A 55,339-nucleotide genomic window follows, 5' to 3' on the forward strand; every position below is an offset into this window, starting at 1 on the left:
CTGGTTCCAGGCCGCCCGCTCCTCGCCCGACTCGCCGTACCGGGACTGGTACGTCTGGTCGGACAAGGAGCCGCCCGACCGCCATCAGGGCATGGTCTTCCCGGGCGAGCAGACGGAGACCTGGAGCTACGACCGGACCGCCAAGGCGTGGTTCTACCACCGCTTCTACAACTTCCAGCCGGACCTCAACGTCGCCAACCCGGAGGTCCGCGCGGAGATCAAGAAGATCGTGTCGTTCTGGCTCCAGCTCGGTGTCTCCGGGTTCCGGATGGACGCCGTCCCGTTCATCATCGAGCTGACCGAGCCCGGCAACCCGGACTCGCCGAAGGACATGGACTTCCTCACCGAGCTGCGCCAGTACGTGCAGTGGCGGCGCGGCGACGCCGTCCTGCTCGCCGAGGCGAACGTCGAGCCCGACATGCTCCCGACGTACTTCGGCGACAGCGGGGGTTCGGCCAACCGGATCCACATGCTCTTCGACTTCATGCTCAACGGGCGGCTGATGCTCGCCCTGGCCCGGCGGGACCCGGAGCCGGTGATCGAGGCGCTGCGGGACACCCCGGCGCTGCCCGTGGGCGGGCAGTGGGCGACCTTCCTGCGCAACCACGACGAGATCGACCTGTCCCGGCTCACCGCCGAGCAGCGCAACCAGGTGTACGAGCAGTTCGGCCCCGACGAGGACATGCGCCTCTACGGCCGGGGCATCCGCCGCCGCCTCGCCTCGATGCTCGGCAACGACCGTCGGCGCATCGAGTTGGCGTACGCGCTCCAGTTCTCGCTGCGCGGTACGCCGGTGCTGCGCTACGGCGAGGAGATCGGCATGGGCGAGGACCTGTCGCTGCCCGGCCGGGAGGCGATCCGTACCCCGATGCAGTGGTCGTACAAGGAGAACGGCGGTTTCTCCACTGCGGATCCGGAGAAGCTGGTCCGCCCGGTGGTCGACAAGGGTGAGTACGGCTACCAGAAGGTGAACGTGACGGCCCAGCGCAGGGACCCGCGATCGTTGCTGGGTTGGTTCGAGCGGATGATCCGTACCCTCCGGGAGGCCCCGGAGATCGGCTCGGGCACCACCAGCCACATCGACGTGGCGATGCCGCCGGGGGTGCTCGCGCACCGGGCCGACGGGCCGACCGGGACGATGGTCTTCCTGCACAACCTCGGCACCGAGGACGTCGAGGTCGACCTGAGCCTGCTCGCCACCGAGGCGGACCTGCCGATCGACGTGCTCACCGACCGCAACTACGAGGAGGTCGGCAAGCTGGACAGCCTCAAGCTCGCCGGCTACGGCTACCGGTGGATCCGGATCCGCCGCGACAGGGAGCTGTGACGGCGGGATCGGCCAGGCGTACCCCTGGGTTAAGCTCCTTCGATCGAGCCCAAGTTACCGGGAGGTAATCATGTCGGAGGAGCCCCGCGTCGCCATCGTGACCGGAGCCGCGCGCGGCATCGGCGCGGCCACCGCCCGCCGGCTGGCCGCCGACGGCATGGCCGTCGCCGTGGTCGACATCGAGGAGGCGGCGACCAAGGAGACCGTGGACGCCGTCGCCGCCGCCGGCGGCCGGGCGCTCGGGGTCGGCGCCGACGTCTCCGACCGGGCCCAGGTGGAAGCCGCCGTCGAGCGGGTCTCCGCCGAGCTGGGCGCGCCGACCGTGCTGGTCAACAACGCCGGCGTGCTCCGGGACAACCTCCTGTTCAAGATGACCGACGCCGACTGGGACACGGTGATGGGCGTGCATCTGCGCGGCGCGTTCCTGTTCAGCCAGGCCGCCCAGAAGCACATGGTCGAGCGCAGGTGGGGCCGCATCGTCAACCTCTCCAGCACCTCCGCGCTGGGCAACCGGGGGCAGGCGAACTACGCCGCCGCCAAGGCCGGGCTCCAGGGCTTCACCAAGACCCTTGCCATCGAGCTGGGCCAGTTCGGGGTGACCGTCAACGCGGTCGCGCCGGGCTTCATCGTCACCGACATGACCGCGGCCACCGCCGCCCGGATGAAGGTCGACTTCGAGGCGCTCCAGCAACACGCCGCTGCGGAGATCCCGGTCCGCCGCACCGGCCGTCCGGAGGACGTCGCGCACACCATCTCGTTCCTGGTCAGCGAGGGCGCGTCCTTCGTCTCCGGCCAGGTCATCTACGTCGCCGGCGGCCCCAAGGACTGACCGCGCCGCCCCGCGCCGCGGTGTGGTGGCGGGCGGCGCGGGTCAGGTGGGGTCGCGGCGGGTGCGCCAGAGCCAGAACAGGCCAAGCATCGGCAGCACCAGCGGGATGTAGCCGTAGCCGCTGCCGAACCCGGACCAGACCGTCGCGTGGGGGAAGAGCGCCTTGTCGACCAGGCTGAGGATGCCGACCGCGACCACCCCGACCAGTTCCACCGAACAGCAGGCCAGGGCGACCTGTCGGCCGGCGTGCCCGGCGCGGGCCAACCCGACCGCCGCCACGATGTAGATCAGCGCGGCCACGGCGGAGAGCAGGTACGCCACCGGCGCCTCGTCGAACTTGGTGGCGATCTGCAGGCCCGCCCGCGAGGTCGCGGCGATGGCGAAGAGGATGTAGACCGCGATCAGCAGCCGACCCGGCCCCCGATTCGTCGTCCGCGACTCAGCCACCGACGACCTCCCAGGTCTGCTGCAACCGGACCACCACGACCGGGGTGACCAGGCAGACCGCGCAGACGATCGCCGAACCCCAGCGGGTCGGCTCCATCCGCGCCAGCACCCAGGCCAGCGGCGGAAGGCAGACCAGCGTCACCAGGTAGCCGAAGAAGGCACCCGGCTCGCCCGGCCGCTCGCCGCCCCCGAGCGCGAGCAGGGCCAGCACGGTGAGCGCGAGCAGCGCCACCTCCAGTACGGCCAGGCCGACGAACTGGAGCCGGTCCGGCGCGCGGTGGCGCAGCGCCGCCACCAGGGCCCAGACCGCGAGTACGAGCGACAGCACGATCGAGGCCGTCGCGAGGATCCCGTCCACCGGCGAGCCGGTTGCCGCGGCGCTGGTCATCGACGCCGTCCCGAAGCAGTCCCGTTCACCGGCACAGCCTACTAAGCGTCGTAGTAGCCACCGTCGCCCGGCTCGCCCGCCGCGTCGGGGCGCACGGGACGAGCCGGACGACTAGCGTGGATCAGGCCACGGGTGTCGCCGTGGCGGACGACGACGGCAGGGGGACTCGTGCTGCGGTTCGGCTTGTTCGGCACCGGCCACTGGGCGGCGGAGACGCACGCCGCGGCCATCGACGCCCACCCGCAGGCCGAGCTGGCCGGGGTCTGGGGCCGGGACCCGGAGAAGGTCGGCGCGCTGGCCACGCGGCACGGCGTACCGGCCTTCGACGACGTGGACGCACTGCTCGGCGCCTGCGACGCGATCGCCGTCGCGCTGCCGCCGGACGTGCAGGCCGAGATCGCCGTCCGGGCCGCCACCGCCGGGCGGCACCTGCTGCTGGACAAGCCGCTCGCGCTGAGCCTCGCCGAGGCCGATCGGGTGGTCGCCGCCGCGCAGGCGTCCGGCGTGGCCTCGGTGGTCTTCTTCACCCAGCGCTTCCACCCGAACGTCACCGGCTTCCTCGCCGCGTCCGCGGCGGCCGGGGGCTGGCAGCACGCCCGGGCGACCATGTTCGCCTCCATCTACGAGCCGGGGAACCCGTACGGGAACTCGCAGTGGCGGCGGGACCGGGGCGCGCTCTGGGACATCGGCCCGCACGCGCTGTCGCTGATCCTGCCGGTGCTCGGCCGGGTCACCCGGGTCGCCGCGATGGACGGCCCGAGCGGGCTGGTGCACCTGCTGCTCACCCACGACGGCGGCGCCACCAGCACGCTCTCGCTCACCCTGGACGCGCCGGCCGAGGCGGTCACCCGGGACTTCGTCTTCTTCGGCGAGAACGGCACCGAGTCCGTCCCGCCCGGCGACGGCAGCGCGCTCCAGGCGTTCGGCACGGCGATCGACCAACTGCTGGAGGAGGTCGAGGCGGGCACCCGGGACCACCGCTGCGACGTCCGGTTCGGCCGGGAGGTGGTGGCGGTGCTCGACGCCGCCGAGGCCGCCCGCGCCGAGGGCCGCACCATCGAACTCTGACCTGCCGCGGGCCGGCCGGTAATTCCATCGCGAGGCGGGCGGCCTGCCGCTAGCCTCGCCGGCATGTTCACGCACGCCCTGATCGACGTGGCCGTCACGCCGGCCGCGTGGGGCCTCCTCCTGGTCGCCCGTCCGCGAGTCCGGCGTCCGGCCCTGGCCGGCCGGGACGTCCACCGCGCCTGACCTGACCGTCGCACCGTCGGCCCGTGACCGGGCCGGCCGCTGCCTGGCGCCCGGTTCGCCGCCGCCGCCCGCCCCGACGCGGGTCCGGCGGCTGGCGCGTCCCCGCCGACTTCCAGGGTCGTCCGAGTCCCGATCCGCTCGGACAGGCCCGCTCCGCGCTGCCTGTCCGTACCGTCGCCGTCCGGCGACAGACAGGACGATCTTGTGGCGCCCCGCCGACCCCGCACCACCGCCCGCGACCGGTCTCGTCGCGTACTGTCCCAGAACTTCCTCGCCGACCCGGCCGCCGTCGCGCGGATGGTCCGGGTGGCCCGGCCCGGCCCGGACGATCTGCTGCTGGAGGTGGGCGCCGGGGAAGGCCGGCTGACCCGGCCGCTGGCCGCCCACTGCGGCCGGTTGATCGCGTACGAGGTCGATCCGGCCGTCCTCCCGGAGCTGGCCGCGGTCTGCGCGGCCCTGCCGCACGTCCGGGTCCGGCAGGCCGACTTCCTCGCCGCCACCCCGCCAGACGAGCCGTTCGCGGTGGTCGGCAACATCCCGTGGTCACTGACCGCCGCCGTGGTCCGCTGGTGCCTGGCCGCGCCGGGGCTGCGGTCCGCGACCCTGCTCACCCAGCTCGCGTACGCCCGCAAGCGCACCGGCGATCACGGCCGGTGGAGCCGCCTCACCGTGCTCACCTGGCCCGAGCACCACTGGCGGCTGGCCGGTCGGGTGCCGCGCGCCGCGTTCCGCCCGGTGCCCGCCGTGGACGGCGGCATCCTCCGCATCGAACGCCGGCCGGTGCCGCTGCTGCCCCCGGCGGCCCTGCCCGCGTACCGGAGGATGGTGGAGCTCGGCTTCGGCGGTGTCGGCGGTTCGCTCGCGGCCTCGCTGCGCGCCGCCCACCCGCGCCGGCGGGTCGAGGGTGCGCTGCGGGCCGCCCGGCTCGATCCGGACACCCCGGTCGGGCTGGTCTGGCCCGAGCAGTGGCTGGTGCTGTTCCGGTTGTTGCACGCCGCCGCCCCGGCGGAACGGCCCCCACGGCTCAGGCCATCGTGTTGAGCGCCGCAGCGAGCTCGGTGGGGGAGTCGAACTCCTCCACCGGGAGCGCCTTGAGCAGTTGCAACATCTCCGTGCTGCCGCCGTTCTCCTGGCACCACCGGATCAGATCCTCGCGCGAGACCGGGTAGTCGAGCCCGGCCAGGAACTCCTGCAACTGCACCCCGGTGACGCTCATGCCGGACGGCTACCCGCTCCGCCCGCCGCCATGCCCGCAGGCTCGCCCGGGCCGCCTCTCGGACCGGGGCGTCCACCTCGACCGCGGACCCCGGGCGGCGGGCCGGGGCGGCCCGGTTTGCCCGGGCGGGTCCGGGGGTAGCCGCGGGCATGCTGGTACAGCGGCTCGGCGCGCCGAGCGACTTCGACCCGTTGCTGGAGCGCGTCCGGGACGCCCGCATCGTGATGATCGGCGAGGCGACGCACGGCAACCACGACTACTACCGGCTACGCGAGCAACTCACCCGGCGGCTCATCGCCGAGCAGGGCTTCGACTTCGTCGCGGTGGAGGGGGACTGGCCGGACTGCGACCGGGTGCACCGCTCGGTGGTGGACGCCCCGGGTGGGTTGGCCGATCCGCAGATCGCGCTGGAGCGCTTCGAACGCTGGCCCACCTGGATGTGGGCCAACGCCGAGGTGGCCCGCTTCTGCCACTGGCTGCGGGCCTGGAACCTGGAACGCCCCGAGCAGGAGCGGGCCGGCTTCCACGGGCTGGACGTCTACAGCCTGTGGGAGTCGATGCAGGCCATCTTCGACTACCTGGGCGAGGAGGATCCGGCCTCGCTGGAGGCGGCGCAGGAGGCGTACCGCTGTTTCGAGCCGTACGGCAAACGGGTCGAGGAGTACGGGATGGCCAGCCGGTTCGTCTCGGCCCGGTGCGAGGAGGAGGTCGTCCGGCTGCTGTCGCGTACCCGGGAACAGGCCGCCGCGGACGGCCCGGGCCGCTTTTCGGCCTGGCAGAACGCGGAGGTGGTGGCGGGCGCGGAGCGCTACTACCGGGCGATGGTCGGCGGCGGCCCGGAGTCGTGGAACGTCCGGGACATCCACATGGCCGACACCCTGGACCGGCTGCTCGACCGGTACGGCCCGGAGGCCCGGGGCATCGTCTGGGCGCACAACACCCACGTCGGCGACGCCCGGGCCACCGACATGGCGGCGGACGGGATGGTCAACATCGGCCAACTGGCCCGGGAGCGGCACGGCCCGGACGCGGTGGCGCTGGTCGGCTGCGGCAGCTACCGGGGCACCGTGATCGCCGCGCCGCGCTGGGGCTCGCCCGCCGAGGTCATGGTGGTGCCGCCAGCCCGGGAGGGCTCGGTGGAGCGGCGGCTGCACGAGCTGATGCCGGAGCGGGCGGTGCTGGTCTTCGGGGGCCCGGACCAGCCGGAGTGGGTCACCGGACCGGCCGACCACCGGGCCATCGGGGTGGTCTACGACCCGAGCTTCGAGTCCTGGGGCAACTACGTGCCCACCCGACTGTGCGAGCGCTACGACGCGTTCATCTGGTGCGACGAGGCGACCGCCCTGCACCCGCTGCCGTCGTCGACCACCCCGGGCGAGATGGAGACCTACCCGGCCGGCGTCTGAGGGCCGGTTTCGACCGGGGCCCCCTGCTCCGCGGCCTGCGCGTCAACAGGGGCCTGCCGTCAGGCGTTCGCGGGTTCGCGCTCGGCGAGGTGGGCGCGGAGGGTTTCCCCCTCGACGTCCACGTTGGGCAGGATCCGGTCCAGCCAGCGGGGAATCCACCAGGCGGCGGTGTTCAACAGGGACATCACCGCCGGGACGATGGCCATCCGGACCACGAAGGCGTCGATGGCGACACCGATCGCGAGCGCGAAGCCCATCGACTTGATCACCGGGTCGTCGAGGAAGACGAACCCGCCGAACACCGAGATCATGATCAGCGCGGCGGCGGTGACCACCCGGGCGCCGTGTCCCATGCCGTTGATGGTGGCCTGCCGGGCGGTGTCGCCGTGCACGAAGTCCTCCCGCATCCGGGAGACCAGGAAGACCTCGTAGTCCATGGCCAGGCCGAACAGGATGCCGATGAGCAGGATCGGCAGGAAGCTGACCAGCGGGCCCGGGGTGTCCAGCCCCAACAGGTCGGCCAGATGGCCCTGCTGGAACACCGCGACCGTGATGCCGAAGGTGGCCGCCACGGTGAGCAGGAAGCCCAGCGCCGCCTTCACCGGCACCAGGACCGAGCGGAACACCAGCATCAGCAGCAGCACCGACAGGCCGACGACCAGCAGCAGGTAGACCGGGAGCGCGGCGGAGAGCTTCTCCGACACGTCGATGCCGATCGCGGTCGCGCCGGTCAGCAGCACCTCGGCGTTGCGGATGCCGCCGACGTGGTTGCGGATGTCGTGCACCAGCGTCTCGGTGGCCGCGTCGGTCGGGCCGGTCTTCGGGATGACCCCGAGCAGCGCGGTCCGGCCGGACGGGTCGAGCTGCGGCGGGGCCACGGCGAGCACCCCGTCGGTCTTCTGGATCAGCGCGGTTACCTGCGGTACGGCGGCCTGGGTGGCCTGCGGCGAGTCGGTGGTGACGACCACCGCGAGCCGGCCGGTGAAGCCGGCGCCGAAGCCCTCCCGGACCAGGTCGTTGTTGACCCGCGCGGGGCTGCCCTCGGCTGCGGTGGCGGCGTCCGGCAGGGCCAGGCGCATGTCCTGGGCGGGGACCGCGAGCAGGCCGAGCCCGACCAGGCCGACCAGGATGACCGGGATGCGCAGCTTCGTCACCCAGTGCGCCCAGCGGAACCCGAAGCCCGAGCGGGTCGGCGCGCCGGCGGCGACCTGCTCCCGGCGGCGCAGCCGGCGGGGGAGCGCCTTCCGGCCGGCGAAGCCGAGCAGCGCCGGGGCCAGGGTGATCGCCACCAGGACGGCCACGGTCACCGTGCCGGCGGCGGCCAGACCCATCACGGTGAGGAACGGAATGTTCACCACCGCCAGGCCGGCGAGTGCGATGACCACGGTGGCACCGGCGAAGACCACGGCGGAGCCGGCGGTGCCGACCGCCCGGCCCACGGCCTCCTCGGGGGAGAGTCCGTCGAGCAGGTTCTGGCGGTGCCGGGAGGTGATGAAGAGCGAATAGTCGATGCCGACCGCGAGGCCGAGCATCAGGGCCAGGATCGGCGCGGTGCCGGTCAGCTCGACCGCGCCGCTGAGTGCGTACAGGCCGGCCATGCCGACGCCGACACCGATCAGCGCGTTCAGCATGGTCATCCCGGCCGCGACCAGGGAACCGAAGGTGACGACCAGGACGATCGCGGCGACCAGCACGCCCAGCGCCTCGGTCGAGCCGACCTCCGGTTCGGCGTTGAGCACCTCGCCGCCGGGGGAGATCTGCCAACCCTGCGCCTCGGCCTGCGCGCCCACCTTCTCGTACGCGGTGCGCTGCGCGTCGGTCACCTCGTCCGCGCGCCCGGCGAACTGCACCTGGATCAGCGCGTACCGGCCGTCCGGGGTCAGCGCCTGCACCTGGTACGGGTCGACCGCGCCGACCACGCCAGGTAGCGTGGCCGCCTCCTGGGTGACCTGATTGACCACGGCCTGCCCCTGCGGGGTGCCGAGCTGGCCGGCCTGAGGTGCCTTGACGGCGATCGTGCCGGTGGCCCCGCTGGCCGCCGGGAACCGCTCGGCGAGCAGGTCGATGGCGCGCTGCGACTCGGTGCCCGGCATGGTGAAGTTGCTCGCCGTCGGGCCCTTCAGGGTGAGCGCGGCGGCGCCGAGGCCGACGAGTACGACGAGCCAGACGACGGCGACGAGCCGCCGCCGGCGAAACGATGCCCGGCCGAGCCGGTACAGCAGGGTCGCCATGGAGCTTCCTTTGTCCTTCGGGTCGGAACGGGGATCAGGCGGCGGGTTCGAGGGCCCGCCGGACGACGGCCAGCAGCGCGGGCCGCAGCTCCTCGTCAGGGATGTCGATGAACTCGGCGCAGGTCTCCGCGATCCCGGCGAGCACCACCAGCGCGGCGATCCGCGCGGACGGGCGGTCGGAGTGGCCGGCGAACGCCGCGATGAGCCGTTCGGAGATCTGCTGGATGTGCGCGAAGGCGGGCTGCTGGAGCAGGTCGGGGAACTCGCCGCGGAGTAGCGCGATCTCCCGGCGGAAGCGCACCGCGAGGTCGACGAAGCCCTCGGCGGCGACTCGCTGGGCGTCCGCGCCGATGTGCCCGGCGATCCGCGCGTCGAGCGCCTCCAGGACCTCGATGGCCGGTGCCATCAGCTCGCTGAGCAGGGCTTCCTTGTTGGCGAAATGGTAGAGCACGGTGGCCTTGGAGCAGCCCACCTCCCGGGCGATGTCCTGGAGCGAGGTGCCCTTGTAGCCGGTGACGGCGAAGTGGCGTGCCGCCGCGGCGAGGATCTCGTCGTGGGTCTCCGGTACCGACCGTGCCATGCCATCCAGCATGCCTGACCGATCGGTCAGCTCCTGACCGATCGGTCAGACGGATTGCGTGGTCTTCGCCACAGCGGCCGGCCCGTACTGATGTCCGGCGCTGTGCACCTCTCCAGACGCTACGAACTTGATGTCGTAGATGGATCGGGTGAACCCTGCTGACTCGTTCACGACATCAAGTTTGTAGCCTCCGCCAGGTCGCGGAGTTCTTCCTGCGGCACGACACCTTCTGCGTCTGACCCGCCCGGTCGCCGTGTCGGGGTTGCCGGCACGTCCCCGGGCCGGGAAGGTGAGCGGATGGGCGCCGCTGACGAGACCCGGGACGGGGTGTCGCTGACCAACCTGGACCAGCCGCTGTTCGACGGGGCCGGAGCGACCAAGCGCGACCTGGTCGACTACCTCGACGCGGTCCACGAGTGGATCCTGCCGGAGCTGCGGGACCGGCCGCTGTCGGTGGTCCGGGTGCGGCCCGGGCAGGACCCGTTCATGCAGAAGAACCTGCCGAAGTACACCCCGGACTGGGTGCGCCGTACCTCGGTCTGGGCGGAGGCGTCGCGCCGGCGGATCTCGTACGCCCTCTGCGACGACCGGCGGACCCTGCTCTGGTTCGCCAACCAGCGGGCGGTGGAATACCACCCGACGTTGGGCCTCGCGGGCCGTCCGGAGCACCCCACCCACGTGGTGCTCGACCTGGACCCGCCGCCGGGGGACTCGTTCGGCATGGCCGTCCGGGCCGCGCTGCTGGTCCGCGAGGCGCTCGCCGACGCCGGGCTCGCCGGGGCGGTGAAGACCAGCGGCGCCAAGGGCGTGCACGTGATCGTGCCGGTGGAGCCGGCCACCACCGCCGAGGAGGCGGCCGCGGCGACCCGGGCCCTCGCCGCTCGCGCCGAGCGGCTCGACCCGGCGCTGGCCACCACCGCCTTCATCGTCGAGGACCGGGGCGGCCGGGTCTTCGTCGACTCGACCCGGGCGTACGGGGCGACGGTGGTGGCGGCGTACAGCCCCCGGGTGCGCCCCGGAGCGCCGGTGTCGTACCCGGTCGGCTGGGCCGACCTGGCGGCGGTGGCGCCCGCCGACTTCACCGTGCGGACAGTGCCGGCGCTGGTCGCCGAGCATGATCCGTGGGCGGCGGCGCTGCCTGCCCCGCAGCGGCTCCCGGCCGACCTGGTCGCCGAGGGGCGGACGATCCCGGTGGCCCGGGTGCAGGCGATGCACGAGGGCAAGCGCCGCGCGAAGGCCCGCCGCGAGGCCGGCTGACCGGTCGGGAGCGGACAGCTCTCTCCCCCAACGTTGCGACTGCCCGCCTGACACCATTCAGGCCCGGGGTCGCGATGCAACCTTTCCCTGGCCCGGTGCGGACAAGTAGTCGAGCAGAGCTCAACGTCCACATGGGCCGAAGAGGGGAGTGGGATGCGGCCGGACCTCGAACGGGAGTACGTCGAGTACGTAACGGCGCGGTTGCCCCGCCTGCATCGCACGGCGTACTTGCTCTGCGCCGATGCACACCAGGCGGATGACATCGTCCAGACGACGCTCACGGCGCTCTACGTGAATTGGAAGCGGGCCGTCGGCGCGGACAATCTCGACGGGTACGTGCACCGGATCATGGTGCGGCGCTACCTCGACGAACGGCGGCGCAGGTGGTCGAAGGTCCTGCTCGGCGACCGGGTCCCGGAACTGTCCGTACCCGCCGACCACGCCGTCGAGGAGCGAGAGGCGCTGATGGCGGCATTGCGTTCGCTGCCCAAGGGCCAGCGGGCCGTTGTGGTGCTGCGCTTTTTTGGTGACCTGTCGATCGAGGCGACCGCGGAAGTCCTCGGATGTTCCACGGGCAACGTCAAGAGCCAGTCATCGCGGGCGCTCGCCACCCTGCGGAAGGCACTTGACGTACGGCATCCGGTCATGGCCGCACAAGGAGTGAAGGATTCATGAACGAGGAACAGGAACTGCGGGACCGACTGGAAGCGGTCCACGTGCCGCCCAGCCGCATCGAGATGGACGTGGTGGTCCGCGCCGGACGCCGGCGCGCCCTTCGCCGCCGGTCGATACAGGCGACCGGCGGCGTGGCGCTGGCCACCGCCGTGCTGCTGGCGGTGCCGGCGATCCTGGCCAGGGCGGGGGCGCAGCCGACGGTGCAGGCGGGTGCCAGCCCGACCACGGGCCCGGTGGAGGAGGCGACCGCGTCGGCTGACCCGGCCGAGCCGTGCCGGATGACCGAACTGCCCGTGCCGCCCGGGATGAAGGACGTCACGGCCGACGCGGTGGATCCGACCGGCAGGTACATCGTCGGAAACAACACGGTCGGGCAGAACTTCCGGCCGGTCATGTGGACCGACGGGCGGCCACAGGCATTGCCGGTGAAGGGCCAGTCCGTCCAGGTGACGGCGGTCAACGCCAGCGGGACCGCGGTCGGAATCGCCACCGACGACCCGAAGCACGAGTACGTGTTCCGCTACGCGAATGGCGCGTACACCAGGCTGAACACACCGCCGGGAAACTGGCACCCCTACCCGACCCCGGCGATCAACGCCGCCGGTGACGTCGTCATCAACGTGGAGCCGCGCGGGAACGTGGGCGGCGAGGGCAGCATCGTCCTGCTCTGGAAGGCGCACTCGCCGACCGCGGTCAGGCTGCGGCTGCCCGCCGGGGCGAACGCCTTCGACATCACGGACGACGGCAAGATCGTCGGTGCGATGTACAAGGATGGCGTCGCCACCGACGCGTACGTCTGGGACCAGCAGGGTAACGGCCAGAAGCTGGAGGTGCCGGCCGGACAGACCGGCGCAGCCTACGCGGCACAGGGCGACTGGGTGACCGGTGGCCTGTGGCCGTCCGAGGCCACGGCATTGTGGAATCTCCGGACCGGCGAGGTGACCGCCCTGGGGAAGAGGGGCCCTGGCGCGATCACCGCGGGAACTTACGGACCGGGAGAGGCTGTCAACGCCTCCGGCTGGACTGTGGCCAGTGGCGCCGTGCTGCGGCCTGGCGGTGCCGCCGCTGAGCTTGCTGCAACCAAGCCGCAGTTCGGCCGGGCGTGGGACGTGTCCGACACCGGGCTGGTCGTCGGGCAGGCGCTGACCGACCGTGGCAGCACGAATCTCGGGCCGCGCGTGTGGCAGTGCTGATCCGATCCGGCGACGGTCGCTGACGGCCGAGCACGACAAAGGCCGCTGACGGGGTTTCCCTGGTCAGCGGCCTTTCGTGTTGCTCATCGGTGGTGCCCCCGGCAGGATTCGAACCTGCGCCCCCGCCTCCGGAGGGCGGTGCTCTATCCCCTGAGCTACGGGGGCTCAGCGACCCGAGAAGAGTAGCAAACCCGCCTCCGGATCGCCCAATCGGCCACCCCGCGCCCCCAGGCTCAGGCGGCGGCCATGGGACGGCCGCAGCTGGGCAGCGGGTGCAGGACGATGCGGCGCGGCAGCCGCCGTGGCCACTCGTTGCGGGGCCACGAGCCGTCGATGATCAGGTGCGCCGTCCGCTCCTCGGCGCCGCTGAGCCGCAGTACGAAGTCGCGGGGGAGCGGCGGGTCGACCGACGGTGTGGTGATCATGAAGCGCACCCGGCCCCGCGAGGAGACCGCGGAGATCACGTCCGCGGCCGGCATGGTGCCGCGCAGGCGTACCCGGCCGATCCAGTAGACCTCCGCGGCGTGCTCCTGGGCAGCCCGCGTGATCGACGGGTACTCGTTGCGTACCCAGCGCTCGACCGCACCCACGCAGAGCCCGCAGGCCCGTTCCCGGGGCTCGCGCGGACCCAACCCCCAGGCCCGCAGGTACGCCCCGACCGTGCCGGCGTCCATCGCCAGGTCGAACCGCTGCTGGATGAGGGTGGTCAGGCTCTGTCGCGTCCAGAGCTCCTCGTCCAGGCCGAACTCGTCCGGGTGGACGCCCCGCAGCGCGTCGATCAGTTCGAGTTCCTGTTCGCGGCTGAGCGTTCCCGACTCGCCCGGCCGCTGTACGCGACGGACGGCTGCCACCGCCCCGTCACCGCCGATGGTGTGGCGTCGGCACCAGCTGGTCACCGACCGCCCTGCGTCTCTGAGTGCAACCCCCACGTCCTGCGCAACGAGCCCGAATCGCAACTGGTCACGATATGTGGGGAGAAAAGTCTCCAAGCCGCGTAATGGGTTGGATTACCCAAAACGTTATAAGCCGGCATAACGGGCAGGAGTGGGTCCGTACGCGGAAGGGCCCGCGTCACGCGAGACGCGGGCCCTTCGGAGCAGGGAGCTACCTGTTCAACCACCCAGGCGCTTGAGCGCGGCCTGGAGGTTGGTCAGATCGGTCTGCTGGGTGTTCTTCATGACCTGCGCGACCGCGCGCACGTCGTCGTCGTGCCCCTCGTCGAGGACCCCCTGGATCATGTGGATCCCGCCGAGGTGGTGCTTGATCATCAGCTGGAGGAAGAGCACGTCGAACTCGCGCCCCTGCGTGGAGCGCAGCTTCGCCATCTCGTCCGGCGTGGCCATGCCCGGCATCAGACCGTTCTTGACCAGGCCGGCGCCGTCCGGCATCCAGGCCATCGCCGGCTGGTCGCCGGTCGGGTCCAGGTGCCACGACCTCAGCCAGGTCTGCATGGTGCCGATCTCGCCCTGCTGGCCGGTGGCGATGTCGCCGCCGATCTGGCGTACCTCCGGGTCCTGGCCCTGCTGGAAGGCCATCAGCCCCATCGCCACCGCCTGGGCGTGGTGGGTGGTCATGTCCCGGGCGAAGCCGGCCTCGGCGGAGTTCTCACCCGGACGGGTGAGCGTCGGGGTCAGCAGGCCACCCGCGTAGCCGAGCAGGAGACCGACCACGATGGCGGCCGCGAGGGCCAGGACACCGAAGCGGCGGGCGGCCCCCCGGCCACCGTCACCGGTGGTCGGGGCTTCGTCGAGCTCGGTGTCCGTCGTCACGGCAGCGGTCATCGCGGCGTCCTCACTGGGTCGGCTGCTCGGGCATCTGGTTGCCCCCGTCCCGCGGCGTGGTGCCGGTGGCGGTGATGCCCTGGCCGCAGTTGGCGTTCGGGCCCTCGACGGAGGCGTTCACCCGCAGTGTCTTGATGAAGTCGTCGATCCGGCCGTCGTCGGCGTTGTCGACCTTGAGCTGGAAGCCCCAGGCCTGCAGCGAGATCGGCTTGTCCAGCCCCTCGAACGGGCTGAGCATCATCTTCTCCTTGCCCTCGACCTTGGCCTTGAGCTTCGACACCTGGTCGGCCCCCAGGTCCGGGCGGTAGGTGATCCAGACCGTGCCGTGCTCCAGGCTGTGCACCGCGTGCTCGTTGGCGATCGGGGCGTCGTAGACGTCGCCCATGCAGTTCTGCCAGGACGGGTTGTGCGGGCCGGCCACCGGCGGGAGGATGTCGTACTTGATCGAACCGGCCTGGTGCTGGCCGCCGGTGACCAGTTCCTTGTCCTTCTTGCGGTAGTCGACCACGCCCTTGATGGCGTCGGCCCGCTCCTGCCACGGCTGGGAACCCCGGTAGGCGGCGAAGGCGCCGTAGCCGATGATGCCGGCGGCGAGCACACCGACCGCGACGAAGAGCGCGATCGGACCCCAGGACCGACCCTGGCTGACCTTCACCGGGGCCACCGGCTTGCGACCCTTGCCGCCGCTCGTCGGCCGCGGGGTGCCCTTGCCGGCCCCGGCCTTGCCGCCGGCGGGCTTGTCGGTGGCGGCGGGCCGGCCGGCCGCCGGCTTCTTACCGGTGCTGACCACGGTCGGACGGCGCTCCGGGCCGCCCGGGGTGCTGATGCTCATCGTGCCTCGTCAGGTCGGTCGGTCAGGGGAGTCGCGGTGCCGGTTCACATGTCGGGTCGCCGCCGCGGTGCCCGAGTCTACCCCCGATAACATGGTTCAGTGACTCCCGCAGAACTCGCCGAGGTCGTCCTCTCCGCAGCCCACGCCGTCTTCGACGGCCGGGGCCTGGATCGCTCCGCGCTGCCCGCGCAGACCACCGTCGAGCGACCCCGTAACCCCGAGCACGGCGACTACGCCTCGACGCTGGCGCTGCAGCTCAGCAAGAAGGTGGGCGTACCTCCGCGGGAGCTGGCCGCCGCCCTGGCCGAGCAGCTCGAGCGGGCGCCGGGGATCAAGTCGGTGGAGATCGCCGGTCCGGGCTTCCTGAACATCCGGCTCGACGCGGCCGCCGCCGGCCAGCTCGCCAAGGTCATCGTCGAGGCCGGCCCGGAGTACGGCCGCAGCGACACCCTCGCCGGTCAGAAGATCAACCTGGAGTTCGTCTCGGCGAACCCGACCGGCCCGGTGCACATCGGCGGGGTCCGCTGGGCGGCCGTCGGCGACGCGCTCAGCCGGCTGCTCCGCGCCACCGGCGCCGAGGTCGGCACCGAGTACTACTTCAACGACGCCGGCTCGCAGATCGACCGGTTCGCCCGCTCGCTGCTCGCCGCGGCCCGCGGCGAGCCGGCCCCCGAGGACGGCTACGGCGGCGCGTACATCGCGGAGATCGCGACCGAGGTGGGCACGCGCCGGCCGGACGTGCGGGAGCTGGACGACGCCGCCGCCCAGGAGGTGTTCCGGGTCGAGGGCGTCCAGCTCATGTTCGACGAGATCAAGTCGTCGCTGCGCGACTTCGGCGTCGAGTTCGACACCTACTTCAACGAGAAGGACCTGCACGACCGGGGCGAGCTGGACAAGGCGCTGGTCCGGCTACGGGAGCAGGGGCACCTCTACGAGGCCGACGGCGCGACCTGGCTGCGCACCACCGACTTCGGCGACGACAAGGACCGGGTGCTGCGCAAGTCCAACGGCGAGTGGACCTACTTCGCCGCCGACTGCGCCTACTACCTCGACAAGCGCGAGCGCGGTTTCGAGCGCGTGGTGATCATGCTGGGCGCCGACCACCACGGCTACATCGGCCGGATGAAGGCGATGGCCGCCTGCTTCGGCGACGACCCGGACCACAACCTGGAGATCCTCATCGGCCAGCTGGTCAACCTGGTCCGCGACGGTCAGCCGGTCCGGATGAGCAAGCGGGCCGGCACCGTGGTCACCCTGGAGGACCTGGTCGACGCGATCGGCGTGGACGCTTCCCGCTACGCGCTGGCGCGCTACTCCAGCGACTCGCCGATCGACATCGACGTGGAGCTGTGGACCCGGGCCACCCGGGACAACCCGGTCTACTACGTGCAGTACGTCGCCGCGCGCACCGCCGGCGTGGCCCGCAACGCGGCCGAGGTCGGGCTGACCCGGGGCGACGCCGAGGCGTTCCACCCGGAGCTGCTCGGCCACGAGAAGGAGAACGAGCTACTCAAGGCGCTCGCCGAGTTCCCCGCCGTGGTGGCCACCGCCGCCGAGCTGCGCGAGCCGCACCGGATCGCCCGTTACCTCGAGGAGCGCGTCGCGCAGGCGTTCCACCGGTTCTACGACAACTGCCAGGTCAACCCGCGGGGCGACGAGGAGATCACCGACACCCACCGGGCCCGGCTCTGGCTCAACGACGCGACCCGGGTGGTCATCGCCAACGGCCTGCGCCTGCTCGGCGTCTCCGCGCCGGAGAGGATGTAACCAGCCATGCGCGCGCACGAGGCCGGTGCCCTGCACGGCGAGATCGGCCACCGGGGGCCGGCCTGGCTACGTACCCCGATCGACGTCAACGCCCTGGTGCCGGCGCTGTGGCCGCGCCACGTGGCGCGCGCCGCGAGCGGCGCGCTGGAGGTCGCCGGCCTGGACATCCGCGACCTCGCCACCGAGTTCGGCACCGCGGTGTACGTGCTGGACGAGGACGACCTGCGGTCGCGCTGCCGGGAGTTCCGGGCCGCCTTCCCGGACGCCGACGTCTACTACGCCGGCAAGGCGTTCCTCTGCCGCGCGGTGGTCCGCATGATCGCCGAGGAGGGGATGTTCCTCGACGTCTGCACCGGCGGCGAGCTGGCCACCGCGCTGTCGGCCGGGATGCCCGCGGAGCGGATCGGCTTCCACGGCAACAACAAGTCGGTGGCCGAGCTGACCCGGGCGGTGGACGCCGGGGTGGGGCGGATCATCGTCGACTCGTTCGCCGAGATCGACCGGCTGACCGCGCTCGCCCGGGAGCGCGGGGTGCGCCCCCGGGTGCTGGTCCGGGTCACCGTCGGCGTGGAGGCGCACACCCACGAGTTCATCGCCACCGCGCACGAGGACCAGAAGTTCGGCTTCTCGCTCGCCGGCGGGGCCGCCGCGGCGGCGGCCTTCAAGATCATCGACGAGGGCGTGCTGGAGCTGCGCGGGCTGCACTCGCACATCGGCTCGCAGATCTTCGACGCCAGCGGCTTCGAGGTCTCCGCCCGTCGAGTGCTGAGCCTGCAGGCGCAGATCCGCGACGCCCGCGGGGTGGAGCTGCCCGAGCTGGACCTGGGCGGCGGCTTCGGCATCGCCTACACCACCCAGGACGACCCGGCCACACCGCAGGAGCTGGCCAAGCGGCTCCGCAAGATCGTCGACGGGGAGTGCGCGGCCGAGAAGCTGACCGTGCCGCACCTGTCCATCGAGCCGGGACGGGCCATCGTCGGGCCGGCCGTGTTCACCCTCTACGAGGTCGGCACGGTCAAGGACGTCGATGGCCTGCGGACGTATGTGAGTGTCGACGGCGGGATGAGCGACAACATCCGCACCGCGCTCTACGACGCGTCGTACTCGGCCACGGTGGCCAACCGGGCCTCGACGGCGGAGCCCCTGCTCGCCCGCGTGGTGGGAAAGCATTGTGAGTCCGGGGACATCGTGGTGAAGGATGAATTCCTGCCCGCCGACGTGCAGCCCGGAGATCTTGTCGCGGTGCCTGGCACCGGAGCCTACTGCCGGAGCATGGCCAGCAACTACAACCATGTCCCCCGGCCGCCGGTCGTCGCCGTCCGTGACGGCAGGGCCCGGCTGATCGTCCGCCGGGAGACCGAAGAGGACCTGCTCGCATTGGATGTCGGTTGACATCCTCCCCTCTCCGGAGGGAGGAGAGTCCCACCGTCACCGGTGGGCTTTCCTGTTTCATCGCCGACTGCCCGTGGAAGGATCCCGTGAGGTCTTACGTCAGCTCCGCAGGCGTTTCACCTCTCCGCCAGCCCGGCGGCGAGGATGTTGCGCGCGGCGTTGACGTCCCGATCGTGAACCGAGCCGCAGCCGGGGCACGACCACGCGCGGACGTCAAGGGTCAGCGCGGCGTTGATCCGACCGCACGTCGAGCATGTCTTGCTCGACGGATACCAGCGGTCGATGACGATCACGGTGCGGCCGTACCAGATCGCTTTGTACTCGATCATGCTGCGCAACTGGGACCAGGCCGCGTCGGAGATGGCGCGAGCCAGACGGCGATTACGCAGCATCGTACGGACACTGAGGTCTTCGATCACGACCGTTTGGTTCTCGCGGACGAGTCGGGTGCTCAGCTTGTGCAGCAGATCGCGTCGGCGGTCGGCGATCCGCGCGTGGATTCGGGCCACCTTCAGTCGGGCCTTGGCTCGGTTGCGGGAATCCTTGGCCTTGCGGGACAGCTCCCGCTGGGCGTGGGCGAGCTTGCGGCGGTCGGCGCGTTCGTGCCGCGGGTTGGTGATCTTTTCTCCGGTGGAGAGGGTGACCAGGCTGGTGATCCCCACGTCCGCTCCCACGGCCGTATCGACCGACGGCAGCGCCTTTACGGTCGGGTCTTCGACCAGCAGGGAAACGAACCACCGTCCGGCGGCGTCCCGGGACACCGTGACGGTCGACGGTTGCGCGCCCTCGGGCAGGGGACGGGACCATGCGATGTGCAGCGGCGCTTCCATCTTGGCCAGGGTGAGCTGCCCGTCGCGCCAGCGGAACGCCGACCGGGTGTATTCCGCCGATGCCCTCGACCTTCGCTTCGACTTGAAGCGGGGGTAGTTGGAGCGTTTGTCCCAGAACGCGACGAATGCCGCCTGGAGGTGTCGCAGGGCTTGTTGAAGCGGCACCGACGACACTTCGTTGAGAAACGCCAGCTCCTGCGTGCGCTTCCACTCGGTCAGCCACGCCGAGGACTGCCCGTACGTGATGCGCTGCCGCTCCACGGTCCAGGCCCGGGTGCGGGCGTCGAGGGCCAGGTTATAGACCTTCCGCACACAGCCGAACGTGCGGTTGAGTTGATCGGCCTGCTCGGGAGACGGATAGCAGCGGTACTTGAAGGCACGCTTCACCGCCCCATTCATGCCTCACGTCTTATCACACGTCCACATAGATCGATCAGCGAAGGGAGGGAGCGGCGTTTCCTCCCGGCCCGGACCTGCCGGGCTGCTACGCCGCGATCCCGATGATGGCACCTGTGCGCTTGGCGCTGCTCGGCTGCGGCACGGTCGGCAGCGAGGTGGTGCGGCTGCTGCATGAGCAGTCGGCCGACCTCGCCGCCCGGATCGGCGCCCCACTGGAGATCGCCGGGATCGCCGTACGCCGGCTCGGCCGGGACCGCGGCGAGCTGCCCGTGGACCCCTCCCTGTTCACCACCGACCCGCTCGGGCTGATCAAGCGGGACGACGTGGACGTCGTGGTGGAGGTCGTCGGCGGCATCGAGCCGGCCCGCACCTGGCTGGCCGAGGCGCTGCGCGCGGGCAAGAGCGTGGTCACCGCCAACAAGGCGCTGCTCGCCGAGGACGGCGCGACGCTGCACGACGCCGCCACCGAGGGCGGCGCCGACCTCTACTACGAGGCGAGCGTCGCCGGGGCCATCCCGCTGCTGCGCCCGCTGCGCGAGTCGCTGCACGGCGACCGGATCAACCGGGTCACCGGGATCGTCAACGGCACCACCAACTTCATTCTCTCCGCCATGGACGCCACCGGGGCCGGCTTCGCCGAGGCCCTGGAGGAGGCCACCGAGCTGGGCTACGCCGAGGCCGACCCGACGGCCGACGTGGAGGGCTTCGACGCCGCCGCCAAGGCCGCCATCCTCGCCTCGCTGGCGTTCCACACCCGGGTCACCGCCGCCGACGTGCACCGCGAGGGCATCACCGAGGTGACCGCCGCCGATGTGGCCAGCGCCAAGGCGATGGGATGCACCATCAAGCTGCTCTGCATCGCCGCCCGGGGCGTCGACGCGCAGGGCGGGGAGACGGTCAACGTCCGGGTGCACCCGGCGATGATCCCGTTGACCCACCCCCTGGCCAGCGTCGGTGACGCGTTCAACGCGGTCTTCGTCGAGGCCGAGGCGGCCGGGCAGCTCATGTTCTACGGCCGGGGCGCGGGCGGCGCGCCGACCGCCAGCGCGGTCCTCGGCGACGTGGTGGCGGTGGCGCGCAACCGCCTCGCCCGGGTGTACGCCGCCAGCGAGTCGGCGTACGCGGACCTGTCGGTGCGGCCGATGGGGGAGGCGCTCACCCGCTACCACATCAGCCTCGACGTGGCTGACCGGCCCGGTGTGCTGGAGGCGGTGGCCGGGGTCTTCGCCCGGCACGAGGTCTCCATCGCCACCGTGCGGCAGGGCCCGGCGGGTGGCGGCCCGGCCGGCCGGGGCGAGGACGCCGAGCTGGTCATCGTCACCCACGTGGCGCCGGACGCCGCGCTCGCGGCCACCGTCCGGGAGCTGCGCGGGCTGGCGATCGTCCGCTCCGTCACCAGTGTGCTGCGGGTCGAGGGCGGGGCGTAGGCTCCCGTCCCGCCTGATGGTTAAGGGCAGGTGTGCCGGTGACCGGTCCGGGAGGCTGGTCCAGGCTGGTAGCGCCCCGGGGCGACCGGGGCGGGTGCAGGCGAGGAGGGCGACATGTGGCGGGGTCTGATCGAGACGTACCGGGACCGGCTGCCGGTCACCGACGCCACCCCGGTCGTCACCCTGCACGAGGGGAACACCCCGCTGCTGCCGGCGCCGGTGCTCTCCGCCCGGATCGGCGCCGACGTCTGGCTGAAGGTCGAGGGGGCCAATCCGACCGGCTCGTTCAAGGACCGGGGCATGACCGTCGCCGTTTCCAAGGCCGTCGAGGCCGGTGACAAGGCGATAATCTGCGCCTCCACCGGCAACACCAGCGCCTCCGCCGCGGCGTACGCGGCCCGCGCCGGGATCACCTGCGCGGTGCTGGTGCCGCAGGGCAAGATCGCGCTGGGCAAGCTGGCGCAGGCGCTGGTGCACGGCGCCAAGCTGCTCCAGGTGCAGGGCAACTTCGACGACTGCCTGGCGCTCGCCGGCAAGCTCGCCCAGGACTACCCGGTCGCCCTGGTCAACTCGGTGAACGTAAACCGGTTGCACGGGCAGAAGACCGCCGCCTTCGAGATCGTCGAGGCGCTCGGCGACGCCCCCGACATCCACTGCCTGCCGGTCGGCAACGCCGGCAACGTCTCGGCGTACTGGATGGGCTACTCGGAGGACCTGCGCGCGGGCCGGGTCACGAAGGCCCCGAAGATGTACGGCTTCCAGGCGGCCGGGGCGGCTCCCCTGGTCACCGGGCAGATGGTGCCGGAGCCGTCGACCATCGCCACGGCCATCCGGATCGGCAACCCGGCGAGCTGGACCAGGGCGATCGACGCCCGGGACGCGTCGGGCGGCCTGATCTCGGCGGTCACCGACCGGGAGATCCTGGCCGCGTACCGGCTGCTGGCCCGCGAGGTCGGGGTCTTCGTCGAGCTGGGCAGCGCGGCGAGCGTGGCCGGCCTGTTGCAGCAGGCCGCCGCCGGGCGGGTGCCGGCCGGGTCGACCGTGGTCTGCACGGTCACCGGGCACGGCCTCAAGGACCCCGAGTGGGCCATCTCGACGGCCCCCGCACCGGTGACGATCGCCAACGACGCCCTCGCCGCCGCCCGGTCCCTCGACCTCGCCTGACCCCCACCCGCAGGGGTGCGCATGAGGTCGTCGTCGGGGGTGGGTGGGTGCGTGGTGCGGTGATCGGGTGCGGCAGACTTTGTGGACGCCGTTGATCCCGATCCAGGAGTGAGTAACGCAGATGTCGCTGCTCGCCAGATTCAGCCTCGCCAACCGGGGGCTGGTCGCCCTCATCGCGCTGGTGACCGCGGCGTTCGGGGCGTTCGCCGTGCCGTCGCTGAAACAGCAGCTCCTGCCGTCGCTGGAGTTCCCCGCCGCGTTCATCGTGGCGGCGTACCCGGGTGCCGCGCCGGAGATCGTCGAATCCCAGGTCGCCGAGCCGATCGAGAACAGCCTCCAGGGCATCCCGGGGCTGGAGAAGGTCAGCTCGACCTCCCGTGAGGGCTCCACCACGGTCCAGGTGCAGTACACGTTCGGCACCGACCTGGACGACGTGGTCAACAAGATGCAGGCCGCGCTGAACCGCATCGACGGGCAGCTGCCCGAGGGCGTGGACCCGCAGGTCCTCGCCGGCAGCACCGACGACCTGCCCGCCGTGGTGGTCGCCGCGACCGGCGGCGACGACGAGCAGACCCTGGCGGAGAAGCTGCGCCGCACCGTCGTACCCGAGCTGGAGGGACTGGACGGGGTCCGGACGGTCGAGGTGACCGGCACCCGCGACCAGGTCGTGCTGATCACCCCCGACCCGGTGAAGCTGGCCGCGGCCCGGGTGGCCCCCACCGCGATCGGCCAGGCGCTGCGGACGAACGGCGTCGCGGTGCCGGCGGGCGTGGTCGCCGACGGCAGCGGCCTGTCGCTCCCGGTGCAGGTCGGCACCCCGATCCGGACCGTGGACGACCTGCGCGGGATCGTGCTCACCACCGCCCCCGCCGCCCCGGTACGCCTCGGCGACGTGGCCCAGGTGGAGCAGCAGCTCGCCCCGGCCACCGGGTTCACCCGGACCAACGGCAAGCCCAGCCTCGGCATCGCCGTCACCGCCACCCCGGACGGCAACGCGGTCCGGATCTCGCACGACATCCAGGACCGGCTCGACGCGCTGAAGGCCGCCTCCGGCGCCGACCTGACCGTGGTCTTCGACCAGGCCCCGTTCGTCGAGCGGTCCATCGACAGCCTCACCACCGAGGGCCTGCTCGGCCTGCTGATGGCGGTCGTGGTGATCCTGGTCTTCCTGCTCTCGATCCGCTCGACCGTGGTCACCGCGGTCTCCATCCCGCTGTCGGTGCTGGTGGCGCTGATCGTGCTCTGGGCCGGCGACTACTCGCTCAACCTGCTCACCCTCGGCGCGCTGACCATCGCCGTCGGCCGGGTCGTCGACGACTCCATCGTGGTGCTGGAGAACATCAAGCGGCACCTGGAGTACGGCGAGCCGAAGCGCGACGCCATCCTCGGCGCGGTCCGCGAGGTGGCCGGCGCGGTGACCGCCTCCACGCTCACCACGGTCGCCGTCTTCGCGCCGATCGCGCTGGTGGGCGGCTTCGTCGGGCAGCTGTTCGCGCCGTTCGCGATCACCGTGACAGTGGCCCTGCTCGCTTCGCTGCTGGTGTCGCTGACCGTGATCCCGGTGCTCGCCTACTGGTTCCTGAAGCCGCCCCGTGGCGGCGCGGACGAGACCGGAATCCGGCGGGCCGCCGAGGAGAAGGAGCTGCGCAGCCGGTTGCAGCGGGCGTACCTGCCCGTCATCGGCTTCGCCACCCGGTCCCGGGGCACCCGCTGGATCACCGTGGGGCTGGGCCTGCTGGTGCTGCTCGGCACGTTCGGCCTGGCGCAGAAGCTGGAGACCAACTTCCTGGACGACTCCGGCCAGGACACCCTGACGATCCGCCAGGAGCTGCCGGCCGGCACCGGGCTGACCGGCACCGATCAGGCCGCCGCCCGGGTCGAGGAGGTGCTGCGGCGTACGCCGGGGGTGAAGACCTACCAGGTCACGGCGGGCGGCGGCAACGTTCCGTGGGCAGGCGGCGGTGGCAACAACACCGCCACGTTCTCGGTCGCGCTCACCGGCGACACCGACGCCGCGAAGGTCCGGCGGACCCTACGCGGAGAGTTCGACGCCCTCGGTTCGGGGGTCGGGGAGCTGAGCTTCGGCGGCGGGCGGAACGCCGCCTCCGCCAACCAGCTGGCGGTGGTCGTGCAGGCCGCCGACCCGGACACGCTGGCCCGGGCCGCCGAGGCCGTCCGGGACGCCATGGCCGGCGTGCCGGGCGTCGAGGACGTCGACACCGGCCTCGCCGCCCGGGTGCCCAGGGTCGAGGTGACCGTGGACCGGGTCGCGGCGGCCCGGGTGGGGCTCACCGAGGCGGCCGTCGGGCAGATCGTCGCGCAGGCGTACCGGGGCGCCCCGCTGGGGCAGGTCACCCTGGACGGCACGCCGCGGAACGTGGTGCTCAGCACCGGGACCCCGCCGCCGCTGACCGTGGACGAGCTGCGGGCGCTGCCGGTGGGCCGGGTCAAGCTGGACGACATCGCCGACGTCAACCAGGTCGGGGGTCCGCAGCAGGTGACCCGGATCGACGGCGAGCGCAGCGTGTCGGTGACCGGCACGGCCACCGGCTCCGACCTGGGCGCCACCACCACTGAGCTCCAGAAGCGGCTGGACGCGCTGGACGTGCCGGGCGCGACGTTCACCATCGGCGGCGTCAGCGCCGACCAGAAGGACGCCTTCGCCGACCTGATGCTGGCCGTGCTGGCCGCGATCGCGATCGTTTTCCTGATCATGGTCGGTACGTTCCGCAGCCTGACCCAGGCGCTGATCCTGCTGATCTCCGTCCCGTTCGCGGCCACCGGGGCGATCGCGCTGCTGCTGGCCACCGGGACGCCGCTGGGCGTACCGGCGCTGATCGGCGTGCTCATGCTGGTCGGCATCGTGGTGACGAACGCGATCGTGCTGCTCGACCTGATCAACCAGTACCGCACGCAGGGGATGGGCGTCGCCGAGGCGGTGGTCGAGGGCGGCCGGCGCCGGCTGCGGCCGATCCTGATGACCGCGGTCGCCACCGTCTTCGCGCTGCTGCCGATGGCGTTCGGCCTCACCGGCGAGGGCGGATTCATCTCCCGGCCACTGGCGATCGTGGTGATCGGCGGCCTGATCAGCTCGACGCTGCTGACGCTGATCCTGGTGCCGACCCTCTACACGATGGTGGAGCGCACCAAGGAGTCGCTGCGCGGGCGCCGGGCCGGCCGCCGGGGCACGCCGGAGCCGGCGGAAACGCCGGTGCCGGCGAAATGGCCGGCACCCGCCCTGGTGACCGTCGGCGGGGGCGAGCCTCCGGCCGAGGCCGCCGCACCCCCGGCCCGGCCCGCCCCGTCGGCCGCGCTCCTCGACGGAACGGACCAGTTCGAGGTGCTGCGCCTGCCGAAGAGCCGCCGCTCCCCCCTCCCGCCCACCGACTGATCCGGGACCCCGGGCCCGCCGGTCGGGTCCGGGTCACCCGTCGGGCGCGGATTCACGGAAAGAGTGGCCATTCCATGCGGGATGGCCACTCTTTCGGGAAAGAGGCCGGATCGGCGTTCGGCGCGCACGGCGTGACGGGACAGTGGGGGGCAGGGCCAGGCGGTACGGTGAGCGAGTTGACACCTACTGTCGGTGTCGGCCCGTCGACGGTGGCCGGCCGGAGCGGGAGCGGGGCCATGGGGGACGGCGCGGGTCGGTGGGGCAGGCGGACGGTGCTGCGCCGGACCGCCCTGCTGGCCGGGGGCGTCGCGCTGGGCGCCGCCGGCACCACGCAGACCACCTGGATCGCCGACCGCCGGCTCCCGATCGCCGGCGGGCCGGCCAGCGCCACGCTGGGCAACCGCTACCAGCAGGTCGGCACCGGCACGGTCGAGGTCGCCTGGGGCGTACGCACCGCCGAACGCCTGCTCGCGCTCACCTTCGACGACGGGCCGCTGCCACAGTGGACCCCGATGGTGCTGGACACGCTGGAGAAATACGAGGTCCCGGCCACGTTCTTCATGGTCGGTGCCCGAGCCCGGAAGCATGCCGACCTGGTGCGCGGCCGGTTGAGCCGGCACGAGGTGGGCAACCACAGCTGGATCCACCACGACCTGGCCCGGATGGACGCCCACACCGCGTACGACGACCTGCGGCGCAGCCACGACGCCATCGCCGAGGCCACCGGGGTGGTGCCCGGCCTGCTCCGCCCGCCCTGGGGGCACCTGGGCGGGGCGGTGCTGCACGCCGCCGCCCAGCTGGACTACCGGCTGGTGCTCTGGACGTTGCAGATGGTCGAGGGCGAGTTTCCGCACGACCCGGCCGGCCACGCCCGGCGCATCGTCGCCGACGTCCAGCCCGGCACCATCCTGCTCGGCCACGACGTCGGCACCGAGCAGCGGCTGGTCGCGCTCCGCGGCCTGCCGGACATGATCACGGGGCTGCGGGCCCGCGGTTACACCTTCGTGACCGTGTCCCAGCTGCTCCGCCACGGTGCCGTCGTCTGACCAGCCCGGTAGGGTTCCGGCGTGCCGCCCACCGTCTCGGTCCTCGTCCGCAACCGCGACTTCCGTAACCTCTTCCTCGCCGAGCTGGTGGTGTTCGGCTCCGACTGGTTCGTCATGGTGCCGCTGCTGGTGCTCCTGCCGGAGCTGACCGGCAGCGGGGTGTGGGGCGCGCTGGTGCTCGCCGTGGACACCGGCACGCTCGCGCTGCTGCTGCCGTACACCGGGACCGTCGCCGACCGGGTCGACCGGCGGAAGATCATGATGACGGCGAACCTCGCCGCCCTGGCCGGCATCCTGCTGCTGCTCGGGGTCCGCGGTCCCCGGACGGCCTGGCTGGCCCTGGTGGCGATCGCGGCCGTGGCCGTGGCGAAGGCGTTCTACTCGCCGGCCGCCCAGGCCGCCCTGCCCAACGTGCTCGACCCGGCGGACCTGGCCGTCGGCAACGCCGTGGCGGGCTCCGCCTGGGGCACCATGACCGTCGTCGGCGCCTCGCTCGGCGGCATCCTCAGCGCCGCCGCCGGCCCGTACGCCAGCTTCTGGGTGGCGGCGGGCAGCCTGACGGTGGCGGCGGGCCTGGCCGCGCTGATCCGCCGGCCGTTGCAGGCGCCCCGCGACCCGGCGACGGCAACCCCGGGCACCTGGCCGGCGATCCGCGAGGCGCTGCGCTACATCGCGCACCGGCCGCGGGTGCTCGGGCTGGTCACCGTGAAGTCGGCGGTCGGTCTCGGCAACGGCGTGCTCACCGTCTTCCCGCTGCTCGCCGGGGTGTACGGGGCCGGCGCGGTCGGCACCGGTCTGCTCTTCGCCGCCCGCGGTGCTGGGGCCCTGGTCGGCCCGATCCTGATGCGGCGGGTGCTCACCAACCGGGCCTGGCTGCTGACCGGCCTGGCCCTGTCCATGTCCCTCTACGGCCTGGCCTACGTGGGCGCGTCGGTGGTCGACTGGTTCCCGCTGGTGCTGGTACTGGTCTTCCTGGCCCACTTCGGTGGCGGCAGCAACTGGGTGCTGTCCAACTACGCGCTCCAGGGCGAGGTGCCGGACCGGTTGCGAGGCCGGGTCTTCGCCACCGACATGATGCTGGCGACGCTGGCCATCTCGGCCAGCCAACTCGTGGTGGCGCTGGTCGTGGACCAGGTGAACGAGCGGACCGTGCTGGCCGGCTGCGGCCTGGTCACCGTGGTCTACGCGGTGGGCTGGCGGCTCGCCACCCGGCGGCTCTCGCTCACCGAGCCGGCGGAGGAGCCGGAGCCCAGCCGCACGCCCTGACCGTCGCACCAGTCCCACGCACCGGGCGAACCGGCGCGTTGTCGGTGCCGGGTCCTAGCATGAGCCGGTGCCGATGAACTTCGCCTCCGGCCCGGTGCGGGTCCGGGTGCCCGCGACCAGTGCGAACCTGGGCCCGGGCTTCGACGCGCTCGGGTTGGCCCTGGGGCTGTACGACGACGTGGCGGCCGAGGTGACCTCGGGCGGCGTCCGGGTGACGGTGACCGGGGAGGGTGCCGGCGAGCTGCCGGACGGCGAGCGGCATCTGGTGGTGACGTCGATGCGGGCCGTCTTCGACGTGCTGGGCGCGCAGCCGCCGGGGCTGGCCCTGGAGTGCGTCAACCGGATCCCGCAGGCCCGAGGCCTCGGCTCCTCCTCGGCGGCGATCGTCGCCGGGGTGCTGCTCGCCCGCGCGCTGGTCGACGACGGCGTGGCACGGCTGGACGACGCCGCGGCGCTCCGGCTGGCCGCCGAGCTCGAGGGCCATCCCGACAACGTCGCGCCCTGCCTGCTCGGCGGGTTCACCGTCGCGTGGACGGAGCCCTCCGGCGCCCGGGCGGTTTCGCTGGCCGTGGCGGAGGCAGTCCGTCCCACCGTGTTCGTGCCCGGAGAGCGGGGCCTGACCGCCGCCGCGCGGGCCGCGTTGCCGGCCACCGTGCCGCACGCCGACGCGGCCCTGACCGCCGGTCGGGCGGCGCTGCTGGTGCACGCGCTGACCGCCGACCCGGCGCTGCTGCTGCCGGCGACGGTCGACCGGCTGCATCAGGGCTACCGCGCCGAGGGCATGCCGGCGACGGCCGCGCTGGTCGGCGAGCTGCGTGGGGCCGGTGTGGCGGCCGTGGTCAGTGGGGCGGGTCCGACGGTGCTGGCGCTGACCGAGCTGCCCGTGGGCTTCGCCGCGGGAACAGATTGGCAGTGCTGGGAGTTGCCGATAGATGTCAGCGGTGCCCGGGTTGCCCGGGGTAGACTTGGACACGCCGAGCGGGACCCTGTTGCCGCAGGTCGGAAGAGTTGATTACGCTCTAGACCTAGCACAGCCGCGAAGCACGCGATCTTCCTGCGGGTCGGTGTATCCCCGAAGCTCTCGGCGGTCAGCCCGTCACCCCTGCCCAAGGCCCACGCCGCACCGCAGTTTCCACAGGTCGCCGCAGACGGCGAGACCTGCTCACCAACCTCGGTGAGTCGGGAAACCGACCGGCTGCTGTGTCACAGACTCCCGCGACGCGTCCATGCGAGGCGGGTGCACCGAGGCCGCCCGGCCACCTGTTTTCGACTCCGGGCAGTCCCGGCCTATCGAGGGAAGGAATCCATTGAGCGACACCACCGACGTGACGTCGGATGTTTCCAACGTCGCTGGCGATGCCACCACCGCCGCCCCCACTCGCCGTCGGCGCAGCGGTACCGGCCTCTCGGCGATGCTGCTGCCAGAGCTCCAGAGCCTGGCTGCGTCGCTCGGCATCTCGGGCACGGCTCGCATGCGTAAGGGCGAGCTGATCAGCGCGATCACCGAGCGGCAGGGCGGCGCCGCCGCCGGGACCCCTCGACCACGGGCCGAGGTCGCGGCCGCGGCCGCGCCCACCCGGGAAGAGGTGCACGCCGAGGTACGTGAGGAGCGGGCCGAGGCCCCGGCCGCCGAGGCGACCGAGGGTCGTACCCGGAGCCGGCGTGGCCGGGCCGCCGCGACGACCGAGGCGCGGCCGGCCGAGACGCGCACCGAGGAGGCCGCCACCGCCGAGACCGGCGAGCGGGCCGAGCGCGGCGAAGGCCGGGGCCGGGAGCGCGGCGAGCGGGCTGAGCGCGGCGCCGAGCGCGCTGAGCGCGGCGCCGAGCGCGGTGAGCGGGCTGAGCGCGGCGCCGAGCGGGCTGAGCGTGGCGAGCGCGCCGAGCGTGGTGAGCGGGCTGAGCGCGGCGCCGAGCGTGGCGAGCGGCCTGAGCGCGGTGGCGAGCGGGCTGAGCGCGCCGAGCGGGGCGAGCGCGGTGGCGAGCGGGGCGAGCGCAACGACCGCGGCCAGCGCGCCGAGCGTGACCACGACGGGGACGAGGACGGCGAGGGCGGCGGCCGGCGTGGCCGGCGCAGCCGGTTCCGGGACCGCCGGCGTGGCCGCGGCGAGCGGGCCGAGGGCGGCGAGGGCGGCCGCGAGCCGCAGGTCGGCGAGGACGACGTGCTCGTCCCGGTCGCCGGCATCATCGACGTGCTCGACAACTACGCCTTCGTCCGGACCACCGGCTACCTGGCCGGCCCGAACGACGTGTACGTCTCGATGTCCCAGATCAAGAAGTACGGCCTGCGGCGCGGTGACGCGATCACCGGTGCCGTGCGGGCCGCCCGCGACGGCGAGCAGCGGCGCGACAAGTACAACCCGCTGGTCCGGCTCGACACCATCAACGGGATGGAGCCGGAGGAGGCGAAGCGCCGGCCGGAGTTCTACAAGCTCACCCCGCTGTATCCGCAGGAGCGGCTGCGGCTGGAGACCGAGCCGCACATCCTGACGACCCGGGTTATCGATCTGGTGATGCCGATCGGTAAGGGTCAGCGGGCGTTGATCGTCTCGCCGCCGAAGGCGGGTAAGACGATGGTGCTGCAGGCGATCGCGAACGCGATCACCCGGAACAACCCGGAGTGCCACCTGATGGTGGTGCTGGTCGACGAGCGGCCGGAAGAGGTCACCGACATGCAGCGGTCGGTGAAGGGCGAGGTCATTGCGGCCACGTTCGACCGTCCGCCGCAGGACCACACGACGGTGGCGGAGCTGGCGATCGAGCGGGCGAAGCGCCTGGTCGAGCTGGGGCACGACGTGGTCGTGCTGCTCGACTCGGTGACCCGGCTCGGTCGGTCGTACAACCTGGCGGCGCCGGCCAGCGGCCGGATCATGTCGGGTGGTATCGACTCCACCGCGCTCTACCCGCCGAAGCGCTTCCTGGGCGCGGCACGGAACATCGAGAACGGCGGCTCGCTGACCATCCTCGCCACGGCGCTGGTGGAGACCGGTTCGATGGCGGACACGGTCATCTTCGAGGAGTTCAAGGGCACCGGTAACGCGGAGCTGAAGCTGGACCGGAAGATCGCCGACAAGCGGGTCTTCCCGGCGATCGACATCAACCCCTCCGGTACGCGCAAGGAGGAGGTCCTGCTCGCGCCGGAGGAGCTGGCCATCGTCCACAAGCTCCGGAAGGTGCTGCACTCGCTGGACTCGCAGGCGGCGCTCGACCTCCTGCTGGACCGGCTCAAGCAGTCCCGCACGAACATCGAGTTCCTGATGCAGATCGCGAAGTCCACGCCGGGCGAGTGACCCGGTAGGAGCGACACAGGCGAGGGGCACGGCCTTCGGGTCGTGCCCCTCGTCGCGTACCGGGCGGAGAGGTGAAGTTTTTCTTCGGTTAAGCCGAGGGCTATTGAAACTTCTATTCACTCTCGGGTTGACTGTCGTCCATGCGTACCCGCAGTCGATCCGCCCGTCTCGCCGGCGTCCTGCTGCTGACGCCGCTGCTCACCCTCACCGGACCCGTTCCGCCCGGCGTCGCGGCGCCCGCGCTCGAGCCCCGTACCCCGGCCGAGGACTCTCCGGCCGCCTCCTCCCGCCTCGATCCGGCCGTCGTCCTGGCCGGGTCCGCCTCCGCCGGCGGTGGCGTGGCACCGGCCGGCGGCCTGGAGACCGCCAAGACCACCCGTCCGGTCGCCCCCGGACTCGATCTGACCTCCTTCGACCGGTACGACGCCGACGGCTGGCTGCGGGCGGACGCCCTCACCGCCGACCTGTCCGGCGGCGTCACCGTCGACTACGTCAACTCGGGCGAGGTCACGCGGGACGAGCCGCTGCGTGCCGCGGTCGACCGCTCCCGGGCGGTGGCCGCGGTCAACGGCGACTTCTTCGACATCAACAACTCCGGTGCCGCCCAGGGCATCGGCATCCGCTCCGGGGAGCTGGTCCAGTCGCCGATCGCGGGGCACCCGAACGCCGCCGCGATCAGCGCCGAGGGGCTGGGCCGGATCATCGAGGTCGGCTTCGAGGGCAGTGCCGCCCTGCCCGCGGGGCCGGTGCCGCTGACCCAGTTCAACAACATGGTGCAGCGCGACGGCGTCGGCGTCTTCACCCCGCTCTGGGGCTCGTACTCCCGGCAGCGGGCGGTGACCGGCGTGGCGCGCGTGGTCGAGGTGACGGTGACCGGCGGCCGGGTCGCGTCCGTGGCCACCGTGGCGGGGGAGGGGCCGATCCCGGCCGGGACCACCGTGCTGCTCGGTCGAGAGGCGGGGGCGGACGCCCTCGCGGCGCTACACCCCGGCGACCCGGTCGACCTGACCTGGCGGCCGAAGGCCGCCGACGGCGGCAGCCTGCGCGCGGCGGTGGGCGGCGGCAACGTGCTGGTGCGCGACGGCGTGGTGCAGGACATCGCCGACCAGAGCCTCGCCCCACGGACCTCGGTCGGATTCTCCGCCGACGGGCGCAAAATGATCATGTTGACCGTGGACGGCCGGCAGGTGGACAGCCGGGGCGTGACCCAGACCGAGCTGGGCCGGATGATGGTCGAGCTGGGCGCACAGAACGCGCTGAACCTCGACGGCGGCGGCTCCTCGACCCTGCTGGCCCGGGAACCCGGCGCGGCGGCGGTCCAGGTGGAGAACAGCCCCTCGGACGGCGCCGAGCGACCGGTCCCCAACGGCCTCGCCATCTACGCCCCGCCGGGCAGCGGCCGGCTCACCGGGTACTGGCTGGAGACCGCCAGCGATCCGACCACCGCGCCCGGCGTCGCCCCGATCCGCGGCGGCCGGCCGGACCGGGTCTTCCCCGGGCTCACCCGCCGGCTCACCGCCGCCGGCTACGACGAGACGTACGGGCCGGCCGCCGGCGCGCCGCACTGGCGGGCCAACCCGGCCGCCCAGGGCACGGTGGACGCCGAGGGCGTGTTCCGGGCCGCGCGGCCCGGCCGCAGCACCGTCACCGCCTGGCGGGAGAAGGCGCGCGGCACGCTCGACCTGACCGTGCTCGGCCCGCTGGACCGGATCGACTCCACCGTGGACCGGCTCGGCCTGAACCGGCAGGGCGACACCGGGCTCTTCGGGGTGGTGGGCTACGACGCCGAGGGGAACACCGCGCCGATCGAGCCCGCCGACCTGCGCCTGGAGTACGACCACGACGTCCTCGCGGTCACCCCCACCGCCGACGGCAACCTCTCGGTCAAGGCACTCGAGGACAGCGGGTCCGCTCTGGTCACCGTCCACGTCGGAGCGAGGGTCGCGGTTCTGCCGGTCACCGTCGGGCTGGCCGACGTGCCGGTGGCCGGGTTCGACGACGCCGCCTCCTGGAAGTTCAGCCAGGCCCGGGCCAGCGGGTCGGTCGCCACGGCCCCGGGCCACACCGGCACCGGCCTGAAGCTGTCGTACGACTTCAGCCAGTCCACCGGCACTCGGGCCGCGTACGCCGACCCGCCGGCCTGGATCGACGTGCCCGGCCAGCCGCAGGCGTTCGGCATGTGGCTCAAGGGCAGCGGTACGGGGGAGTGGCCCAGCCTGCACCTGCACGACGCCCAGGACACCCAGTTCGTGCTGCGCGGCCCGTACGTCACCTGGACCGGCTGGCGGTACGTCGAGTTCGTGGTCCCGGCCGGCGTGCAGTACCCGGTCCGGGTGCGCCGGTTCTACGTCGCCGAGACCGACCCGGCCAAGCAGTACCGGAGCGAGGTGGTCATCGACGACCTGGTGGCCAAGGTGCCGCCCACGCTGGACGCACCGGCCGAGCCGCCCCGAACCGACCGGGTGGTGCTGCGCGACGGCACGGTGGACGGCGCGCCCTGGCGCTTCGCGGTGATGTCCGACGCCCAGTTCGTCGCCGCCGACCCGGACAGCGACCTGGTCGCCCAGGCTCGCCGTACGCTGCGCGAGATCCGGGCGGCGAATCCGGACTTCCTGGTCATCGACGGCGATTTCGTGGACACCGCGTACCCGGCGGACTTCGCGCTGGCCAGGCGGATCCTCGACGAGGAGCTGGGCGGCGAGCTGCCGTACTACTACGTGCCGGGCAACCACGAGATCATGGGCGCCCCGATCACGAACTTCCGGAACGTCTTCGGCGAGACCTCCCGGGTCTTCGATCACGTGGGCACCCGGTTCGTCACGCTGGACACCTCCACCGGCTCGCTGCGCGGCGGCGGCTTCGACCAGGTGAAGCTGCTTCGGGACACGCTCGACGCGGCGGCGGCCGACCCGGCCGTGGGTTCGGTCGCGGTGTTCTTCCACCATCCGCCCCGTGACCCCAGCCCGGCCAAGGCCAGCCAGCTCGGCGACCGTAAAGAGGCCGCCCTGGTGGAGCAGTGGCTCGCGGATTTCCAGCACCGCACCGGCAAGGGCGCGCTCATGGTCAACGGGCACGTCGGCACCTTCCACGCCGAGCGGGTGGACGGCGTCCCGTACGTGATCAACGGCAACTCGGGCAAGAACCCCTCCACCCCGCCCCAGCTCGGCGGCTTCACGGGCTGGACCGAGTTCGGCGTCGACCCGGTGACGCCGCAGGAGGCCGAGCGGGCCCGGCGCGACCCCCTCGCCGAAGGGCCGCGCTGGGTCGAGGCGGAGTTCCACGCCCACGTCGACCGGCTCACCGTGAGCGCGCCGGGCAGCGTCGCGGTGGGCGCCCCGGCGACGGTCACCGCGACGCTGACCCAGCCCGGTGGCCGTACCGTGCCGGTGGCCGCGCCGGTCAGCGCCGACTGGTCCGGCTCGCCCAGCCTGCACATCGGCGCCGCCGACGGCGTGAAGCCGTGGCACGTGGCCCGGTTCGACCCGGCGACCGGCGAGCTGAGCGCGCTGCGCCCCGGCGCGCAGGTGGTGCTCGCGGTGACCGTCAACGGCGTGCGGGCCGAGACGACGGTGACCCTGACGGCGGCGGAGGCGCCCGCCGCCTGAGGACGGGCCCCCTGCGCAACGCCCGGCGTTGCACAGGGGGCTCTCCTCGCAGGTCAGAAGTCGCCCTCGGCGACCTGGAAGACGGTCAGGCCGAGGGAGCGCCACATCTGGACCACCTGCTGCCGGTCGTCGAAGACGCCGACCACCCGGTACCGGTCCCGGACCTCCCGCTCGTAGATCTCCCGCTTGATCACGGCGTCCTTGCGCTGGTCGCCGATCGCCCGCAGGTGCAGCGCCAGGTAGGGCACCTTGACGTGCCGGTCCAGCCAGGCCACGGTGGCGGCCCGGGCCGAGGCGTCCCGGCCCGAGCAGAAGACCACCCCGTGCCCGGCCGCGTGCATCGCCCGAACCGCCGCGATCACCGCCTCGTTCGGCGCGTCCTCCCCGACCCGGGTCATGTCGTACGGGCTGCGTGCCACGTTCAGCGCGACCGTGCCGTCGATGTCGACCAGCACGATGTCCGGCCGTTCGCTCCGTGCCTCGTGGACGTGGGCCGGGCCGCCGGTGCCCACCGTCGGGACTGGCAGCGGGAGCGGGCGGTTGGCCAGGTAGCGCTCGTGCAGCCGGCGGATCGCGGCCTCGCCGACCCGGTCCACCTCCGGCCGTGCGGCGTCCCGGCGCAGGCACTCCTCCAGCGGCACGTCGGTGAAGTCGTGCACCTCGAACGCGGCGCCGAACCGCTCGGCCAGTTCGGCCCAGTCGCGCAGGGTGCGGGAGCGCAGGTTGGTGTCGTCCACGCAGACGCTCACCCGGGCCGCCAGCAGCGTCTCCACCTGCGCCCGCTGGACCTTGGTGACCTGCCCCTCGGCCCACTGGGTGAAGAGCCGCTCGCCGTGCAACATCCGGCGCAGGTCGTCCCGGTTGACCCGGACCACACCGGGCTGGAGTCGGCGGGCGAAGGTGGTCTTGCCGGAGGCGGGCAGCCCACGGGTCGCGATCAGGCGGAACATCCCCCTCACCCCCGGTCCGTCCGGTCCCGGTCCGTGCCGGGTCCCACCGTACGACGGGGAATGCCCGCACACCCGGCGGGAATGCGTACCGGGAGGCGGGCGTTGAGCCTGCCGGACCCTCGTGTGCGGCCCGCTCGCCGGGTCGGCGTACGCCCATGGCACACTGGTCAATCGGCCACCGGTTCCGGTTCACGCCCGATCCCGTCGCGGACGACGGGGAGCGGCGACCCGGCGACCACCCACGAAAGGACCGAGGCGACATGAAGCCCAACATCCACCCGGAGTACGTGACCACCGAGGTCCGCTGCTCCTGCGGCAACTCCTTCACGACCCGCAGCACCGCCAAGGGCGGTCAGATCACGGTCGAGACCTGCAGCGCCTGCCACCCGTTCTACACCGGCAAGCAGCGCGTCCTCGACACCGCCGGTCGGGTCGCGAAGTTCCAGCAGAAGTACGCCAAGGTTCAGGCCAAGAAGGCCAAGTAGCTTCACCGACGACGCCCGCGTCCGGCTCCGTGCCGGGCGCGGGCGTTCGTCCGTTTCCGCCGCTTTCCGCCCCCCGTATCCTGGTCGTCGTCGAAGGAGTATCCGCAGCATGAGCAGTGAACGCCTGGCCGCCCTCCTCGACGAGTACGCCGAGCTGGAGAAGCGGCTGGCCGACCCCACCATCCACGCCGACCAGGGCACCGCCCGCCGGGTCGGCCGGCGCTACGCGGAGCTGGTCCCGCTGCAGAAGGCCGCCGGCGAGCTGGAGCAGGCCCGGGCCGACCTGGCTGCCGCCCGCGAGCTGGCCGCCGAGGACCCGGCCTTCGCCGCCGAGGCCGAGGCGATCGCCGCGTCCCTGCCGGTGCTCGAGGAGCGGCTGGCGGAGCTGCTGATCCCGCGCGACCCGCACGACGCCAAGGACGTCATCGTCGAGATCAAGGCGGGTGAGGGCGGCGAGGAGTCGGCGCTCTTCGCCGGTGACCTGCTCCGGATGTACACCCGGTACGCCGAGCGGCACGGCTGGACCACCGAGGTGATCGACTCGCAGGAGTCCGACCTCGGCGGGGTCAAGGACGTCTCGCTCGCGATCAAGACCAAGGGTGTGCCGGAGGGCGGCAACGGGGTCTGGTCCCGCCTCAAGTGGGAGGGCGGCGTGCACCGGGTGCAGCGCGTCCCGGTCACCGAGTCGCAGGGCCGGATCCACACCAGCGCAGCCGGCGTGCTGGTGCTGCCGGAAGCCGAGGACGTCGACGTCAGCATCGACCCGAACGACCTGCGGATCGACGTGTTCCGCTCGTCCGGGCCCGGCGGGCAGTCGGTCAACACCACCGACTCCGCGGTCCGGATCACCCACGTGCCGACCGGGATCGTGGTCTCCTGCCAGAACGAGAAGTCGCAGCTGCAGAACCGGGAGCAGGCGCTGCGGATCCTGCGCGCCCGGCTGCTCGCCGCGGCCCAGGAGCAGGCCGACGCGGCCGCCTCGGACGCCCGCAAGGCGCAGGTCCGCACCGTGGACCGGTCGGAGCGGATCCGCACGTACAACTTCCCGCAGAACCGGATCACCGACCACCGGATCGGCTACACGGCGTACAACCTCGACCTGGCTTTGGCCGGGGAGATGGACGGCGTGCTGGACGCCCTCACCGAGGCCGACCGCGCCGCCCGCCTCGCCGGCGAGACCGAGCTCGCCCGCCGCTGACCCCGGCCCGACTGCGGGGTCAGGAGGCGCGGAGCCGGTCCTTGGCGCGCAGCATCTCCCGGTCGGCGACCTCGAACGCGGTGCCCAGCGCCTCCCGGATGCTCGTCCCGGAGCTGCCACTCACCTCGGCGAAGCCGATGCTCACCCCGACCGGGGTGCCGGGAACCAGCGCCTCCCAGTCCTCCGTGCGCACGGCGGCCTGGATCCGGCGGGCCACCTCGGCCGCCTCGGCCATGCCCGCCTCGGGCAGCACCACCACGAACTCGTCACCGCCGTAGCGGGCCACGAAGTCGCCGCGTCGCATCACCCGGTTGATCACCCCGGCGATCCGTTGCAGCACCAGATCGCCGGAGTGATGGCCGTGCCGGGTGTTCACCGCCTTGAAGCCGTCCAGGTCGCAGACCCCGATCACCACTCGCTCGCCCCGGGCCACCACCGCCCCGATGTAGCGCTCCAGGCGGCGCCGGTTGGGCAGCCCGGTCAGCGGGTCGGTGAGCGCCTCGCCCTCGTACCGGGCGGCCTCGCGGCGCATCTCCTCGTGGTCGATCCGGGCCGCGATGCCGTCGATGTAGACGTCCCGCAGCCGGTCGCTGCGCTGCGCCGCCAGCCGGAACGCGTGCCGGTCGGCCCGGTGCGCGCCGGCGTGGTCACCGGACCGGGCCAGCGCGATGCTGCGCAGCCGGGGCGGCTCGGCCGCGCCCAGCGTCTCGTTGGAGACCCGGGTCGTGTCCAGCCGGGCCACCGCCTCGATCGGTCGGCCGTCCGCGACGGCCAGGCAGACGTGGCCGAGCTGGCGCAGGTCGCGGGCGCGGGCGCTGTCCACGCCGTGGCCGAGCAGCCGGACGGGATCGCCGTCGCCGCCGGACTCCACCCGGTCGCCGAGCGCGGCCCGCCGGGCGGCGGCGTACCCGTACGCGGCCATGCTGCTCGGCCGGATGTTGCCGGCCCGCCCGCTGTGCAGGAAGCGGTTGAAGTCGCCGGCCACGTCGCGCAGCACCCGCAGGCAGCCGTCGCTGTCGCCGTTGTGGTCCAGGGCGACCGCGTTGCGCAGCCGGATGCCGGGGGCGGCGAACGTCTCCTCGGGGATGCCGGCGGTGAGCCCCACCTGGCGGGCGCGCTCGATCGCGCCGAGGGCGTGCCCGTGGAAGCTGAGGTATGAGTAGGCCATCGCCAGGTCGTGCCAGCCCCAGGCGGTGTCCCGGTCCGGGTCGTCGTCGGCGGTCAGCGCCCGGGCCGCCTTCACCAGGTGCGTGACGCAGCGGTCCAGCGCTCCCTGGTGGTGTGCGGCGAGCGCCGCCAGGGCGTTGAGGTGCCCGTGCAGGTACGGCTCAGCCAGGTCCCGGACGGCGGCGGACGCCTCCTCGATGGCGCGGGTGAACTCGGCGGTCCGGCCGAGGTTGATCAGCGCGGAGAGGCGCTGGACCAGCGCGTCGGCCCGCGCGTACGGGTCGGGGGTGGTCCGGATCACGCGGTCGAGGACGGTGCACGCCTCCGCCGAGCGGCTGGCCTCCTGCAACGCCCGGGCGCGCCGGAGGGCGTCAACCTGGTCATCGACCCGGTCGAGCCATCCCACTCGGACCTCCTGTCACTGTGCGTCCGGACGCACCCGCTCGTGAGGTGGCCCCGCGACGCTTCATGATTATGTCGTGACCTCCCTCCCGCAACACCCGTCCGAAGGGACAGAACGCGAGCGCCCCTCCCTGGCGGTCGCCCGGGCGGCCCGGGCCCTGGCGGCGGCCGGGATCGAGGCGCCGCGGGTGGAGGCCGAGCTGCTGGCCGCGTACGTGCTGGACGTGCCGCGCGGCCGGCTGGCGCTGGCCGACGGTTTCACCGCGGGTCAGCGTGACCGCCTCGACGCGCTGGTGGAGCGGCGGGTGGCCCGGGAGCCCCTGCAGCACCTCACCGGCGCCGCTGGATTCCGGCACCTGGAGCTGGCGGTCGGCCCGGGGGTGTTCGTCCCCCGGCCGGAGACCGAGCTGCTCGCCGGCTGGGGCGTCGAACAGGGACGGCGGCGCGGGTCACCGCTGGTGGTGGACCTGTGCAGCGGCTCCGGCGCGATCGCGCTGGCGGCCGCCCAGGAGCTGCCCGACGCGCGGGTGGTGGCGGTGGAGCGGTCCCCGGCGGCGCTGGCCTGGCTGCGTCGCAACGCCGCGGACCGGGCCGCCGCGGGGGACACCCCGATCGAGGTGGTGGCGGCCGACGCCACCGATCCGGAACTCCTCGCCGACCTGGTCGGCCGGGTCGACGTGCTGCTCTGCAACCCGCCGTACGTGCCGCGGTCGGTGGTGGTGTCGCCGGAGGTGGCCGGGTACGACCCGGACGAGGCGGTGTTCGGCGGTGCGGACGGGCTGGAGGTGATCCGACCGGTGGTCGCCCGGGCGGCCGAGCTGCTCCGCCCGGGCGGCGTGCTCGGCGTCGAGCACGACGACACCCACGGTGCCGCGGTGCCCGCGCTGCTCGCCGCCGACGGCCGGTACGAGCGGGTCGAGGAGCACCGCGACCTGGTCGGCCGGCCCCGATTCGCCACCGCGTCCCGCCGGGCGGACGGCCGCCACGCCGAACCCGACCCGGCGTGGCAGACTGGCTCCTCGTGATGCTCTACGACTGTCGGTCGCCCGCCGACCGGGACCGCGGCATCGCCGCTGCCATCGAGGCGGTCAAGAACGGGGAACTCGTCGTCCTGCCGACCGACACGGTCTACGGCGTCGGCGCCGACGCGTTCACCCCGTACGCGGTGAAGGCCCTCGCGGACGCCAAGGGCGGCACCCGGCAGGCACCCCCGGTGCTGATCGGGTCCCGGCACACCCTCGACGGCCTGGTCTTCTCGCTGCCCCGCGCGGCTCGTGACGTGGTCGAGGCGTTCTGGCCGGGCGCGCTGACGATCGTGGTGGAGCACTCGCCGAGCCTCGCGTGGGACCTGGGCGACTCCAGCGGCACGGTGGCGGTGCGGATGCCGCTGCACCCGGTGGCGCTGGAGGTGCTGCGGGAGACCGGCCCGATGGCGGTGGCCTCGGCCAACAAGGTCGGGCAACCGGCGGCGCTCACCGCCGAGGAGGCCCGCGATCAGCTCGGCTACGGGGTCCGCGCCTACCTGGAGGCCGGTCCGGCCGTGGACCCGGTGCCCAGCACCATCGTCGACCTCACCGGCGACGTGCCCCGCCTGCTGCGCGAGGGCGCCGTGTCGCTGGAGAAGCTGCGCGACGTGGTGCCGGACATCCTCGACGAGCGGGGGGTCTGAGTGCCGCCGTTCACCGTCCTGCACGTCTGCATGGGCAACATCTGCCGGTCGCCGATGGCCGAGCGGCTGCTGGTGCTCGCGGTCCGGGAGCGGCTGGGCCGCCTCGGCGTCGACCCGGCCGGCGCCGACGAGCTGGTGCACAGCCACAGCGCCGGCACCGGCGGGTGGCACGCCGGCGAGGGGATGAACCCGCCGGCGGCCCGGCAGGTGACCTCGCGCGGCGGTGACGTGGCCGGCTTCGCCGCCCGCAAGCTCCGCTCCGACCTCATCGACGCCGCCGACCTGGTCCTCACCGCCACCGCCGACCAGCAGGAGTACGTGGTGGCGCTGCGCCCGGACGCCGCCTCGCGCACGTTCGTGCTGGGCGAGTTCGGCCGGGTCCTGGGCGGGGTGGACGCGTCCGCGCTGCCCCCGGTCGAGGCCACCCCGGCGGCGGTGTACGCCCGGGGTGTGGCCCTGGTGGCCTCGGCGGACGCGGTCCGGCAGGGCGCCGCGGCGCTGCCCACCGACGATCTCGACGACCCGTGGGGCCGGGGCGACCAGTGCTTCAGCCGGGTGGCCGACGAGATCGAGGAGACGGTCCACCCGCTGGCCGCCGCCCTGCTGCCCTGAGCCCCTCGACGGTTCCCGCGTAGCGAATTCTGCCCAGCTTCATCCTTCCTCGCGAAATTCCTGCGTGTTTTGGGGAAGGTAGCGGCGAAATGGCCGGTTCCGGTCATTCTGAACGGGTCCGTACGGCCGGCTCCTGCGGGGGAGAGCTGAATGAACCGGGCCCATCTCAACAAGCTGCTGACCGTCCTGCTCGCCGGTGTGCTCGCCGGGCTGACCCTGGCGGCGGCCGCGCTGCCGGCCGCGTTGGTGTTCGGGTTCGGCTTCAAGGGACTGATGCCCTACGCCGAGCTGCCCGAGTCGCTTCGGGCGCCGGAGCCGGCGCAGCGCTCCAACCTCTACGCCAACGACGGCCGCACCCTGATCACCTCGTTCTACGTGGAGGACCGGGTGGACGTGCCGGTCAGTGAGGTGGCGCCGGTGATGCGGCAGGCCATGGTGGCCGCCGAGGACGCCCGTTTCTATCAGCACCACGGCGTCGACGTACGCGGCGTGGTGCGGGCCTTCACCGTCAACCAGCGGGGGGGCGAGACCCGGCAGGGCGCCTCCACGCTGACCATGCAGTACGTGCGCAACGCGCTGGCCAGCGACCCCCGGCTGACCGAGGAGCAGCGGGCCAGGGCCACCGAGATCAGCGCGGGCCGCAAGATCCGGGAGATGCGGTACGCGCTGGCCCTGGAGCGCGAGCTGAGCAAGGACGAGATTCTCAGCCGCTACCTGAACATCGCGTACTTCGGCGCCGGTGCGTACGGCATCGCCGCGGCGAGCAAGCGCTACTTCTCCACCACCCCGGCGAAGCTGACCCTGGCCCAGGCGGCGCTGCTCGCCGGGTTGGTCCGCTCGCCCGACGCCTACGACCCGATCAACGGGAACGCCGACGCGGCACTGAGCCGCCGGGCGTACGTGCTGGACCGGATGGCGCAGACCGGGCAGGTGAACCCGGCGGACGCCGCGCGGGCCCGGGCCACGAAGCTGGACCTGCGGCCCAGCGCCACGCCGAACGACTGCGCCGCGGTGCCCGCCGATCACAACGACTGGGGCTTCTTCTGTGACTGGTTCACCCAGTGGTGGAACGGCCAGTCCGCCTTCGGCAAGTCGGCCGACGAGCGGCAGCGGACGCTGCGCCGGGGCGGCTGGTCGATCGTCTCCTCGCTCGACCCCGACGTCCAGCGCAAGGCCACCGAGCAGGTGCTGGGGATCTACGCCGCGAGCAACCAGCGGGCCGCGCCGACCGCCGTCGTGCAGCCGGGAACCGGCCGGGTGCTGGCCTTGGCGGTGAACCGGAACTACAGCCTGGCCGAGAACCCGAAGGGGCAGGAGAACTATCCGAACACGGTCAACCAGCTCATCGCCGGGGGCGGCGACATCGTCGGCTACCAGGCGGGCTCGACCTTCAAACTCTTCACGATGCTCGCCGCGCTGGAGTCCGGGCTGCCGCTGGACACCGAGTTCGACGCCCCGTCCAGGTTCGTCAGCGACTTCGCGACGGGCGCGGGGCCGGCCAGCTGCGGCGGCCGCTGGTGCCCGTCCAACGCCAACCCGGGCTGGATGAACGGCACCCGCACCATGTGGAACGCCTTCGGCCGGTCGGTGAACACGTACTTCGCCTGGCTGATCCAGCAGGTGGGCGCGGACCGGGTGGTGGAGATGGCCGAGCGGCTGGGCATCGTGCTGCGCGCGGACGACGACGCCCGGCTCGCCCGCGAGGGGGCGAAGAGCTGGGGGCCGTTCACCCTCGGCGTCGTCGCCACCACCCCGCTCGACCTGGCCAACGCGTACGCGACGGTGGCGGCCGAGGGCGTCTGGTGCCGGCCCTCCCCGGTGACCTCGATCACCGACTCCTCCGGGCGGAAGGTGGCCGCCGGCAAACCGGACTGCCGGCAGGCGATCGACACCGACGTGGCCCGGGCGGCGGCGGACGCGTCCCGCTGCCCGGTCGGCGACCAGTCGATGTACCGGCGCTGCGACGGCGGCACCGCCGAGGAACTCCGGCCCGGGCTCGGCCGCCCGGTGGGCGGCAAGACCGGCAGCGCGGAGCGGAACGAGACGGAGACCGTGGTCGCCTTCACCCCGCAGCTCGCCGTCGCCACCATCGCGGCGAACCCGGACAATCCCCGGGACGCCGTCGGCGGCGGCGTGCAGAAGCGGCAGATCGCCGCCGTGACCCGGCTGATGGAGTATGCGCTGCGCGGCCAGCCGGTGCGCGACTTCGTCCCGCCCAGCCAGGTCGTCGCCTACCAGCGCACCGGCCCCCGGACGGGGAACTGACCGGGGCGTGAGCCGCCCGTCGTGGTGACCCGTGGCTCCGGTGACGAGGCATCGCACCGCTCCCGGTGTGCGGCTCCGTAGACTCCTTCGCTGTGGAGAACGCGAGTGACACCTTCTGGGGGCCGGACTTCCAGCAGCTCAGCACCGTCGACCCGGAGATCGCCGGGGTGGTGCTGGGGGAGTTGGAGCGGCTGCGCGGCGGTTTGCAACTGATTGCCAGTGAGAACCTCACCTCCCCGGCGGTGCTGGCCGCGCTCGGCTCCACGCTGACCAACAAGTACGCCGAGGGCTACCCGGGCCGGCGGTACTACGGCGGCTGCGCCGAGGTGGACCGGGCCGAGGAGATCGGCATCGCCCGGGCGAAGGAACTCTTCGGCGCCGAGCACGCCAACCTCCAGCCGCACTCGGGCGCCAGCGCCAACCTGGCCGCGTACGCCGCGCTGCTGCAGCCGGGTGACACGGTGCTGGCGATGGACCTGCCGCACGGTGGCCACCTCACCCACGGCAGCCGGGTGAACTTCTCCGGCAAGTGGTTCCACGCCATCGGTTACCAGGTCCGGCGGGACACCGAACTGATCGACTACGACGAGGTACGCGACCTGGCCCGGGCACACCGGCCCAAGATGATCATCTGCGGTGCGACGGCGTACCCGCGGCTGATCGACTTCGCCCGGTTCCGGGAGATCGCCGACGAGGTCGACGCGTACCTGATGGTGGACGCGGCGCACTTCATCGGGCTGGTCGCCGGCCGGGCGATCCCGTCCCCGGTGCAGTACGCCGACGTGGTCTGCGCCACCACCCACAAGGTGCTGCGCGGCCCCCGCGGCGGCATGATCCTCTGCCGGGAGGCGCTGGCGTCCCGGATCGACAAGGCGGTCTTCCCGTTCACCCAGGGCGGCCCGCTGATGCACGCCGTGGCCGCCAAGGCGGTCGCGCTGCGCGAGGCCGCCCAGCCCGAGTTCCGGGCGTACGCCTCCCAGGTGGTCAGCAACGCCCAAGCGCTCGCCGAGGGGCTGGCCGCCGAGGGGATGCGGCCGGTCTCCGGCGGCACCGACACCCACCTGGCCCTGATCGACCTGCGGGCGGTCGGGGTGACCGGGGCGGACGCGGAGGCGCGCTGCGACGCGGCGCGCATCACCCTCAACAAGAACGCCATCCCGTACGACCCGCAGAAGCCGATGGTCGCCTCGGGCCTCCGGGCGGGTACGCCGAGCGTCACCACCCAGGGCATGCGGGAGGGGGAGATGCGCCAGGTCGCCGCGCTGATCGCCCGCGCCGTCCGGACCGACCCGGCGGCCCCCGGGGGCGCCGACGAGCTGACCCGGGTCGCCGCCGACGTGGCCGAGCTGGTCACCGCCTTCCCGGCGTACCCCCGTGGCTGAGCCCGGGGCGCGCGCGGCGGAGGCGGCCGCGGATCGTGGGTGGCGGCTGCGCCACCTGCCGGTGCTGCTGATCGCGTCCGCGGTGCTGGCCGCGGCGGCGGCGGTCGTCGGTGGGATGACCCGGGGCGCGGACGGAGCGCTCGGCGCGGCGGCCGGCGTGGGCGTCACCGCGCTCAGCTACACGGTCACCACCATCGTCCTGGCCTGGGCCGACGCTCGCGACCCGCAGCTGGTGCTGCCCTTCGGCTTGGGCGTGTACGTCGCCAAGATGACGCTGCTCGGCGCGGTGATGGTGCTGGTGGCGTCGACCGGCTGGCCGGGGCTGATCCCGCTCTGCCTGGGTATCGCGGCCGGCGTGCTGGTCTGGACCGGGGTGCACATCTGGTGGTTGACCACTGTGCACGCCCGCCGCTCCGCGCGCTGACCAGCCGCCGTCCCCGGGCCACGTCCCATCTTTCGGACGGCCCTCCGGTGTGTCCGCGATCGGTCATTCTCTCAGGGCCGCGAGGGGAGTAGCGTGCCTCCCGACGACTTCGCCCACCCGTGTCCCACACAACCACGTTGTGCGGGGGGTGTGGCACAGCCGCGTCCACTCGACTGATATCGTTCGCCCCGTCATGGCCGGTGACCAGAAACCCCCCAGCACTGGCGGCTCCGACGATGTTCCGTCCGGTGCCGGCCAGGGTTGGACCGCGCTCAGCTACCTGATCGCGGGCATGCTCGTGTGGGGCTTCGCCGGCTGGCTGGTCGACCGTTGGCTCGACACCCGTGGCATCGCCACCGGGATCGGGATCGTGCTTGGCATGGCCGGGGGAATCATCCTGGTCATCCGCAAACTCGGCACGCCTCAATAGGAAGGGACGCGGTGTTCGGACAGGCGAACGTCCTTGCACAGGGCGCGGCAAACTTTCCTCCCAGCGTGGAGGACTTCTACCTGCCCAGCATCCTGCCCTGGGGTGCGCACAACTCCTACTGGTTCACCAAGATCACCTTCATGGTCTGGCTGGCGGTCGGGATCCTGATCCTGTTCTTCCTGCTCAGCTACCGCAACCCGCAGCTGGTGCCGACCAAGAAGCAGTGGTTCGCCGAGTCGATCTACGGCTTCGTGCGGAACAACATCGCCGTCGACATGATCGGGCACCAGGGCGTGCGGTTCGCCCCGTACTTCACCACGCTCTTCTGCTTCGTCCTGCTGACGAACTTCTTCGCGATCGTCCCGTTCTTCCAGATCTCGCCGAACTCGCACATCGCCTTCCCGGCGTTCCTCGCCCTGATCAGCTACGTGCTGTTCAACTACGTGGGCATCAAGCAGCACGGCTTCGTCAAGTACTTCAAGAACTCGTTGATCCCGCCGGCGCCGTGGTACATCCTGCCGCTGCTGATCCCGATCGAGGCGTTCTCGACGTTCCTGGTCCGGCCGTTCTCGCTGGCCGTCCGTCTGTTCGCGAACATGTTCGCCGGTCACATGCTCCTGCTGGTCTTCACGCTCGGCGGCTTCGCGATGCTCAACGCCACCGCGCTGCTGGCCCCGGTCTCGCTGGTCTCCTGGCTGATGACCATCGCGCTGACCTTCCTCGAGTTCCTGGTGATCGTCCTGCAGGCCTACGTCTTCACCGTGCTGACCGCCAGCTACGTACAGGGCGCGCTCGCCGAAGCGCACTGATCCACTTCGCACCAACCGTTGTCGTCCCGCGTGACAGTCACGCGTGATAACCAGGAGGAACACACCAATGGACGTTCTCGCCGCGGTAACGGGCAGCACCGCCGCCATCGGCTACGGCCTCGCGGCCATCGGCCCGGGCATCGGCGTGGGCCTGGTCTTCTCGGCCTACATCCAGTCGACCGCCCGCCAGCCGGAGTCGTCCCGGATGACCCTGCCGTACGTCTGGATCGGCTTCGCCGTCATCGAGGCGCTGGCCCTGCTGGGCGTCGCGTTCGGCTTCGTCTGGTCTGGCGTCTGATCCACCCCCTTCGATCGGGAGGTCTTACATGAACTTCCTCGCCGCGGGTGCTGAACACAACCCGATCCTGCCGCTCTGGCAGGAGATCGTGGTCGGTGGCATCGCCTTCATCGTGCTCTGCTTCGTGCTGATGAAGTTCGTCTTCCCGCGCATGGAGCAGACGTTCCAGGCCCGGGTCGACGCGATCGAGGGCGGCATCAAGCGCGCCGAGGCCGCGCAGGCCGAGGCCAACCAGCTGCTCGAGCAGTACCGGGCCCAGCTCGCGGAGGCGCGTACCGACGCCGCCAAGATCCGTGACGACGCCCGGGCCGACGCCGAGGGCATCCGCCAGGACATCCTCGCCAAGGCACGGGAGGAGTCCGACCGGATCATCGCGGCCGGCAAGGAGCAGCTCTCCGCCGAGCGGGCCACCATCGTGCGTGAGCTGCGTACCGAGGTCGGCTCGATCGCGGTGGACCTGGCCAGCAAGATCGTCGGTGAGTCGCTCGCCGACGAGGCGCGTCGCAAGGGCACCGTCGACCGGTTCCTGAGCGGTCTCGAGAGCACGGGGGCCCGCTGATGCAGGCCGCCAGCCGGGAGTCGTACAAGGTCGCGGCCGAGCGCCTCGACGCGTACGTCCGCGGCGCGGAGCCGTCGGCGGTGGCCTCCACCGCCGACGACGTCCTCTCCGTCGCCGCCCTGCTGCGGCGCGAGCCGCGGCTGCGCCGGGCGCTGTCGGACCCGGCCCGCTCGGGTGACGACCGCACCGGGCTGCTCACGGGCATCCTGTCCGGCAAGGTCGGCGCCGAGGCGCTCGACCTGCTCGGCTCGCTGACCTCCGGCCGCTGGTCGGCACCGTCGGAACTGCTCGACGGCACCGAGCGGCTCGGCGTCGAGGCGCTCCTGGCGAGCGCCGACAAGGCCGGTGAGCTCGGCGAGGTCGAGGACGAGCTGTTCCGCTTCGGTCAGGTCGTCTCCGGCCAGTCGGCGCTGTCCAACGCGCTCTCCGACCCGATCGCCCCGGCCGAGCAGCGGGCCGGCCTGGCCCGCGAGCTGCTCGCCGGCAAGGCCCGTCCGGTCACCGTCCGGCTCGTCGAGGTGGCCCTCGTCGGGTTCGGGGGGCGCGCGTTCAGCGGCGCGCTCACCCGGCTGGTCGAGCTGGCCGCCGATCGGCGGGACCGTCAGGTTGCGTACGTGACCGTGGCGGCCCCGCTGAGTGACGAGGAGGAGCGACGCCTGGGTGCGCGCCTCTCCGCGATGTACGGTCGAGAGGTTTCCGTCAAGCAGACGGTCAACCCGGAGGTGCTCGGTGGGGTGAGCGTGCGGGTCGGCTCCGACCTGTACGACGGCACCGTCCTGCGCCGCCTCAACGAGACCCGTAACGCGCTCGCGAAGCGCTGACCAGCGTCTCCGCAGCCCTGATTCGACGCCATCGGACCGGTCGGTACTAGGTATCCCGGGCCCCTGATACTTGAAGGAAGCAGAGGATGGCCGAGCTGACCATCTCGACGGAGGAGATCCGCGGCGCTCTCGAGCGCTACGTCTCCTCCTACACGGCCGACGTCTCCCGTGAGGAGGTCGGCACCGTCGCCGACGCCGGCGACGGCATCGCCCACGTCGAGGGTCTGCCCTCGACCATGACCAACGAGCTCCTGGAGTTCGAGGACGGCACGCTCGGCGTGGCGCTGAACCTCGACGTCCGGGAGATCGGTGTCGTCGTCCTCGGTGACTTCGGCGGCATCGAGGAGGGGCAGCGCGTCAAGCGCACCGGCCGGGTGCTCTCCGTCCCGGTCGGCGACGCCTTCCTCGGCCGCGTGGTCAACGCGCTCGGCCAGCCGATCGACGGCCTCGGCGACATCCCGAACGAGGGCTACCGCGAGCTGGAGCTCCAGGCTCCGAACGTGATGTCCCGCAAGTCGGTCGACGAGCCGCTGCAGACCGGTCTCAAGGCCGTCGACGCCATGACCCCGATCGGCCGTGGTCAGCGCCAGCTGATCATCGGTGACCGGAAGACCGGCAAGACCACGGTCGCCCTGGACACCATCCTCAACCAGCGGGAGAACTGGCGCTCCGGCGACCCGAAGAAGCAGGTCCGCTGCATCTACGTCGCCGTCGGCCAGAAGGCCTCCACCATCGCCTCCATCAAGGGGACGCTGGAGGCGGCGGGCGCGATGGAATACACCACCATCGTCGCCTCCCCGGCCTCCGACCCGGCCGGCTTCAAGTACCTCGCCCCGTACACCGGCTCGTCCATCGGCCAGCACTGGATGTACGGCGGCAAGCACGTCCTGATCGTCTTCGACGACCTGAGCAAGCAGGCCGAGGCGTACCGGGCCGTGTCGCTGCTGCTGCGCCGCCCGCCGGGCCGCGAGGCGTACCCGGGTGACGTCTTCTACCTGCACTCCCGGCTGCTGGAGCGCTGCGCCAAGCTCTCCGACGAGCTGGGCGGCGGCTCGATGACCGGTCTGCCGATCATCGAGACCAAGGCGAACGACATCTCGGCGTTCATCCCGACCAACGTCATCTCCATCACCGACGGCCAGATCTTCCTGGAGACCGACCTGTTCAACCAGGGCGTCCGGCCGGCCATCAACGTCGGCACCTCGGTGTCCCGGGTCGGTGGCGCCGCGCAGGTGAAGCCGATGAAGAAGGTCGCCGGTTCGCTTCGGCTCAACCTGGCCCAGTTCCGCGAGCTGGAGGCGTTCGCCGCCTTCGCCTCCGACCTGGACAAGGCCTCCCGCGCCCAGCTGGAGCGCGGCTCCCGCCTGGTCGAGCTGCTCAAGCAGTCGAACTACGCGCCGTTCCCGGTGCAGGAGCAGGTCGTCTCGGTCTGGGCCGGCACCGAGGGCAAGCTGGACGACATCCCGGTCGGCGAGATCAAGCGCTTCGAGGCGGAGTTCCTGCAGTACCTCCGGCACAAGCACGAGGGCGTCCTGGCCGCGATCGCCGACAACAAGTGGGACGACGACATCATCGCCTCGCTGGACTCGGCCATCACCGAGTTCAAGCAGCTCTTCCTCGGCAAGGAGGACGAGGTGCGGATCAACGAGGCCCCGGCCAAGGCGCTGGAGGGCGAGGAGACCCGCGAGACGGTGACCCGCTTCCGCGACGGCTCGACCGACCGCCCGGTTGAGAGCTGACGATGGCCGCCCAGGTACGCGTTCTTCGTCAACGGATCCGCTCGGCGAAGTCGATGAAGAAGATCACCAAGGCGATGGAGCTCGTCGCGACGAGCCGGATCGCCAAGGCCCAGGCCCGGGTGGAGGCGTCCCTGCCGTACGCCCGGGCCATCACCGGGGTGCTCACGGCGCTGGCGTCCAACGCGCGGATCGACCACCCGCTGCTCACCCCGCGTGAGCGGGTGCGGCGGGCGGGTGTCCTGCTGATCACCAGCGACCGTGGCCTGGCCGGTGGCTACAGCTCCAACGCGATCAGGACCGCGGAGTCGCTGATCGCGCGGCTGCGGGCCGACGGCAAGGAGCCGGTGCTGTACGTCATCGGCCGCAAGGGCGTGACGTTCTACCGGTTCCGTAACCGGGACATCGAGTCGAGCTGGACCGGCTTCTCCGAGCAGCCGGCGTTCTCCGACGCCCGCGAGGTCGGCGAGACGCTGATCAAGGCGTTCACCGCCGGCGCGGACGACCTGGACGGCGGCCCCGGCGCGGACGGCGTCCTCGGCATCGACGAGCTGCACATCGTCTACACCGAGTTCAAGTCGCTGATGACGCAGACGCCGGTGACCCGGATCATCGGCCCGATGCAGGTCGACGAGCGCCCGCGGTCGGAGGCCCCCCAGGGCCTGCTCCCGGCGTACGACTTCGAGCCGGAGGCGGAGGCGCTGCTCGACGCGCTGCTGCCGAAGTACATCAACACGCGGATCTACGCGGCGTTGTTGGAGTCGGCGGCCAGCGAGTCGGCGGCCCGGCGGCGGGCGATGAAGAGCGCCACCGACAACGCCGAAGAGATGATCGACAAGTACACGCGTGAGATGAACTCGGCCCGCCAGGCCGGGATCACCCAGGAGATCAGCGAGATCGTCGGCGGCGCCAACGCGCTGGCCGCGTCGGGAAGTGAAGTGTGATGACTGCCCCAGTAGAGACCAAGACGGCCACCGGTCGCGTGGTCCGGGTCATCGGCCCGGTCGTCGACGCCGAGTTCCCGCGCGACGGCATGCCGGACCTGTTCAACGCCCTGCACGTCGACGTGACCCTGTCCGGCGGCGAGAAGACGCTGACCCTGGAGGTCGCCCAGCACCTGGGTGACAACCTGGTCCGCGCCATCTCGATGCAGCCGACCGACGGCCTGGTTCGCGGCGCCGAGGTGCGCGACACCGGCTCGCCGATCAGCGTGCCGGTGGGCGACGCGGTCAAGGGCCACGTGTTCAACGCCATCGGCGAGTGCCTCAACCTCACCGAGGGCGAGACTCTCAACCCCGACGACCACTGGGGTATCCACCGCAAGGCCCCGGCCTTCGCGGACCTGGAGCCGAAGACCGAGATGCTGGAGACCGGCATCAAGGTCATCGACCTGCTCGCCCCGTACGTCAAGGGCGGCAAGATCGGCCTGTTCGGCGGCGCCGGCGTGGGCAAGACGGTGCTCATCCAGGAGATGATCACCCGCGTTGCCCGCAACTTCGGTGGTACGTCGGTCTTCGCCGGCGTGGGTGAGCGCACCCGTGAGGGCAACGACCTCATCGCCGAGATGACCGAGTCCGGCGTCATCGACAAGACCGCGCTGGTCTACGGCCAGATGGACGAGCCGCCGGGCACCCGGCTGCGGGTCGCCCTGTCCGCGCTGACCATGGCGGAGTACTTCCGCGACGTGCAGAAGCAGGAGGTGCTGCTCTTCATCGACAACATCTTCCGCTTCACCCAGGCCGGTTCCGAGGTCTCCACCCTGCTCGGCCGCATGCCGAGCGCCGTGGGTTACCAGCCGACCCTGGCCGACGAGATGGGCGAGCTCCAGGAGCGGATCACCTCCGTCCGGGGTCAGGCCATCACCTCGATGCAGGCGATCTACGTGCCCGCCGACGACTACACCGACCCGGCGCCGGCCACCACGTTCGCCCACCTGGACGCGACCACCAACCTGGAGCGGTCGATCTCCGACAAGGGCATCTACCCGGCCGTGGACCCGCTGGCGTCCTCGTCCCGGATCCTCGCCCCGGAGTTCGTCGGCCAGGAGCACTTCCAGGTCGCCACCGAGGTGAAGCGGATCCTGCAGCGCTACAAGGACCTGCAGGACATCATCGCCATCCTCGGTATCGAGGAGCTCTCCGAGGAAGACAAGATCACGGTCCAGCGGGCTCGCCGGATCGAGCGCTTCCTGTCGCAGAACACCTACGCGGCCGAGCAGTTCACCGGCGTGCCGGGCTCGACGGTCCCGATCAAGGAGACCATCGAGGCGTTCAAGAAGATCAGCGAGGGCGAGTACGACCACTTCCCCGAGCAGGCCTTCTTCATGTGCGGCGGTCTGGAGGACCTGGAGCACAAGGCCAAGGAGCTGATGGAGGGCTGAGACCCCTCACCCTCCCCGGAGGCCGTCCCGACGTTCGTCGGGGCGGCCTCCGCCTGTTCGGGCCCTGTCGCTACCAGATGCCCGGTCCGTCGGCAAGCGGTTCGGCCGAACACGCGGTACCGTTCGTGACACGACTTCACCCAGACGTGTTGATCTCTTGCAACGAAGTGGTCCCGTGCGCCCGTCTACCAGTCGTGGGCGTGACGATTGGAGATGCTCGTGGGTAAGTCCGGCAGGGGCGGCGGCAAGCGGTCCATCTGGCGGGGCGTACCGCGTTGGGCCAGGGTCTGCACCATCTTCGGCGTGGTCCTCATGGTGCTCAGCGGGGCCGTGCTGATCGGCTACAACGCGCTGGTGGCCCGCTACGAGGGTGCGGTGCGCAAGGAAGACCTCTTCGGCGACCAGGCGGCCGGCGCCACGGAGAAGAAGAGCGACATCAAGGGCCCGCTCAACATCCTGCTGGTCGGCATCGATCCCCGTAAGCCGGAGGATCGGCCGCTCTCTGACTCGATCATGATCCTGCACGTGCCGGCCAGCCTGGACCGGGGCTACCTCTTCTCGCTGCCGCGCGACCTGCGGGTCGACATTCCGAAGTTCCCCAAGGCGAACTTCTCGGGAAAGACCGACAAGTTGAACGCCGCGATGTCGTTCGGCAGCGTGGTGCCCGGGCAGAACCCGGACCCCGCGCGCGGCTTCGAGCTGCTCGCCAAGACCGTGCAGCAGGTCACCGGGATCGAGCGCTTCGACGCCGGAGCGATCATCAACTTCGCCGGCTTCAAGAAGATCGTCGACGCGATGGGCGGCGTCGACATGTACATCGAGCGGGACGTGACGTCGGAGCACCGCAAGCCCGACGGCACAATGCGCGAGTTGAAGCCGGGCGGCGGCGGCTACCTCGGCCCGCAGGCCGAGTACAAGAAGGGCAATGCCCACCTCAAGGGCTGGCAGGCGCTGGACTATGTGCGCCAGCGCTACCCGCACAACGGCGTGCCGGACTCCGACTACGGCCGGCAGCGCCACCAGCAGCAGTTCATCAAGGCGATGGTGAGCCAGGCGTTCAGCGCCGACGTGGTGACCAACCCGGTCAAGCTGGACCGGGTGCTCCGCGCCGCCGGGGAGTCGCTGATCTTCAACGGCCGCGGTAACAGCGTGGTCGACTTCGCGCTGGCGCTGAAGGGCATCCGGTCCGACTCGATCGAGATGATCAAGCTGCCCGGCGCGAGTATCGGCAGCGGCTCGGCGTACAAGGGGGAGAGGCTGCTGCCGGCGGCCGACGACTTCTTCGCCGCGCTGCGCACCGAACAACTCGACGCGTTCATGCTGGAGCACCCCGACTTCAAGCAGAAGAACAGCTAGCCTGAGCGCCAGCGGCCCGCTGCCGTGACCGTGGCGCAGGTCTCGCCACCCGCGTTGGGTGGTGCTCGGGGCCGCGACTAGACTTTCGGCAATCCGCCGCCGCAGCAAGGAGACAGCGTGGCACAGCAGCTTCACGTCGAGCTCGTAGCCGTCGAGGAGAAGGTCTGGTCCGGAGAGGCCGAGATGGTCGTCGCCCGGACGACCGAGGGTGAGCTGGGTGTGCTGCCCGGGCACGCGCCCATGCTGGGCCAGCTCGCCGAGCCCAGCCAGGTACGCATCAAGCAGTCCGGCGGACAGCAGCTCGCGTACGACATCGCCGGCGGCTTCCTGTCGGTGACCGGCGACGGCGTCACAGTCCTCGCCGAGAGCGCCACCCCGGCCACTCCGGCGCGCTGAGCCGACCCGCCGATGGAGATCGTGGAAGGGATCGGAATCGGCGTCGCGGTCGTGTTCGCCGCGCTACTGATCCTCTTCGTCCGGCGGGCCTTGTTCACCCGCAGCGGAGGCATCATCCGGCTCAGTGTCCGGGTCTCCACGATTCTCGACGGCCGAGGCTGGTCACCCGGCTTCGGCCGCTTCGTCGGCGACGAACTCCGCTGGTACCGCATGTTCAGCTTCGCCGTGCGGCCCAAGCGGGTGCTCTCCCGCAAGGGGCTCGCCGTGGAGCGCCGTCGGCTGCCCGAGGGGCAGGAGCGGCTCTCCATGCCGGCCGACTGGGTGATTCTGCGCTGTACCAGTCACCACGCGCCAGTCGAGATCGCTATGGCGCGGTCCACGGTGACCGGCTTTCTGTCGTGGCTCGAGGCCGCCCCGCCCGGGGCGGCCTCGCCGCGTCTGGCCTCTCAGGACTGGCCTGCCGCCTGAGCCGTCCCTGGGTGCGTCCCGCTGGCTCGTCGTTGGTTGCGGCCTTCGTCGGTGGTTGCGGTTTCGGATAGCCCGTTGTTCGTTGGTGGTTGCGGTGGGGGTGTGGCCCGCCGTGTCCGGCTTCGGGCGGTCAGGCTTGATCCCTGCGCCGGTCACGGCGGGGCACACCCGCGTCGTGGTCGGCTGCGGTCCGGGCGCGCCGGGTGTGTGGGCCACGTCTGGGGTACGTCGCGTGAGCGGCGTTTCATGCTCGGCGTCTCGATGGGCTCGTCTGCGTGAGGCCACGCCTGGGCGAAGTCGTGCTCCGCACAGCCCGGGGAATCGCCCTGGTTCGGCACCCTCCGCGGCGTGCTGGGTGAGGCCGCACTTTCAGTGAAGTTGGGGTCTCCGCGTGTCGGGAGGCAGCTGTTTCCCCGATGTTGCCCGGATCTTGCCCGGTGGCGGTGGGCCGGGCTGGGGTCAGACGTCCGGTTTTCGGGTGTGACCGGCGGCATCCGGGCCCCGGAATGGCGGGCGGCCGGGGGTGGTTGAACACGGGTGCACGA

Annotated in this window: 47 protein-coding genes, 1 tRNA gene and 1 pseudogene (1 of these 49 cut by a window edge); 37 read left to right on the plus strand and 12 right to left on the minus strand. The window is 72.1% G+C overall.

Going from position 1 to position 55,339, the window contains the following annotated elements; translation table 11 throughout:
* Window positions 1-1,327: the 3' portion of an alpha-amylase family protein gene (locus ACNAVT_RS09085; protein WP_416294611.1), read on the plus strand. 326 nt of this gene lie to the left of the window's left edge; 1,327 of the gene's 1,653 nt are visible here — the last part of the coding sequence; its start codon lies beyond the left edge, outside the window; its stop codon occupies window positions 1,325-1,327.
* 70 nt (window positions 1,328-1,397) lie between these two features.
* Window positions 1,398-2,156 carry a 3-oxoacyl-ACP reductase FabG gene (fabG, locus tag ACNAVT_RS09090; protein ID WP_416294613.1) on the plus strand — a complete coding sequence of 253 codons (759 nt, stop codon included), beginning with the start codon at window positions 1,398-1,400 and terminating at the stop codon, window positions 2,154-2,156.
* Here the strand turns inward: fabG and ACNAVT_RS09095 are convergent.
* Together ACNAVT_RS09095 and ACNAVT_RS09100 are read right to left on the minus strand one after the other, a co-directional pair.
* Window positions 2,129-2,603, minus strand: a pseudogene (locus ACNAVT_RS09095) (hypothetical protein). The gene fabG and the pseudogene ACNAVT_RS09095 sit on opposite strands and share 28 nt — an antisense overlap.
* On the minus strand, window positions 2,596-2,991 hold the full coding sequence (locus tag ACNAVT_RS09100; protein ID WP_416294615.1) for a hypothetical protein: 396 nt from the start codon (window positions 2,989-2,991) through the stop codon (window positions 2,596-2,598). Before ACNAVT_RS09100 ends, ACNAVT_RS09095 begins: the two are co-directional and overlap by 8 nt.
* A gap of 168 nt (window positions 2,992-3,159) precedes the next feature.
* Between ACNAVT_RS09100 and ACNAVT_RS09105 the strand changes: the two genes are divergently transcribed.
* The gene (locus tag ACNAVT_RS09105) at window positions 3,160-4,059 is read left to right on the plus strand and encodes a Gfo/Idh/MocA family protein (protein ID WP_416294616.1); all 900 of its coding nucleotides are present in this window, start codon (window positions 3,160-3,162) and stop codon (window positions 4,057-4,059) included.
* Between the two features lie 387 nt (window positions 4,060-4,446).
* A complete protein-coding gene (gene erm / locus ACNAVT_RS09110) occupies window positions 4,447-5,283 on the plus strand; it encodes an ErmE/ErmH/ErmO/ErmR family 23S rRNA (adenine(2058)-N(6))-methyltransferase (protein WP_416294618.1) in 837 nt (278 codons plus the stop codon).
* Here erm and ACNAVT_RS09115 read toward each other — a convergent pair.
* A complete protein-coding gene (locus tag ACNAVT_RS09115) occupies window positions 5,267-5,458 on the minus strand; it encodes a DUF2795 domain-containing protein (protein WP_416294620.1) in 192 nt (63 codons plus the stop codon). The two genes, erm and ACNAVT_RS09115, sit on opposite strands and share 17 nt — an antisense overlap.
* A 149-nt stretch (window positions 5,459-5,607) precedes the next feature.
* Here ACNAVT_RS09115 and ACNAVT_RS09120 point away from each other — a divergent pair, with 149 nt between their 5' ends.
* Window positions 5,608-6,864: an erythromycin esterase family protein gene (locus ACNAVT_RS09120; protein WP_416294622.1), complete on the plus strand. Its 1,257-nt coding sequence runs from the start codon at window positions 5,608-5,610 to the stop codon at window positions 6,862-6,864.
* Between the two features lie 59 nt (window positions 6,865-6,923).
* Here ACNAVT_RS09120 and ACNAVT_RS09125 read toward each other — a convergent pair whose 3' ends face one another.
* Together ACNAVT_RS09125 and ACNAVT_RS09130 are read right to left on the minus strand one after the other, a co-directional pair.
* Complete coding sequence (locus tag ACNAVT_RS09125; protein ID WP_416294624.1) at window positions 6,924-9,095, minus strand: MMPL family transporter; 2,172 nt, start codon at window positions 9,093-9,095, stop codon at window positions 6,924-6,926.
* Window positions 9,096-9,129: 34 nt separating this feature from the next.
* Complete coding sequence (locus tag ACNAVT_RS09130) at window positions 9,130-9,675, minus strand: TetR/AcrR family transcriptional regulator (protein ID WP_416294626.1); 546 nt, start codon at window positions 9,673-9,675, stop codon at window positions 9,130-9,132.
* A gap of 297 nt (window positions 9,676-9,972) precedes the next feature.
* Between ACNAVT_RS09130 and ligD the strand changes: the two genes are divergently transcribed.
* The 3 genes from ligD to ACNAVT_RS09145 all read left to right on the plus strand — a co-directional run bounded on the left by ligD (window position 9,973) and on the right by ACNAVT_RS09145 (window position 12,800).
* Window positions 9,973-10,932 (plus strand): non-homologous end-joining DNA ligase, encoded by a 960-nt coding sequence (gene ligD, locus ACNAVT_RS09135; protein WP_416294628.1) that lies wholly within the window; start codon window positions 9,973-9,975, stop codon window positions 10,930-10,932.
* Window positions 10,933-11,085: 153 nt separating this feature from the next.
* Window positions 11,086-11,607 (plus strand): SigE family RNA polymerase sigma factor, encoded by a 522-nt coding sequence (locus tag ACNAVT_RS09140; RefSeq protein WP_416294629.1) that lies wholly within the window; start codon window positions 11,086-11,088, stop codon window positions 11,605-11,607.
* Window positions 11,604-12,800 carry a hypothetical protein gene (locus ACNAVT_RS09145; RefSeq protein WP_416294631.1) on the plus strand — a complete coding sequence of 399 codons (1,197 nt, stop codon included), beginning with the start codon at window positions 11,604-11,606 and terminating at the stop codon, window positions 12,798-12,800. Before ACNAVT_RS09140 ends, ACNAVT_RS09145 begins: the two co-directional genes overlap by 4 nt.
* A gap of 90 nt (window positions 12,801-12,890) precedes the next feature.
* On the opposite strand, the gene ACNAVT_RS09150 is transcribed toward ACNAVT_RS09145, so the two are convergent.
* The 4 genes from ACNAVT_RS09150 to ACNAVT_RS09165 form a co-directional block, all read right to left on the minus strand.
* Window positions 12,891-12,965: transfer RNA gene (locus ACNAVT_RS09150), tRNA-Arg, on the minus strand.
* Between the two features lie 68 nt (window positions 12,966-13,033).
* Window positions 13,034-13,729, minus strand: coding sequence for a winged helix-turn-helix domain-containing protein (locus tag ACNAVT_RS09155; protein ID WP_416294725.1), 696 nt, complete (start codon window positions 13,727-13,729; stop codon window positions 13,034-13,036).
* Between the two features lie 183 nt (window positions 13,730-13,912).
* Complete coding sequence (locus ACNAVT_RS09160; RefSeq protein ID WP_416294632.1) at window positions 13,913-14,581, minus strand: DUF305 domain-containing protein; 669 nt, start codon at window positions 14,579-14,581, stop codon at window positions 13,913-13,915.
* Window positions 14,582-14,591: 10 nt separating this feature from the next.
* Window positions 14,592-15,413 (minus strand): DUF3105 domain-containing protein, encoded by an 822-nt coding sequence (locus ACNAVT_RS09165; RefSeq protein WP_416294633.1) that lies wholly within the window; start codon window positions 15,411-15,413, stop codon window positions 14,592-14,594.
* Between the two features lie 99 nt (window positions 15,414-15,512).
* Between ACNAVT_RS09165 and argS the strand changes: the two genes are divergently transcribed.
* Window positions 15,513-17,180, plus strand: a complete 1,668-nt coding sequence (gene argS / locus ACNAVT_RS09170; protein WP_416294635.1) for an arginine--tRNA ligase — start codon at window positions 15,513-15,515, stop codon at window positions 17,178-17,180.
* 6 nt (window positions 17,181-17,186) lie between these two features.
* The gene (lysA, locus tag ACNAVT_RS09175; RefSeq protein ID WP_416294637.1) at window positions 17,187-18,572 is read left to right on the plus strand and encodes a diaminopimelate decarboxylase; all 1,386 of its coding nucleotides are present in this window, start codon (window positions 17,187-17,189) and stop codon (window positions 18,570-18,572) included.
* 116 nt (window positions 18,573-18,688) lie between these two features.
* Here lysA and ACNAVT_RS09180 read toward each other — a convergent pair whose 3' ends face one another.
* A complete protein-coding gene (locus tag ACNAVT_RS09180) occupies window positions 18,689-19,801 on the minus strand; it encodes an RNA-guided endonuclease InsQ/TnpB family protein (RefSeq protein WP_416294639.1) in 1,113 nt (370 codons plus the stop codon).
* Between the two features lie 113 nt (window positions 19,802-19,914).
* On the opposite strand from ACNAVT_RS09180, the gene ACNAVT_RS09185 reads away from it, so the two are divergent.
* The 8 genes from ACNAVT_RS09185 to ACNAVT_RS09220 all read left to right on the plus strand — a co-directional run bounded on the left by ACNAVT_RS09185 (window position 19,915) and on the right by ACNAVT_RS09220 (window position 34,987).
* Complete coding sequence (locus ACNAVT_RS09185; protein ID WP_416294727.1) at window positions 19,915-21,228, plus strand: homoserine dehydrogenase; 1,314 nt, start codon at window positions 19,915-19,917, stop codon at window positions 21,226-21,228.
* A gap of 114 nt (window positions 21,229-21,342) precedes the next feature.
* The gene (gene thrC / locus ACNAVT_RS09190; RefSeq protein WP_416294641.1) at window positions 21,343-22,392 is read left to right on the plus strand and encodes a threonine synthase; all 1,050 of its coding nucleotides are present in this window, start codon (window positions 21,343-21,345) and stop codon (window positions 22,390-22,392) included.
* Between the two features lie 121 nt (window positions 22,393-22,513).
* On the plus strand, window positions 22,514-25,783 hold the full coding sequence (locus ACNAVT_RS09195) for an efflux RND transporter permease subunit (RefSeq protein WP_416294643.1): 3,270 nt from the start codon (window positions 22,514-22,516) through the stop codon (window positions 25,781-25,783).
* A 236-nt stretch (window positions 25,784-26,019) separates the two neighbouring features.
* Window positions 26,020-26,829, plus strand: coding sequence for a polysaccharide deacetylase family protein (locus ACNAVT_RS09200; RefSeq protein ID WP_416294645.1), 810 nt, complete (start codon window positions 26,020-26,022; stop codon window positions 26,827-26,829).
* 21 nt (window positions 26,830-26,850) lie between these two features.
* Window positions 26,851-28,095, plus strand: a complete 1,245-nt coding sequence (locus ACNAVT_RS09205; RefSeq protein WP_416294647.1) for an MFS transporter — start codon at window positions 26,851-26,853, stop codon at window positions 28,093-28,095.
* Between the two features lie 73 nt (window positions 28,096-28,168).
* Entirely contained in the window at window positions 28,169-29,107 is a 939-nt protein-coding gene (gene thrB / locus ACNAVT_RS09210; RefSeq protein WP_416294729.1) for a homoserine kinase, read from the plus strand.
* Window positions 29,108-29,402: 295 nt separating this feature from the next.
* Complete coding sequence (gene rho / locus ACNAVT_RS09215) at window positions 29,403-31,382, plus strand: transcription termination factor Rho (RefSeq protein WP_416294649.1); 1,980 nt, start codon at window positions 29,403-29,405, stop codon at window positions 31,380-31,382.
* Window positions 31,383-31,522: 140 nt separating this feature from the next.
* Window positions 31,523-34,987: a phosphodiester glycosidase family protein gene (locus ACNAVT_RS09220; RefSeq protein ID WP_416294651.1), complete on the plus strand. Its 3,465-nt coding sequence runs from the start codon at window positions 31,523-31,525 to the stop codon at window positions 34,985-34,987.
* 53 nt (window positions 34,988-35,040) lie between these two features.
* Here ACNAVT_RS09220 and ACNAVT_RS09225 read toward each other — a convergent pair whose 3' ends face one another.
* A complete protein-coding gene (locus tag ACNAVT_RS09225; protein WP_416294653.1) occupies window positions 35,041-35,937 on the minus strand; it encodes an AAA family ATPase in 897 nt (298 codons plus the stop codon).
* Window positions 35,938-36,197: 260 nt separating this feature from the next.
* Between ACNAVT_RS09225 and rpmE the strand changes: the two genes are divergently transcribed.
* A complete protein-coding gene (gene rpmE / locus ACNAVT_RS09230; protein ID WP_416294655.1) occupies window positions 36,198-36,422 on the plus strand; it encodes a 50S ribosomal protein L31 in 225 nt (74 codons plus the stop codon).
* A gap of 109 nt (window positions 36,423-36,531) precedes the next feature.
* Complete coding sequence (gene prfA / locus ACNAVT_RS09235; protein WP_416294657.1) at window positions 36,532-37,620, plus strand: peptide chain release factor 1; 1,089 nt, start codon at window positions 36,532-36,534, stop codon at window positions 37,618-37,620.
* Window positions 37,621-37,639: 19 nt separating this feature from the next.
* On the opposite strand, the gene ACNAVT_RS09240 is transcribed toward prfA, so the two are convergent.
* The gene (locus ACNAVT_RS09240) at window positions 37,640-39,193 is read right to left on the minus strand and encodes a GGDEF domain-containing protein (RefSeq protein WP_416294659.1); all 1,554 of its coding nucleotides are present in this window, start codon (window positions 39,191-39,193) and stop codon (window positions 37,640-37,642) included.
* Between the two features lie 73 nt (window positions 39,194-39,266).
* Between ACNAVT_RS09240 and prmC the strand changes: the two genes are divergently transcribed.
* The 17 genes from prmC to ACNAVT_RS09325 all read left to right on the plus strand — a co-directional run bounded on the left by prmC (window position 39,267) and on the right by ACNAVT_RS09325 (window position 54,794).
* A complete protein-coding gene (prmC, locus tag ACNAVT_RS09245; protein ID WP_416294661.1) occupies window positions 39,267-40,214 on the plus strand; it encodes a peptide chain release factor N(5)-glutamine methyltransferase in 948 nt (315 codons plus the stop codon).
* On the plus strand, window positions 40,214-40,858 hold the full coding sequence (locus ACNAVT_RS09250) for an L-threonylcarbamoyladenylate synthase (RefSeq protein WP_416294730.1): 645 nt from the start codon (window positions 40,214-40,216) through the stop codon (window positions 40,856-40,858). The genes prmC and ACNAVT_RS09250 overlap by 1 nt, the downstream gene beginning before the upstream one ends.
* The gene (locus ACNAVT_RS09255) at window positions 40,859-41,470 is read left to right on the plus strand and encodes a phosphotyrosine protein phosphatase (protein ID WP_416294662.1); all 612 of its coding nucleotides are present in this window, start codon (window positions 40,859-40,861) and stop codon (window positions 41,468-41,470) included.
* Window positions 41,471-41,620: 150 nt separating this feature from the next.
* Entirely contained in the window at window positions 41,621-43,735 is a 2,115-nt protein-coding gene (locus tag ACNAVT_RS09260; RefSeq protein ID WP_416294664.1) for a transglycosylase domain-containing protein, read from the plus strand.
* Between the two features lie 92 nt (window positions 43,736-43,827).
* A complete protein-coding gene (glyA, locus tag ACNAVT_RS09265; protein WP_416294666.1) occupies window positions 43,828-45,117 on the plus strand; it encodes a serine hydroxymethyltransferase in 1,290 nt (429 codons plus the stop codon).
* The gene (locus tag ACNAVT_RS09270; RefSeq protein ID WP_416294668.1) at window positions 45,110-45,541 is read left to right on the plus strand and encodes a hypothetical protein; all 432 of its coding nucleotides are present in this window, start codon (window positions 45,110-45,112) and stop codon (window positions 45,539-45,541) included. The genes glyA and ACNAVT_RS09270 overlap by 8 nt, the downstream gene beginning before the upstream one ends.
* A gap of 193 nt (window positions 45,542-45,734) precedes the next feature.
* The gene (locus ACNAVT_RS09275; protein WP_416294670.1) at window positions 45,735-45,971 is read left to right on the plus strand and encodes an AtpZ/AtpI family protein; all 237 of its coding nucleotides are present in this window, start codon (window positions 45,735-45,737) and stop codon (window positions 45,969-45,971) included.
* A gap of 11 nt (window positions 45,972-45,982) precedes the next feature.
* Window positions 45,983-46,780, plus strand: coding sequence for a F0F1 ATP synthase subunit A (gene atpB, locus ACNAVT_RS09280; RefSeq protein WP_416294672.1), 798 nt, complete (start codon window positions 45,983-45,985; stop codon window positions 46,778-46,780).
* A gap of 67 nt (window positions 46,781-46,847) precedes the next feature.
* Entirely contained in the window at window positions 46,848-47,078 is a 231-nt protein-coding gene (locus ACNAVT_RS09285) for an ATP synthase F0 subunit C (RefSeq protein WP_089005488.1), read from the plus strand.
* A 28-nt stretch (window positions 47,079-47,106) separates the two neighbouring features.
* Window positions 47,107-47,637: a F0F1 ATP synthase subunit B gene (locus ACNAVT_RS09290; protein WP_416294675.1), complete on the plus strand. Its 531-nt coding sequence runs from the start codon at window positions 47,107-47,109 to the stop codon at window positions 47,635-47,637.
* Entirely contained in the window at window positions 47,637-48,458 is an 822-nt protein-coding gene (locus tag ACNAVT_RS09295; protein WP_416294677.1) for a F0F1 ATP synthase subunit delta, read from the plus strand. The genes ACNAVT_RS09290 and ACNAVT_RS09295 overlap by 1 nt, the downstream gene beginning before the upstream one ends.
* Window positions 48,459-48,544: 86 nt before the next feature.
* Window positions 48,545-50,197 carry a F0F1 ATP synthase subunit alpha gene (gene atpA, locus ACNAVT_RS09300; RefSeq protein WP_416294678.1) on the plus strand — a complete coding sequence of 551 codons (1,653 nt, stop codon included), beginning with the start codon at window positions 48,545-48,547 and terminating at the stop codon, window positions 50,195-50,197.
* A gap of 2 nt (window positions 50,198-50,199) precedes the next feature.
* Complete coding sequence (locus tag ACNAVT_RS09305; protein WP_416294680.1) at window positions 50,200-51,138, plus strand: F0F1 ATP synthase subunit gamma; 939 nt, start codon at window positions 50,200-50,202, stop codon at window positions 51,136-51,138.
* Entirely contained in the window at window positions 51,138-52,574 is a 1,437-nt protein-coding gene (gene atpD / locus ACNAVT_RS09310; RefSeq protein ID WP_416294682.1) for a F0F1 ATP synthase subunit beta, read from the plus strand. The genes ACNAVT_RS09305 and atpD overlap by 1 nt, the downstream gene beginning before the upstream one ends.
* Before the next feature lie 213 nt (window positions 52,575-52,787).
* The gene (locus tag ACNAVT_RS09315) at window positions 52,788-53,930 is read left to right on the plus strand and encodes an LCP family protein (protein WP_416294684.1); all 1,143 of its coding nucleotides are present in this window, start codon (window positions 52,788-52,790) and stop codon (window positions 53,928-53,930) included.
* A gap of 117 nt (window positions 53,931-54,047) precedes the next feature.
* Window positions 54,048-54,326: a F0F1 ATP synthase subunit epsilon gene (locus ACNAVT_RS09320; protein WP_416294686.1), complete on the plus strand. Its 279-nt coding sequence runs from the start codon at window positions 54,048-54,050 to the stop codon at window positions 54,324-54,326.
* A 12-nt stretch (window positions 54,327-54,338) separates the two neighbouring features.
* Window positions 54,339-54,794: a DUF2550 domain-containing protein gene (locus tag ACNAVT_RS09325; protein WP_416294687.1), complete on the plus strand. Its 456-nt coding sequence runs from the start codon at window positions 54,339-54,341 to the stop codon at window positions 54,792-54,794.
* The last annotated feature ends 545 nt before the right edge of the window (window positions 54,795-55,339 follow it).

This window comes from Micromonospora sp. SL4-19 (genome assembly GCF_047921475.1).
Classification (GTDB): Bacteria; Actinomycetota; Actinomycetes; order Mycobacteriales; family Micromonosporaceae; genus Micromonospora.

Coding starts and splice junctions, on each gene's coding strand:
- fabG (WP_416294613.1), top strand. CDS start 1,398: ATGTCGGAGGAGCCCCGCGTCGCCATCGTGACCGGAGCCGCGCGCGGC.
- ACNAVT_RS09100 (WP_416294615.1), bottom strand. CDS start 2,991: ATGACCAGCGCCGCGGCAACCGGCTCGCCGGTGGACGGGATCCTCGCG.
- ACNAVT_RS09115 (WP_416294620.1), bottom strand. CDS start 5,458: ATGAGCGTCACCGGGGTGCAGTTGCAGGAGTTCCTGGCCGGGCTCGAC.
- ACNAVT_RS09120 (WP_416294622.1), top strand. CDS start 5,608: ATGCTGGTACAGCGGCTCGGCGCGCCGAGCGACTTCGACCCGTTGCTG.
- ACNAVT_RS09125 (WP_416294624.1), bottom strand. CDS start 9,095: ATGGCGACCCTGCTGTACCGGCTCGGCCGGGCATCGTTTCGCCGGCGG.
- ACNAVT_RS09130 (WP_416294626.1), bottom strand. CDS start 9,675: ATGGCACGGTCGGTACCGGAGACCCACGACGAGATCCTCGCCGCGGCG.
- ligD (WP_416294628.1), top strand. CDS start 9,973: ATGGGCGCCGCTGACGAGACCCGGGACGGGGTGTCGCTGACCAACCTG.
- ACNAVT_RS09140 (WP_416294629.1), top strand. CDS start 11,086: ATGCGGCCGGACCTCGAACGGGAGTACGTCGAGTACGTAACGGCGCGG.
- ACNAVT_RS09145 (WP_416294631.1), top strand. CDS start 11,604: ATGAACGAGGAACAGGAACTGCGGGACCGACTGGAAGCGGTCCACGTG.
- ACNAVT_RS09160 (WP_416294632.1), bottom strand. CDS start 14,581: ATGACCGCTGCCGTGACGACGGACACCGAGCTCGACGAAGCCCCGACC.
- ACNAVT_RS09165 (WP_416294633.1), bottom strand. CDS start 15,413: ATGAGCATCAGCACCCCGGGCGGCCCGGAGCGCCGTCCGACCGTGGTC.
- lysA (WP_416294637.1), top strand. CDS start 17,187: ATGCGCGCGCACGAGGCCGGTGCCCTGCACGGCGAGATCGGCCACCGG.
- ACNAVT_RS09180 (WP_416294639.1), bottom strand. CDS start 19,801: ATGAATGGGGCGGTGAAGCGTGCCTTCAAGTACCGCTGCTATCCGTCT.
- thrC (WP_416294641.1), top strand. CDS start 21,343: ATGTGGCGGGGTCTGATCGAGACGTACCGGGACCGGCTGCCGGTCACC.
- ACNAVT_RS09195 (WP_416294643.1), top strand. CDS start 22,514: ATGTCGCTGCTCGCCAGATTCAGCCTCGCCAACCGGGGGCTGGTCGCC.
- ACNAVT_RS09200 (WP_416294645.1), top strand. CDS start 26,020: ATGGGGGACGGCGCGGGTCGGTGGGGCAGGCGGACGGTGCTGCGCCGG.
- thrB (WP_416294729.1), top strand. CDS start 28,169: ATGAACTTCGCCTCCGGCCCGGTGCGGGTCCGGGTGCCCGCGACCAGT.
- ACNAVT_RS09220 (WP_416294651.1), top strand. CDS start 31,523: ATGCGTACCCGCAGTCGATCCGCCCGTCTCGCCGGCGTCCTGCTGCTG.
- ACNAVT_RS09225 (WP_416294653.1), bottom strand. CDS start 35,937: ATGTTCCGCCTGATCGCGACCCGTGGGCTGCCCGCCTCCGGCAAGACC.
- rpmE (WP_416294655.1), top strand. CDS start 36,198: ATGAAGCCCAACATCCACCCGGAGTACGTGACCACCGAGGTCCGCTGC.
- prfA (WP_416294657.1), top strand. CDS start 36,532: ATGAGCAGTGAACGCCTGGCCGCCCTCCTCGACGAGTACGCCGAGCTG.
- ACNAVT_RS09250 (WP_416294730.1), top strand. CDS start 40,214: ATGCTCTACGACTGTCGGTCGCCCGCCGACCGGGACCGCGGCATCGCC.
- ACNAVT_RS09260 (WP_416294664.1), top strand. CDS start 41,621: ATGAACCGGGCCCATCTCAACAAGCTGCTGACCGTCCTGCTCGCCGGT.
- ACNAVT_RS09275 (WP_416294670.1), top strand. CDS start 45,735: ATGGCCGGTGACCAGAAACCCCCCAGCACTGGCGGCTCCGACGATGTT.
- ACNAVT_RS09285 (WP_089005488.1), top strand. CDS start 46,848: ATGGACGTTCTCGCCGCGGTAACGGGCAGCACCGCCGCCATCGGCTAC.
- ACNAVT_RS09290 (WP_416294675.1), top strand. CDS start 47,107: ATGAACTTCCTCGCCGCGGGTGCTGAACACAACCCGATCCTGCCGCTC.
- ACNAVT_RS09295 (WP_416294677.1), top strand. CDS start 47,637: ATGCAGGCCGCCAGCCGGGAGTCGTACAAGGTCGCGGCCGAGCGCCTC.
- atpA (WP_416294678.1), top strand. CDS start 48,545: ATGGCCGAGCTGACCATCTCGACGGAGGAGATCCGCGGCGCTCTCGAG.
- ACNAVT_RS09305 (WP_416294680.1), top strand. CDS start 50,200: ATGGCCGCCCAGGTACGCGTTCTTCGTCAACGGATCCGCTCGGCGAAG.
- atpD (WP_416294682.1), top strand. CDS start 51,138: ATGACTGCCCCAGTAGAGACCAAGACGGCCACCGGTCGCGTGGTCCGG.
- ACNAVT_RS09315 (WP_416294684.1), top strand. CDS start 52,788: ATGCTCGTGGGTAAGTCCGGCAGGGGCGGCGGCAAGCGGTCCATCTGG.
- ACNAVT_RS09325 (WP_416294687.1), top strand. CDS start 54,339: ATGGAGATCGTGGAAGGGATCGGAATCGGCGTCGCGGTCGTGTTCGCC.